A 54,656-nucleotide genomic window follows, 5' to 3' on the forward strand; every position below is an offset into this window, starting at 1 on the left:
AAGCTCCCTCAGATTCGCTCGACTTGCATGTATTAGGCACGCCGCCAGCGTTCGTCCTGAGCCAGGATCAAACTCTCCAATAAAGTGTTTGACTTGCTCATTGTGTACTTAATAGTACGATTTGTTGTTAATCGAAATTAACGTTGGCACGCTTGGTTTTGTTTAGTTTTCAAAGAACATTCAATGTCGTTTCTTTCAGTGAAGCGACTTTCTAAATATAACATTTCTCGTTTTCTCTGTCAACACTTTTTTAAAAAAGTTTTTTGAGAGAGAAAATTGAGATGATGGCCGCCGTTTTGTTAATCTGTAACAGCGACGTCTACAAATATATCATCTTCAATTATTCACGTCAACACTTTTTTTCAATAAAATATGCTCGATGAAAAATTTCTTTCCCTTTCGTTTCAATTCTTTTCGTTGAAATGTACTTTCTTTCAACTAAAAATTCTAAAATAATGCTTAAATCAACCGAATAATACTTAAGTTCTGGATGGTGATACAATTCATTATAAAACCACGATTCCTTTTCAGACATGATTGATATAATATGAGCAGCACCAATCTCTGTTTTTGAATGAATAAGAAAATCACTCGCTAAAAATAAAAGCTCTAATCTTTTTTCTAATGTTTCATCACTTTCTACTAGTTCCTTATATAGCTTATAAATTTGTGGCTCAATATGCTTAACCTGATTCCACACAGTTACCTCTGGATAAAACCCACGATCAATCACTTCTAATCGCGCTAAATGGTGTAATGCATGAACAATATGATTGTATGCATCAAGTAACTGATTTGACTCAAAAAAGGCTTTTCCTTCAATATATCTTCGAATTAGTTTTCCATATTCAATTCCTATTTTTAATTTACGCTCTGCAAAAGGAAAGGTTTTAATGCGTTCAATAAGTTTGACTAAATATTCATTTCGATCAAAAAGAACTCGTCCATTTAATATCCATTCGACTATTCTTCGATTTGTCCCAAGCAAGATAGCCTCCTGTAAATCTTCATTCGTCATAACTGTTAAGGATGCTTTTTTATCTTCAAATTCATAATGCTTAATTAATGTTGTTGCATCTGAGTCATTCACAACAACGAGTAAAACAGCATCTAAATTATCTGTTATAGGTGATGTTTGATTCCTCTTTTCAATCATAATGATCGCTAGTGTATCGGAATGACTTGCCCGTTCCTGATAAATAGGACGGAGAATATTTTCCATCATTATTTTATTCCTCCAATATAAGGACTTTATTAATTATTTCTACATATAAAAGGCAAATCCCTTTTCAAAAATAGCACGAGGAAAATTATAAAATAATCTATATCGTTTAACAAATAAAAGTTTGCTAAGATTTTTCTTTTCTATAACATGATGCATTTCATTTGATTAATCATGTCACTCTTAAACAACCTGTGCTATATTTTAAACAAGGAGGTTTACGATTATGGCTCGTAAATATACTAGTAAAATTAATAAGATACGTACTTTTGCACTTAGTTTAGTTTTTGTCGGGTTTATCATTATGTATTTAGGTATCTTTTTCCGAACAAACATTTGGATTATGACGATTTTCATGCTGCTAGGGATGTTATCGATTATCGCTAGTACTGTTGTTTACTTCTGGATCGGAATGCTATCAACAAGAGCCGTTCAGGTAATTTGTCCAACCTGCGAAAAACCAACGAAAATACTCGGTCGAGTCGATATGTGCATGCACTGCAAAGAACCACTCACATTAGATAAAGAACTAGAAGGTAAAGAATTCGACGAAAATTATAACCGTAAAAATATAAAAGCGTAATTTCGAAAAGCGGAAGCTCTTGTTCAGCCCCGACAAACATAAGACGCAAAAGAAATAAAGGTGTTCTTTACCTTCAATTTTGTGGCTTATGACCTCGAGGGGTTAGGCGCTGGAGCTAGACATCTCGAAAAGCGGAAGCGCCTTGTTCAGCCTAGGGCAAATAAGACGAATCAGAATAGAAGGTGTTCTTTACCTTCAATTCTGATTCGTCTTGTGACCTCCGAGAGCTATGCTTATCCTCAAAACTATGTACAAAACTACCTCTTCAAAAAAAAGACGAGGCCTCTATATAGGAATACCCCCATAATAAGAAGCCTCTTTTTTTCGTTCTCTACACAAAAAAACAAGCGCAGAATTGGTACTGAGCTTGTCTTAATGCGTTTCCTTTTTATCGCATTCAGCGCATTTACCGTAAATCTCCATACGATGGTGACTTACTTTAAAGCCTGTTACATGGGCCGCTAACGCCTCAACTTCATCTAGTCCTGGATAGTGAAAGTCTACGATTTTACCACAGCTTTCACATATACAGTGATAATGATCTGACGTTACAAAGTCAAATCGACTTGATGCATCGCCATACGTTAATTCCTTTACAAGTCCAACCTCACGAAATACCCTTAAGTTATTGTACACAGTTGCAACACTCATATTAGGGAATTTTCCTTCTAACGCTTTATATATATCATCAGCTGTAGGGTGTGTCATGGAACCAACTAAGAATTCAAGTATAGCATGACGCTGAGGTGTGATACGTACTCCAGTTTGTTTTAAAGCATCTAAAGCATCCTTCAATTGATGTTCAGACATCCGCCATGCACCTCACTTCAATAAATATTATTACTTTATAATGTTTATAATTAGTGTACATTGTGACAAATAGTTTTGTCAAACCTCAATATATAGGTTATTGTTTACTTTTTACCTTCTGTTATGCTTTTAATATTGTTTTCTCAAATCAATGATGTTCCGCATCATTGATAATTCACCATTTCTAAACCTTTCAAGGTTGTCCTCGAAGATTGGCATGACTCTCGGGAGGTAGTTTTTGGTAATGCCAGATAAATGTGGTGTGATCGTCACATTTTCCATATCCCAAAATGGATGGTGCTCATCGAGAGGTTCATGCTCGAATACATCTAATACAGCATGGCTAATTAGCCCTTCATCTAAAACCTTTAATAAGTCCTTTTCATTGACGACATCACCACGGCCGATATTAATAAACACTGCCTCTCGCTTCATTTCTTTAAAAAGTTCATAGTTTAGTAGGCCTTTCGTTTGCTCTGTGCTTGGTAAAACAGAGATAACAAAATCCGCTTCTTTAATCGTTTCTTTCAGCTCTTTATATGTGTACATTTCCTGAAAGCATTCGACAGGTCTGCCATCCTGGTTCATCCCTAACACCTTCATACTAAACGCCTGAGCAAGCTTTGCTGTTTCCTGTCCGATTGCTCCTGCACCTAGTATATAGACTGTTTTCCCGTATAATTCCATCATACTTACCGTTCTGTCCCATTTATGAGCTTTTTCATTTTCAATGAGCGCCTTCGATTGACGTGAAACCTGGAGCATCATGGCTAAGCAATACTCTGCCATCGGAATCGCATGTACCCCTTTTGAATTCGTAACGAGAATCCCTCTTTTTTCAATTTCATCAAATGGAAGCTTTTCAATTCCGGCTGATCCGACCATAATCCATTTCAGTTTTGTTGCAGCCTGTATATGGCTAGCTGTTAAGTCCTCTCCATACGTAAACAAAATATCTGCCTCAGCTAAAATATCAAGTGCTTCATCTATTTTTTTATCATGGTAAAATGTCACTGTCGGAAATTTGCTCTCAATTTGCTGTTTCAGTACAGTCGGGAGCTTCACTGTAGATAATATGTTCATAGGTTGTCACCCTCCATGCTCTATGTATTTTCTATATGGATAAAAAAGAGTGCGGAACAATTTCCGCACTAGTCCGGCGCTAACATTTGAGGAGGTAATGCCTTCCCTATAAGATACGAAAATTCACCTAGTTTGTCTGGACGTTTGCCTTGCTTCGAAAAAATAGGCTACTTTCTAAGATTCTCTTGATTTAAACCTTTGAGATCTGCTAGAACGAATTCCCCATCTTTTCGGATTAGAACATCATCAAAATAAATTTCCCCGCCCCCGTATTCTGGACGTTGAATCAGCACCATATCCCAATGGATCGCTGATTTATTTCCATTATCCGCTTCCTCATATGCTTCGCCTGGTGTAAAGTGAAGACTGCCACATATTTTTTCATCAAATAATATATCGCCGATCGGTTCTTCAATATATGGATGAAAGCCAAGCGCAAACTCTCCGATAAATCTCGCTCCTTCATCCGTATCGAGAATTTCATTTAATTTGTTCGTATTATCTGCTGTTGCTTCAATGATTTTCCCATTTTCAAAAGTTAATTTAACATATTTAAATGTTGTCCCATGATATGGACATGGTGTATTAAACAGAATCGTTCCGTTAACAGAGTCCTTTATTGGTGCAGTAAATATTTCACCATCTGGAACATTTGCTTCACCAGTACAAGGAATCGCAGGAATATTCTTAATCGAAAATTGCAAATCTGTACCAGGGCTTACGATTCGGACCTTGTCCGTTTTTTCCATCAGCTGCTTTAACGGGGAAACTGCTGCTGCCATTTTATCGTAATCAACCGTGCATACCTTAAATAAGTAATCTTCAAAGGCTCTTGTGCTCATCCCTGCTTTCTGCGCTAATCCCTTTGTAGGATAATTGAGAAGCACCCATTTGCGGTTATTCACATAAAACTCAGAGACAGGCTTCATAATTTCCCCACGTAAGCGATGCATTTCCTTTGGAACCTCGACCATTTCCGCATCATTTTCTTCCCCAATAATGATAATCACCGCATCGACATCTTGATAAATCTGCATTTGCCATTGTGCTTGTGCCGTCAGTTGGTCACGCTTGTAATTTTTCGCTAAATGGAGATTGATTTCATCGTCAAATAAATCAACATATGGATAAGCCCCTAGCTCATATGCTTGATCAATAAGCTCTGTTATTAAAGGCTTCGTATTTAGATGACCCCTTATTAAAACCTTTTCTGCCTTTTTTATCTTTACTGAATGTGTAAGCAAGATCGTGGCTAGTTTCGTTATTCTCTCATCCCTCATTTAGTCACCCGCTTATTTAGTTTTGAATATCTTTAATATATTGCAGCGCTTCTTCAACATGGTCCTTTACTTTAACCTTTCGCCATTCCTTTACTACTTCCCCTTCAGGATTAATAATAAACGTCGACCGTTCAATTCCCATATATTCTTTGCCGAAATTCTTTTTCAATGTCCAAACACCGAATTCCTCTGCTAATTTATGCTCATCATCAACTAGTAATTGAAAAGGAAGCTCATGTTTTTCCTTAAACTTCTGATGTTTATCCTGCGGGTCTGGGCTAACTCCGATAATAACGGCATTTAACTCTGAAAAGCTTTGATGCTGGTCTCTGAAATCACATGCCTCTGTCGTACAACCAGGTGTCATATCCTTTGGGTAAAAATATAAGACAATGTACTTTCCTTGATAATCTGTTAAGCTAACCTGCTCGCCATTGTCTGCTAATAGCTTCATATTAGGTACTTTGCTGCCTACTTCTATTGTCATGTAAACTCCTCCTAAAAGATTGTCTAACTTAAGCGTATCCAACTTTAGCTCAACATACAACTAATTCTACTTTTCTACCCCGATAAATGTTCGAGCGAGGAAAACTGCTGGTAGCACATAGCCAATTAACGCCTCAACAACAGCTAACAGCCTGCCAATACCGATCGGAACAAGGTCGCCGTAGCCAACGGAAAACAAGGTAACAGCACTAAAATACATCGACATAATTAACTTTTCGAAATAGGTCCCTGCAACTGGAACATCTGACTCTGTTAAAACAGTTAAATTACTTTGCATACAAATTAAATAAATCATTCCAAAGCCAATTAGCAATGTAATATAAAGATAAGAAAAAATAAGAATTGTTTCAAAGGAAAAGAAATTTTTCTGAAAGCATGCTTCTACAACACTTTTAAAGCTCATAAAAATACAAATGGCGATAAACAAGCAAAATATTATTTCCACAACCATCCCACCCTACTTGAGCCTTCGCTTTGTACAAATATATACAAGCAGTTGTGATGATATTCAACTGAATCCTTCGTATCCTAAAAAAAGCAGGATAGCTAAACTAGAAAAGAGCAAGCTCCTTGTACAGTTCAGCCAAAGTTAGGTCAAGACGAAAAAACTCGCTACCTTAATCGTAGCGAGCCTGCTCTTTCATAATATTTTATTTATATATAAGTTCAACTATAATCCTTTAATAAAAATCCCTCTTGATATTCCTTTGGAGAAATCCCCTCTAATTCCCTGAACACTTTTGTGAAACGCTTTGGGTTTTTGTATCCAACAATCGTTCCTACCTCAAATATTTTCAACTCTAGGTTTTTTAGGAGAATCTTCGCTTGCTCGATCCGAATCTTTTATAAATAGTCGACAAAATTCTGCCCTGTGTATACCTTAAACATATGGCTAAAATAAGAATAGTTAAGGGAAACATAGTTTGATACGACAGCTAGATTTAAATCCTTATTGTAATTTTCATGAATATATTTTATTGCCTTCTCCATATATTTTTGCTCAGAATAGACTAGCTTAAGCTGTTTGCTATATTCATGTAATAGCAGGATGAGATTTTCAAGCTCATAGACATAGTCGTAAAACCTTTCAAAATGATAAATATCCCCGACCTTATCATACCGTTTAAGGATTTCAATTGATTCTTCTCCAAGTCTCTTAAATGCTTCGTCAAGAATAATCCGATTGATCGCATCATGAAGAGCCTCCATGTATTTAAGCCCATAGGCTGAAATAACGTCGATATTCAGCACTTCTAATAAGTGAATCCGAATTTCCTGATCACGATTCGTCCCAATCATATTCGAGATTTTCTTTAATTCATCAATTGGTGGTGGCTGAACATCTCCTATGAAGTGTTTGCTTACCTCCTCATACCAAATCATTGACCTTCCCGGTAAAATAAAATGACTTTTTAAAGAAAATATAGCTTGTTCATAGGCTGTTTTAATTTTCCTAATCGAATTCTCCTTTCCGCTAACACCAATTGAGACATTTCTTAATGGAAGATGGTTGATTAATTCAGTAAACACTGAATCCTCTGTCGTTATCATCACAACATTTCCGTCTTTATCATGAAAACAAAGAATGTTTTGCGGTGGTTCATTACAATAATTAGTAAGAATTCCTTTCACCCAAGAAGCCTGATCTTCAGCATCACTTTTCAAACATGTAAGTGCCCCAATATAATAGCCATCTCCAAACGGTGCTATCGGTAGTTTCACCGCAATCGCTTCGATTTCATCCTCAGAGATTTTCGGGTTTAAAAAAATATAGTTTAATTGATTTGACGTATATTCATCAAAGTCAAATTGGTTCTGCTTATCTGTGATTAGCTCATTTAAGACCTGATTCACTGTATTCTTTAGCTCATCTCGATTAATCGGCTTAAGTAAATAATCCTTTACACGATACTTTATCGCTTCCTTTGCATATTCAAAATCATCATAACCACTAATCATCACAACCTCTGGCTTTCGATCCAATTTTTGAATTTCTTGTACGAGAGCTATGCCATCCATAGTAGGCATTTTAATATCTGTAAACATAATATCAATCTGCTCATTTTTTAATAGCGTAAGAGCCTCTTCACCATTACTTGCTAGCATAAATGTAAAGGATTCTGGAAATTCCCTCGATATCATTGCCCGAATTCCAAGACGAATATTTCTCTCATCATCAACAATTAATAGCTTATACATTTCCATTTGCCCCCCTTATTAATAAATAAGGTAGTTTGATGACAACTGATGTGTACTTACCTTTAACACTTCTCACACTCAAGCCAAACTCTTTCCCGTAAAATAAAACAATTCGTTCATGAACATTTTTCAAGCCAATTCCGTTGCCTGATTGAGATTGCCCGTTACTATAACCTTCATCATGAATGATTTTTCGATTTAATATAGCGAGATCCGTCTCATCGATCCCTACACCATTGTCTGTTATTTCAACATAGACGAATTGGTCATCTTTGTATGCGTTTACAATTATTCTCCCTCTCGTTGCAGCCTCACTCGGTTCAATTCCATGTTTAATTGCATTCTCAACAATCGGTTGTAAAGATAGCTTTAACATTTCTTGATTTAAAAGTTCATTTGGTATGACTACGTCTAATACAAGCTCCCGATCTAACCGCAGATTCATAATCATCACGTAATGCTTAATATGTGCTATTTCCTCACTTAGGACAACAAACTCATTTTTCCATTTTATATTGTATCTCATCATTGAGCCTAATGAAGTAAGTGCATCAGAAATCTCGTATTTCCCCTCAACCTCTGCCATCATTTTAATATTCTCTAATGTATTATAAAGAAAATGTGAGTCGATTTGGGTTTTCAACGCTCTAAGCTCAGTATCCTTTGAGACTGCCTGTTTATTAACGGCTTCAGCAATGAGATGATTGATTTTACTTAGCATATTCCGAAAATGAAACGCTAAAGTTGAAAACTCATCACGTCCATCAATGTCAATTTTCGTTGTAAAATCACCCTTTTCTACTTGCTTCATATTTTCAATGAGCTTATACATCTTTTTTAACAATAAGGATGTAATAACATATGTCAATGTTGATAAAATCGCGAGCAGCACAATAGCGATAATAATTGTCATATACCTTACTTTTCTCGTCTCTGAATCTATTTTCTCTAAAGAAACAACGTTAACCATTTTCATATTTAATTCCTCAATTTCTGTGGAAGCTATTAAATAAGGAATGCTGTTGTTCATATAAATAAAACGATTTTTACCATTCTGAGTCAATTGTTGAATAAGCTCTTGAAAGTGTTTCTTTTTAAATTTATGCTCGCGGAGAAATTTGTTTGCTGGATTCGTAAATACTTCCTTCTCCTGATCAATGATAAAAATTTCTGATTGCCCATCAGTAATTGGACTGTACATTTTCGGAAAAAAGTTTCGTTGGAGCATTGAAATTTCGATCATTCCTAAATGGTTATTTTGACTATCCTTTACTTCCCTAAATAATGATATTTTCGGGTTATCGTCAGGAACATTTGAAAGCAGTCGATAATCCTGTCTTTTCAACCACCAAAGCTCTGTCCCATTCTGCTTCATCACCCTTTCGTACCAAGGCCTACTTTTTATTCGATTTTCCCGAAATAACAATGGCCACATCTCCATTAATGAAGGATCATCAATATAAAACTGTGAATAATCAATGAGTGGATTGACGGATTGCAGCTCCTTTGAGTCAATATGCTCGTTCTGAAATTCTATTAACTCACGCACACTTTTATCACGCCGATCACTAACAAAATGAATTAGTTGATCATCTGAAATTAACGTTTGCGCTGCTTCTCGCATCGCTTCAATATTTTTTTGAACCTGGATTTTCTCCATTTCAATTAAATATTCATTTTCTCGTATAGTATCAGAAATCACATTTTCATAAAACTCATGTGAGAGGACAAAAACAAGTACGAAAACTGGAATCATAAAAAGCGTTGTGTATAGAAAGACTAATTTGTTTTGTAAAGACAACCGACTAAACCAACGATAGATTCGTTTTATCATCCTTTTGAGCAGCATAAACAACACATCCTAATAGGTGAAAGGTTTCGTATTTCTATTATGGCATAGGATGTATGAAAGCGTTGTCTTTTTATAGACCGTTTCCGTAAACTTTGTTGCTTTTTATTATAGTCATTTGGTTGATTTCATCGTGCAATGCTTGCTTTCTAATGGTTGGTGATTGCATTCTTGGTGTAAATACCTGCCAAGTCACATCCAAAGACCCCGTAAAAGTCTCGGCACTTATGCACTAAGCAACCTCTACAATGTTTTACAAAAAAAGTCTTAGAAAGAGAAAATCTGCAAATTAAGCAGATTCTCTCTTAATCTTTCCTATTCCTTTTTTTGCGTTTCCGCTTTTTCTATTTTCACTTTATTCTCTGCAAAGCGTTTCTCCTGATATTCCCTAACCTTGTCATAGCCTAATTCATCACGTTTTTCTTGGAATTCTTGATAAATTTTTTCAAATTCCTCTTCAGATTTAGCTAATAGGAGCTTTGGTAATGTTTTCCCCCACTCCTGGGCAATTTTGCTATTAGCAATCCCTGCCTCAGAGGTTCCTTGCGGGTTAATATCATCATATACTGCAAAGCTTTTCGTTTTTCCTTTCGTCCAGTCTTCCATTTGTTTAAATGGCTCTTCAGTTGGTGTTTGCCATTGCAGCTGCATATCTGTGTCCATTAGCATCCAAAACGTGTGTGAAGCCCCATATTTTTTGTCAAATGCGGTGCGATCGGTTGTTAATAATTCATATGCTTCCTTCGTGAATTGTGGTTTACCATTAACAACTTCATGTACAACTCCTTCTGGACCAAGATACATATCCTTTTGTCCTTCTTCACTAAGCAAATAACTCATGAAACGAATCGCTCTTTCAGGGTCCTTTACATCCTTAGAAATCAATGTAATAGTCCAACCAGCTAAGCTATCACCTGCTAATGTCGGCTGGTCTAATTGTTCGTTTGCTGGTCCGTCGACAGCAATGTAAACAGAATTCGGATCATTTGCGTAAAGCGATAATTGCTGTGCCTGCATATCACTGCGCTGATAAAGCATTGCAAAGTAACGACCCTGGGCAATTTTTTCTTCCATTTGCGGACGTTTATCGATGAAAATATCCTTCGCCAATAATCCTTCTTCATTTGCTTCTCTAAATACCTTTAACCATTTCAAATATTCCGGGTCTGTTGAACGGTCATAAAGCTCTCCATCCTTCTCCATCGGAATCGCTAAAAAGTTTTGCAAATACCATTCAAGTGAGCTGTTTCCTGTATCAGTAAATTCATGCAAGCCTAACGGGATTAACGGCGCTCCATTTACTTCAGGGAATTTTTCCTTTGCAGCCTTTAATGCATTTAAGAACCCTTCAGGTGTCCGCATATCAGGGCTACCAATTGCCTCATACATATCCTTTCTAACTAAAAACGTTTGGTTTGATGGCTTCAATTCCTTATATTTCTCAAAGTTTGCCGGTGATGAGGAAGCATTTGGATAGCCATATACGTTCCCATCCTCCTGTCGATACCATTCAAGCTTTGCCGGATCGGAAACATTGAAAAAGTATGGATCATATTGATCAGCAAGCTCATTCAACGGAAGAACAAGCTCTCCTTCAATCATTTGCTTAACAGCCTCTTCCCCCCAGCCTAATGTAATAAAGTCTGGTAAACTACCAGAGGCGATCATCGTATTCATTTTCTCTGCTTCATTCCCTGCAGGTGTCATAATATTTAACGATACACCTGTTTTTTCCGTAATATATTTTGAGGTTGCATCATTTCCCCATTTGTTCGCAAACCATGAGAAGTTAATATACCAATCAAACGTAATTGGTGATGTGTCCTCCTTCCAGCCAGGCTCATCCGCAGATAGATTTGATTTTGGCTTTTCGGTTGATGATGCCTCTTCCTTTTTATTTGCTGAACAAGCGACCATAAGACTAGCCATAATTGAAATAATAAATGCTAAATAGAAAGCTCTCCTCAGTTTCATTCTCCCCATTGTTTTTACCCCTTTCGTTTTTAACCTTAACAACTTGCCTCCCCTTGCACTAGGAAAGGCAAGCTAGTATCTAGCAACCAGTATTCTTACCCTTTAATCGAACCAATTAACATTCCTTTCACAAAGTACTTTTGTAGGAACGGATAGACAATGACGATCGGCAATGTCGTGACGACCATTGTAGCTAGTTTAATAGACTGTGATGTAACTGTTTTACTAGCAACCCCGCCAGGAGCATTTGTCATCATTTGATTTGAGCTCGATTCGGCAATGATTTTATATAAATATGTCTGGATCGGCTGTAAATCTGGATTATTGACAAAAATAACCCCAGCAAAATAATCATTCCATTGATAGACACCGTGAAAAAGGGCAATCGTTGCGATGACAGGCATTGATAATGGAATGACTACCTTAAGAAAAATCTTAATATCACTCGCACCATCGATTTTAGCCGCTTCCTCTAAAGAGGTTGGCAAAGCTCTAAAAAAGGAGACAAAGATAATTAAATCAAAGAAACTAAATAAGGCTGGAATGATGTAAACAAAGAAGCTATCTAGTAAACCTAACTCACGATATAAAAGGAATTGTGGAATTAGTCCTCCGCTGAAGAACATCGTGACAATACCAATAAACATATAAAGTTTTCTGCCGCGTAAATCTTTACGTGATAACGCATAAGCAACCATTGCCGTGAAAAAAACGTGAGCCACAGTACCAATGACGGTTTTAGCAATTGTCACTCCATATGACGTCACAATTCCTTCATTAGCAAAAACCGCTTTATAGTTATCAAAGGTAAAATCTCGCGGCCACCAATAAATGCCACCCTTCATTGCATCCAAACCCTCATTTAATGAATTAACGAGCACATACCAAATCGGATATAACGTAATAAAGCAAATGAACAGCATAATTAGCACATTCAAATTGTCAAAAATATACTCGCTTGTCGTTCGTCTATTTCGTTTAAACAAGTTAAACATATGGTCTCCTCCTTTCTAAAATAGTGAAGTTCCATCTAGCTTTTTCGTAATTTTATTGGCTGCCAATAAGAGAATAAATGCAATAATAGACTTTAATAGCCCAACGGCTGTTGCATAAGAATATCGGGCATTTTGAATCCCAACCTGATAAACATATATATCAATTACATTACTAGCACTTTCATTTAGCGCATTTCGCAGGACGAGAATTTGATCAAAGTTCGTATTTAACACATTCCCGACTGCTAAAATAAATAAGATTGTAATTGTTGGTCTAATTGCTGGTAGTGTAACATGCCACATTTTTTGAAATTTCGTTGCCCCATCAATCGTTGCAGCCTCATACAGCTCAGGTGATACACTTGTAATGGCTGCTAGATAAATAATTGCTGACCATCCAAGCTCCTTCCAAATATCTGAAATAATCACAATACCCCAGAAATAGTCCGGCTCCGCTAAAAAGCTCAACCGTTCATTTGTTAGCCCTAATCCTATTAAAATATCATTGATAATTCCAACATCTGCGAGCCATGTCGTTAAAATTCCACCTAAAACAACCCATGATAAAAAGTGGGGTAAATAAGTAATTGTTTGCACGGCTCTTTTAAATTTTAACGACGTTAGTTCATTCATAAATAGAGCAAAGATAATTGGTAAGGGAAAGCCAATGATTAGTTTAATGACACTAATTCCAAGCGTGTTTTTCAGCACGACCCAAAACGCATCGTCCTCAATAAATTCCTTAAAATGCGCTAGCCCTACCCACGGTGCCTCTGCAATCGTCCGAATGACACTGTATTCTTTAAAGGCGATAATTAACCCATACATTGGGATGTAATTAAAAATAATCATCCACAATATACCTAGCAATGCCATTACTTGTAGCTGCCGTTGGGCGATTACTTGCTTTACTAGTTTTCGTAGCCTTCCTTTTCGTGTTTCTCGTATAACCAGATGGCTACTTTCCTTCGCTATTTTTGTATCCGTTTTCATTTCTCCACCTCAGCCTTCAGCATCTACTCTTTCGTTACGTCTATCATAGTGAAGTTTTTCGAGAGATGTAAGCACTTATATTTTGACTGAGGGAACATAATTTTAGGTTGGAGGTACAAATCCATTAAACGACAAAAAAGGCTTGATTTCATATCAAGCCTCTCTTATTGCACCGATTTAATTACCCGCTCCACGATACTTTTTCACCCCTGCATTCCAAAGCAGGACAGAAATTGTAAAAAAGACAATTCCGATTACAGGTGTCAAAAATGAATAAACATACCATTCTTCCTTTTCTAAGAAAAACGCTGCCGGATAAACCCCAACAAACGCAAATGGCAGAATCCACGTCAATACGAAACGAATTACGGAATTATAAATATCAACCGGATAACGACCATAGTTCCCGATATTGTACATCATCGGCATAAGCGATGTTCTTGCATCAGACCAAAAGCCAATGCTTGCTAACGATACAAAAATCCCGGCATACACAAGAGCACCACTTATCACAAAGACAATAAATAACAAAACATCATACCATTGGAACGTCAATTGCAGCTGTATTGCTGCATAGCCCATAATAATGATACCGGTGAAAGCCCCGAATAAAGATTCCAATTCCATACGTTCGAGCACAACCTGGAATAGACTATGAATCGGCCGCGTCAAAATCCGATCCATTTCTCCCTTAACGATATAACGCTCATTAAAATCCCAAATATTAAAAAATGCACCGAATATTGCATATGGAACGAGAAAAAAGCCATAAATAAAAATAATTTCATCACGATTCCATCCGTTTAAAAACTGTGTATGTCCAAATACAACGAGGATAAACACAAGATTTGTTACTTGAAACAGCATATCTGATAAAAGCTCAACAACCATATCTGCACGGTATTGAAGCCTTGTTTTCATATATTGACCAACATATTGGGTAAACATTGAAAAGTAGAACATTCCCTCATCCCCCCTGTATAATCATTTGTTTTTTCGCTAATGACCAAAGCATTTGAATTGGGATGAGCAACACAATTGCCCACAAGCCTTGTAATAAAATCTTGTATAGAACCTCGTTTCCTGTTATCCCCTCAGTAAATATCATACTTGGAATATAGCTAATTGCCTGGAACGGAAGATAATTCATGATCTCCTGAGCCCACATTGGATAAAAGCTAATCGGTAGAAGAAGTCCGGAAAATAAATCAATAATCACACGTTTTGCTCTCATTAATCCATCATTATTAAATAAGAAAAACGTGAGCATCCCTGTAATTAAGTTAATCTGTGTATTAATAATGAAGCTAAATAAAAGCGAGCACGCAAATAACAGCCATGTTGTCCCATTTGATGAAAACTCCATCGGAAACACGAGACCGACGATCACCATTCCGGGAACAGAGAAAAATACTAAGCGAAATATCCCTTCACCAAAGGCTGCCATCGTTTTCATTCCTAAATAGTTATAAGGTCTAATAAGTTCAACCGCTACCTTCCCTTCCTTAATTTCCAAAGCAATTTCACGGTCAATATTATTAAAATAAAAGGCACGCGCCATCCAGGAAACTGCTACATATGTCGTCATCTGTACAGCAGATAGTCCTTCAATTGATTCCTTGCCACCGTAAATCGCTGTCCAAAGGAAATAGTAAGCGCCGATATTAATACTATAAATTAAAATTCCGCTATAATAATTCGTTCGATAGGCAAGCATCATTAAAAAGCGGATTCGAATCATTTCAATATATTTATCCATCATTCCACCTCAGCTAGTTAACGCTTCTCCCTTTTCGTAAATTTTGCGGATGACCTCTTCAGTCGAGATTTCTGCTACCGTTAAATCAAGGATTTGATGTGCTCCAACTATGCGGCCAATAAGCTCAGACATTTGCGCTTCCTTATCGCTAACAACCGCAGTCCACACATTCAATTTATCCCCCTTTTGCCACGTTACATCTAAATTTGCCGTTAAGGAAGACAAGCTGCTTTCCGCCACTTCTTCAGCAAATTGAAATTGAATTTGCTTCCCATCTCCCCAATGGGTTCTTAATTTTTCTAGCGCCCCATCATAAATGACCTTTCCTTCATCAAGCATGACAACTCGTTCACATAAAGCCTCAATATCGGAAAGATCATGTGTTGTCAGCAGGATTGTTGTTTTATATTTTTCGTTCATTTCTTTTAAAAACTGTCGGATTTTCAGTTTAACTAAAACGTCCAAGCCAATTGTCGGCTCGTCCAAAAAGAGCAATGGCGGATTGTGAATTAAGGCAGCAGCAAGCTCACATCGCATTCTTTGACCTAAAGACAGCTTTCTCACCGGCTTATCAAGTAACGGGCCGATGTCCAATGTCTTAATGACATGGTCCATATGCTCGTTATAATCTGCGTCCGAAACCTTATATACCTTTTTCAATAAGCGAAACGATTCCTGGACAGCGATATCCCACCATAGCTGTGAGCGCTGACCGAAGACAACCCCAATCGTCCTTACAAATCGCTCTCTTTCTTTATGTGGGTTCATTCCATTGACGAGAATTTCTCCTGACGTAGGAGTTAAAATCCCTGTTAGCATTTTAATTGAGGTTGATTTCCCCGCACCATTTTCGCCAATATAGCCAACCATTTCCCCTTGCTTAACAGAGAAGGTAACATCGTTAACAGCAGGAACAACTTTATATTGTCGGTTTAACAAATCGCGAAACGCCCCCTTAAGCCCTTGGCGACTTGAATACGACTTAAACTCTTTTCTAAGCTTTTTCACTTCGATAATATTTGACATGATTTTCCCTCCACGTTTCATCACAACGAATAGTTTAACTAATTTTTCTAAATCCAACAAATACTATGCGCTGGCTTTCGCCAAATATCTTAAGTTATGTTTCATACTTCCGCCCGCAAAACAAGGAAATTTTTTATCCGCTTTTCTTATGCTAAAATGAAAAGGACTCGTAAAAAAGTAGGAGGCAATTATGGAATTTTCTAAATCAAACGCGTTACATGAAGAGGCATTACAACATATTGTCGGTGGGGTTAACTCACCTTCACGTTCGTATAAAGCTGTTGGCGGCGGTTCACCAGTTGCTATGGAAAGAGCAAAAGGTGCTTATTTTTGGGATGTTGATGGAAATAAGTATATCGATTATTTAGCAGCATATGGTCCAATTATTACTGGACATGCTCATCCACACATTACAAAAGCAATCCAAAAGGCAGCAGAAAACGGGGTTTTATATGGGACACCTACTCCGTTTGAGGTTACCTTTGCAAAAATGCTAAAAGAGGCTATGCCAGCGTTAGATAAGGTTCGTTTTGTAAACTCTGGTACGGAAGCTGTTATGACGACAATCCGCGTTGCAAGAGCGTATACAGGTCGCAATAAAATCATTAAATTCGCAGGATGCTATCACGGACATTCTGATCTTGTCCTCGTAGCTGCAGGCTCTGGGCCTTCAACATTAGGAACACCTGATTCAGCTGGTGTCCCTAGCAGTATCGCTCAGGAAGTCATCACTGTTCCATTTAATGAAATAGAGCCATTAAAGGAAGCATTAGACAAATGGGGTGACCAAGTAGCGGCGATTTTAGTTGAGCCAATCGTCGGTAACTTCGGGATTGTAGAGCCTAAGCCTGGATTTTTGGAAAAGGTAAATGAATTAGTTCATGAAGCTGGTGCACTTGTCATTTACGACGAAGTAATTACGGCTTTCCGCTTTATGTATGGTGGTGCTCAAGACCTTTTAGGTGTCTACCCTGACTTAACAGCATTAGGAAAAATTATTGGTGGCGGTCTGCCGATCGGTGCTTATGGCGGACGGAAAGAGATTATGGAACAGGTTGCCCCACTAGGCCCAGCATATCAAGCAGGAACAATGGCCGGTAACCCAGCATCGATTTTATCAGGGATTGCTTGCTTAGAGGTGTTAAAGCAGGAAGGTGTATATGAGCAGCTTGATGAGCTTGGAGCTATTCTTGAGGAAGGGATCCTTAAGCACGCTCGTACATATCATATTCCAATCAAGATAAATCGTCTTAAAGGTGCACTTACTGTTTACTTTACTGACGAACAAATTACAAATTACGAGCAAGCAGAAAATACAGATGGTGAAATGTTCGCGAAATTCTTCAAGCTTATGCTTGAGCAAGGAATAAACCTAGCTCCTTCAAAATATGAAGCATGGTTCTTAACAATTGCACATACGAAGGAAGACATCGAAATAACATTAAAAGCCGTTGAGCATGCATTTAGTCAATTAATTGATGCATAATAAGCAGAATAACGCTAAAAATGGGGATACTCTAAGCAAGTATCCTCATTTTTAATTTTTTGAAAATACACTCTTTTTTCTTTTTTGTTAAAATGTATTTTTACATCTTGTATAAAGCATCTAAAGGTTGTATAGTACGTTATTGGTCTAAAAGTAAAACGATCGTTATATTGATATTTACATGTAGACAAATATGATATCTAAGAAAGGAATGTCATTCACATACATGAAACTAGGTGCTCGCATTCTCAAAACAGGGATTGCTATAACACTGGCATTATTTTTAGCAACAGCCTTTCAATTACCTTCGATTGCTTTTGCAGGAATCTCAGCAATATTTGCAATCCAACCGACAATTTATCGCTCATATCTATCCATTATTGAACAAATCCAAGCAAATATCATCGGTGCTGTTTTAGCGATAAGCTTTGGACTTATCTTTGGCTCACACCCTGTTATAACTGGGATTACAGCGATTATCGTCATTGGACTTAACATTAAATTAAAATCTGAAAATACAATTCCAGTCGCACTTGTCACAGTCATTGCGATATTAGAAAGTCCTGGGGAAAACTTTACAGAGGTTGCCTTAATTCGCTTTTTCACGATTTTACTCGGTGTGCTCGCAGCCTTTATCGTAAACCTCGTCTTTATACCGCCTAAATATGAGAAAAAGCTCTATTTGCGGATTACGGAAAATGCTGAAAATATTATAAAATGGATTCGAATTAGCCTGCGAAAATCGTCTGAGCATAATATATTAAAAGATGAAATTGATAAACTAAAGGATGAAATGCTTAAGCAAGATATCCTCTATCGAAATTATAAAGAGGAACGAAATTATTTTAAGAGAGAATCCTATGCGAAATCAAGAAAGCTCGTCCTTTTCAGACAAATGATCACAACGACAAACAGGGCATTCTTTACATTAAAAAGACTTCACCGCTTGGAAAATGAACTTATCCAATTGCCTGAAAACCTACAAAAAGGGCTATTTAATGAGCTAGAATATTTACTTTATGTTCATGAGGAAACATTGCTCCGGTTTATTGGGAAAATCAAAACCCAACCATCAACAAAGCTAATTGATGAAGGGAAATTCAATAAGAAACAGCTTATGGATGCCTTTATGGAATACTATAAAGACCATCCGACAGAATATTATCATCTATTACCGCTTATCTCAACGATTATAGATTACAGTGAACAAATCGAGCATTTAGAAACATTGATTTCAAGCTTCCATAGCTATCATAAAAAAGAAAATGAAGTAAAAATCGATGTTGGGTAAATAAACAAGAAGCTATTGTAAAAAGGTCTATCTCCTCCAAGTGTGAGGGGCTGATCATTTTTCGATAGCTTCATTTTGCTTTTCCCTCTTAAAACAACAAAAATCTCCCAAATGAAGGCCGTTCATTGAACAATACAAAAACTAAAAAGGTCCGAATTAATCCGAAATTCAATTAGAATTTCAATAATAGTTCGGACTTTTCTTTGGCTGAAACCTTTTTTCCCTAACTCAAATCTTAATCAAGCTGCTGAATTTGGAACAGCTTATAATAACTTTCCTGTTTATCCATTAGCTGTTGATGACTTCCTTGTTCAACTACTTTTCCATCCTCTATTAAGACAATTTTATCAGCATGTGTAATCGTTGATAATCGGTGTGCAACGATAAACGTTGTACGATTTTTTGCGAGCTTTTCAAGTGCCTCTTGAATAAGATGTTCACTTTCTAAATCAAGCGCTGAGGTTGCCTCGTCTAGAATGAGGATCGGTGGATTTTTCAAAAAGACGCGAGCAATTGATACCCTTTGCTTCTGACCTCCCGAAAGCTTAACACCTCTTTCACCAACTTTTGTATCATAGCCATTTGGCAGCTTCATAATGAAGTCGTGTGCATTTGCAGCCTTTGCCGCATTGATTACTTCCTCTTCTGTTGCATCAGGCTTACCTATTAAAATATTTTCACGAACCGTGTTGCTAAACAGAAATGTATCCTGAAGCACCATCCCGATTTGCTCGCGCAAGCTCTGTGCTTGGTAATCCCTAATATCGATGTTATCCAACAAGATTCTCCCTGCCGTTACATCATAAAAACGCGGGAGCAAACTAACAAGGGTAGATTTTCCTCCACCACTCATTCCGACTAAGGCAATTGTTTCCCCTTTTTTAACCTGGAGTGAAAGGTTTTCTAAAATGAGAGGTTCGTTCTCATTGTAGCGAAACGATATATTTTGAAACTCGACCTCACCCTTTACATTTTTAGCAATAATCGGATTTGGCTTATCAACTACCTCATATGGCTCATCAATAAATTCAAAAACACGATCCATTGATGCAAATGCTTGTGTTAACGTTGTCGAAGAATTGATTAAACGACGAAGCGGACCATATAGCTGTTCAATATACGCAATAAAGGCAACCATCGTTCCAATTGAGAGCGTTCCTTGAATAACATGATAGCCAGCATATGTAATGACGACTAATGGTGCAATGTCTGTTAACGTATTAACGACAGCAAAAGTTCGCGCATTCCAGCTCGTATGATCAAGTGCCTTTTTTAGAAAATTTGAATTTTCCTTCGCAAATTGTTGCTGTTCAAAATCCTCAGTTGCAAAGCTTCGAATAACAGGCATCCCTTGAACACGCTCATGTAAATGTCCTTGTACTTCGGCTAATGCCTGTGAGCGTTCTCTCGTTAAATGGCGGAGCTTTCCGTAAAAATATTTCACTGAGATTCCGTAAAACGGGAATAAAATAATTGAAACAAGTGTTAGCTTTATATCCATAGTTAGCATGATACCTATTGCAATCACAATTGTGACAACATCAAGCCAAACATTCATCAATCCAGTTATGACAAAATTCTTTGTTTGCTCAACATCATTAATAACTCTCGAAATAATTTCACCAGCACGGGTATTTGCATAATACCGCAGGCTAAGCCTTTGCAAATGCGTAAATAGTTGATCCCTGATATCGTATAAAATTTTGCTGCCTACCCATTGTGCAAAATATTGTCGATAATATTCAATCGGTGGCCTGACGACGACAAACAGAACGAACATAATTCCCATAATCGTTAATAGTGTCCTTGTTTTTTCATCCGGTGAGCCAGTTCCTCCAATAATGTCATCAACAACATGTTTAATCAGCAATGGTAAAAGAAGTGGGATAGAAAACTTAATAATCCCAATAATAATCGTCCCCACGATTTGAATTCGATATGGCTTAACAAACTCCATATATCGTTTTATAGAACCCAAATAAATCCCCCGTTTCTAAAAAAGCGCAGGCGCCTTGAACAACCCCAACGTAAACTAGGGCAAGGCGCTTATTTCTACATTCAGAAAGCTATGGTCATTAGCTTTCCTTTATTAAAATTCTTCTATGTAAAAAGGCTGACCCTCTTCCACTTCAATTATCTGGATAACTGAAGAACTGCCTGAGTCAACCCTACTCCTATTTTACATATGTTAAATACCGTTCATACCACTCATCAATAAATTCTGGAGCGAACGGACCTTTTTTTTGCCGAATCCACCTGAGCAATGTTTCTAAATTTTTCTTTAAAATTAAATCAATGACTTCAGGATAGTTCATTTCTTTGCTGTGCTGCTCATACTCATCCTCATCAAGTATCGTATAAGTCATATCAGGATACACTTTCACATCTAAGTCATAGTCGATATATTTTAATGCTTCATCATCCCAAACAAATGGTGAGCTTATATTACAATAATAATAAACACCGTCATCTCTTAGCATGCCTATAATATTAAACCAATATCTCGCATGAAAATAGCATATCGCCGGTTCTCTCGTAACCCATGTTCTACCGTCCGACTCTGTCACGACAGTCCGGTCATTTCCACCGATTATACAATGCTGAGAGCCTTTTAATACAGTCGATTCATCCCAGACTCTATGTATATATCCATTATGCTTATAGCTATGAATTTGGATTTTGTCTCCTTCCCTGGGAATACCCACTTTTCTCCCCTTCTTTCAACTATTCGAATCGTAAAACGAAATTTTAATGAATGATTTTATATACTTCTTTCTATTATAACGTTTGTCCTTAAAAAAACAAAATAAAAGAGCCATTTACATAGAAATGACTCTCATTTGCTACTAAGATACTGTTTCAAATCTTTGCTTTTCATACGAGCGAATCACTTCTTCTGTTTGCTTCTCAAAAACCTGTTGAATATGGTTTAGTTCTTTCTTCATTTCGATAATTTCTTCCTGTATAGATTGAAGCTTTGCCTCATCCTGTAACACATTTAATTGAGTTTTTATATCTTGACATCGCTCTATTTCTGATTGCAAATATAATAATTTATCCATCGTTTTTAATTGCTCGCCAACTAGCTGTTCAAAATTCATTGTTCCTCTCCTTTCAAATAAAGAGAATATATTTTTCATACTGTTTATTTCTTCATAATCTCTTTCTATCCTTTGACTACTTATGTAGAGGAAAAGGAGGTTTTGTCGTTTGAGAAATTTCTTTTTTGAAAAGTATGTTTTTTAGTCCTATAAATTTTGCCTACAAAAAAGACACCTCTCGACGATTGAGAGAGGTGTCTTTTAAACAAAATTAAGAGTTTTGACCTTTGTTTTGCTCAGCTTGTTGGTTACGTTTTTTTACGTCTTGAACGTTCGTTTCGCTAGCAAATTCAGTACCGAATTGACCTGAAGTTGCACCTTGGCCTTGAGCTGATTGAGCGTTTTGTTGTCTTACTTCTTGGATGTTAGTACCTGATGTTGTTTTACCACGATTATTTTGTGCCATCTTGATATCACCTCCACGACATATAGATTGTCCCAGAGGTTTGTTTTATATCCATGATTTCAAAAAAATTTTTTTAAACAAGGAGAGAGCGTCCACCATCAACGATAAGCGTTTGTCCTCGAATCATTGACGCCTTATCTGTGAGGAGAAATTCGATTGCATTGACCATATCCTCAATTTCCACCATTCTTCCTGCCGGTGTATTTTGTTTCGCATCCTCCAACAGTTCATTTCGATTTGGGAAATGCTTAAGTGCGTCTGTATCTACTGCACCACCAGAAACTGCATTAACAATAATATTTTTTGGAGATAGCTCAACTGCTAAATATCTTGTTAATGCTTCAAGTGCAGCCTTTGAAACACCGACCGTTGTATAATTTTCTAAATAACGAATCGAACCGAGTGAGCTCGTGCTAACGATAAAGCCCCCACCATTTCGTTCCATCAGCTTTGCTGCTTCCTGAGCACAGAATAGCAATGCTTTACTATTGATGTTCATCGTCCAATCCCAGTGGCTTTCTTCAAGCTCCATTGCTGGTTTTTGTACTCCTGATGCAGCATTGCTGACAAGGACATCAAGTCTGCCAAACTGTTCTTCAATTTGTGCAAACAATTCCTTGATTTTTTCTGGCTTCCCGACATTTGCTTTAATCGCAACTGCTTTTACACCGAGTTTCTCGATCTCTTCAACGACCTCTAATGCAGCTGATTTACTGCGAGCATAGTTAACAACAATATCATATCCTTTTTCTGCTAATCGAATCGCAACTGCTCTTCCGATTCCACGACTACTTCCTGTAATTAATGCTACCTTATTTTGCTGGTTCATTTTGTCAGCTCCTTCTAGTTAAAACAATCGAATAGATGTTTATATTGTATCAGATAATATAGTGAAACTTCTAATTGCTAATTATCATTCATTGCGATATTAGATATTACACATTATGTAATAACAACAGCACTTTTCATTAAGGAGGGTTCACATGTACGTTGGCCGAGATATGACAGAATTATCAATGATGTCAAAAAAAGAGTGGGAAGACTCTGAGCTTGCTTATTTCCACCACTCATTACAGCAGGTTGTCCCATACCTTAACGCTGAAGGGCAGACAATCCATCGAGAAATCATCGAAGAAATCACCTCCCGCGGCGGCCTAAACCACAAACAAGCCACCTACACCCAAGGCACAAAACCTCAATACGATTAGGGGGCAACCCTTAGGGGACAGTCCCCAAAATAAAGTGAAAATCTCAAAAATGCAATACTCACTTTGTTTTTGGGGACTGTCCCCATTCCCCCACTTTATAGTGAAATCCCCTTGATTTTACTGGGTTCACACTCTTTGGGGACTGTCCCCCAACGATTGAGATGACCACTCATTTCCTTGTGTTTCGCTTGGGTGGGGGACTGTCCCCTAATGTTCTCCCCACATTTTTGTTATTTTTTGATGTGATACGGGGAATGCGTGTTGTTCTAGTTCTTGTTTTGTGATGCGTTTTAGTGTTTCTTTTGGTTTGTTTTTTACTTCTCCGCTGTAGACGGATATGTTCCAGATGAGGTGGGAGAAGACGTGTTCAACTGTTCCGATAAGTTCGGATAGGTTGACTTTTGCTTCATATTCGCTTTCAAGGTACTCGGTAAGTTGGTCCCTATATGTTTTTGATTTTGATTGAGTAACTTCGACATTTGGGTGCTCCCATAGGTTTGCGAGTAGCCCTGTTGAAGGTCGTTTATGGATATAAAGATTGCCCTCGTTGTCGTAAAGAACAACTGCGGCCATTTGTAATGGCTTAGGCTTCTTTTTCTTACTTTTAATCGGCAATTCAGCTTGGACACCTTCTTCAAAGGCTGAACAATGCTCTCGTACCGGACATAATAAACAAGATGGTGAAGTCGGTGTACAAATAAGAGCACCTAATTCCATTAGCGCTTGATTAAAGGATGACGGGTCCTCTTTATCAATTAGTTTATAAATCGCCTCTTCAAATAGCTTTCTCGCCTTCGGTTTCGCGATATCCTCCCAGATTGATAATATTCTTGAGATGACTCTCATCACATTCCCATCAACTGCTGGTTCTGGAATATTATAAGCAATACTTAAAATTGCCCCTTTCGTATATGGGCCAACTCCCTTAAGCTTACCTAATTCCTCTGGGTTGTTAGGAACAACACCACCGTAAACCTCCTTAACCTCTCTGACGGCGGCCTGAAGATTTCTTACTCGGGAATAATAACCTAATCCTTCCCACGCCTTTAATACTTCCTCCTCATCAGCATCAGCCAACGCTTCAATTGTAGGAAATTTTGTTATAAATGAGTTAAAATAAGGTATAACTGTATCTACTCGAGTTTGCTGAAGCATAATTTCAGAAACCCAAACTTTATACGGATCCTGATCCTTCCGCCAAGGAAGATCTCGTTTTTCAGCAAGGAACCAATTAATTAAATCCTGCTGAAATTCATTAACCGAAAAGCCGTGAAGCTTTTCCTTTATATCGTTCATGTCTTTTCCCCCGATAATAAATAATGTTGTTATAGCAAAACTTTGTAGAGGTCGAAAAGAGCGTAAGTGCGAGACCCCACAGGTGTTAAGGCTTGCCCCTTCCCTTGATAAGTGAGCACCGCACGAGAGAATTAACCAAAACGACTACCAAAAAGATACAAAGTTTACGAAATAGTCTATTATAAAGATTTTTTGAAAACAAAAGCACCTACAATCTAAATCACCCGAGATGCTTCACATAAAAAATTTCAAGCAACAAAATATACAAAAACAGCCAAACTATAGAATGAATCTTTGAATTTATTTAATTGCCATTCAAGATTTATGAAAAGTAATAAGAATTCCTCACATTGGACAGGATGAGTACATATACATTCAATTGAAAACCTTATGTTAGGAAACAATAAAAAAGGAAAATTTCCATTTCGTTTAATACTCACAATTCACCTTATGAGTAAATACTAGGAGGTTACATTTTTGGACACCGGAACACATATCGTGATGGGAATCGCATTAGGAGGACTTGCAACTTTAGATCCTGTTGTCGGAATTGATAATCCAACAGCACATGCTGTCATGCTTGGAACGATTCTTGGTTCTCAGGCTCCTGATCTCGATACAATTCTTAAACTTAGCAATAACGCAAGATATATTCGAAATCATCGTGGAATTACTCATTCGATTCCAGCCATCTTTATTTGGTCTGTTCTGATCACGGGAATGATCACAATATTTTTCCCAGAAAGCAATTTATTGCATTTATGGCTATGGACACTTTTTGCGATAGTCCTTCACGTATTTGTTGACATTTTTAATGCATACGGCACACAAGCGTTACGGCCGTTTTCAAAAAAATGGGTTGCATTAGGAATGATTAATACGTTTGACCCTTTTATCTTTATAGCACATATCGTCGGAATTATCATTTGGTTAGTTGGCGCACCTCCTGGTTATACCTTTTTAGGTGTATACGCCGTTTTAATTGTCTATTACATCGTTCGCTTTTTTATGCAAAGACAAATTATTCATCAATTACACGAGCTTCTTGATGACATCGAGCAAATAACGATTTCACCTACAATGAAATTTAGACAATGGCATATCGCGATTACGACAAAAGATCGATTTCATGTAGCAAGAGCTGTTGAAGGAACAATTCATTTTTTGGATGAATTCGAACGAGTCCCTGTCCCCCAAACAGATGTCATGAAAGCAGCTGAAAAAGATAAAAATATTTCCGCTTTTTTATCTTTTTCTCCGGTTTATCGCTGGGAGGTTGAGGAATTCTCCGATCACTATGAAGTCCGTTTTATCGATTTACGCTATCGCAGCAAAAATTATTATCCATTTGTCGCAATCGTTCAGCTCGATACAAATTTAAATATTGTCAGCTCGTATACAGGCTGGATTTTCAGTGAAGAAAAGCTTCGGAAAAAGCTTGAGCTCATTCCCGAATAAATAATCGTAATAAATGGGCATCCGTTAAAGGATTGCCCATTTTTTCAGTTACGTTAAGTTGTTGATTTCACCATGAGGCATTCGCTTTCCATAGGCGGTCTGCGAACCTCCCTGTTGCTCTCCACTCCTGTAGGGGTCTCCTCCTGCACGCTACTCTAAGCGAGAGTCTCATATATCCGTTCCAATTAACAACTAAACAATCATCTTTTACCATAGCCATTAATTAAACAAATGTTAATGCTTTAAATAATCGTCGTTTAATAAATGACTATATTTTGGATTTGTTGCGATAAATTCATGTAGCTTCTCTCCATAATTCGTGATCATCTGTCTGACGACTTGCTCTGTCATCTCCTGCCCTCGATATTTTCTTCCTGCTTTAGCCTGAGTTGATTCAAAATCTTCCCATAAAAGCTCAACCCAAGTTCTCGCTTGAGCATAGGATAGTGTTTTGTTTTTACTCAATAATTCATTTGTTAATCGTTCAAAATAGATTTCCATTATTCTCACCTCTAGGAAGGATTCGTTACTTATATTCACATGATGAAAGCATCATACTAATTGTACACTTCACGTTTGCTGAAGTTGATGACTTATTGGGGAGGGATTTTGATGCGTAACAAGGAAAAGGGCTTCCCTTATCACGGTGATAATAAATTAGAAGGGGAACCGCGAGCGAAAGCAGAATATGCTTCAAAACGACCAGATGGAACGACAAATACCCATCCACAGGAGCGAATGAGAGCCTCTGGACAACGAGAAAATCCTTACTCCTAACCAATTACGGGGGGATTGTCCCCCTGTTTTATTTTTTTACGAGCATTGAGATCGGTAAAGCTTCTTCTACACCTGGTGTCGATAATCGGTTACCCCAGGCAAAAATTCCATTCATATAATCAATTTTAAACGATTCACCAGGGTCCCCTTCAATTTCATAAACCTCACCCGATTTATAATCATCAGGATTTAATAAGTATGATTGCGCCATCGTAATTTTCCGCTCTAACACGGCAAATTCGTTAATAATCCCTAATTGCTCCGCTTTTCGTGCCTTTTCCTTTAGCAGACCAATTTCTGTTTTTAATTCATACTCCGTCATTTCACTATATCGTTTCTGATTCATGACTATATCCCCTTACTCATTTAATCCCTCATTAAGATATTTTTCAATTAATTCGATTGAAAAGCCCTTTCTATATAAAAACTGCTTCATTTTTTGCTTATATTGATAATCTTCCTCATGGCTATATTTCCTTTTCGCCTTTTCGGCCTGTTTCATTAAAGCTTCCATTTCTTCATTATCGTTCTGTTCAAATTGAACCTCTTCTAAAGCAATTGAAATAATTGAATAAGAATAACCTTTTCGTAACAAATGCTGCTCTAGCTTTGCTTTTAACAAAACAGTTGAGAGATTATGATTCTTTTTCAGCAATTTGTTTGCATGGTTAATCGCTTCTTCCACTTGTGCCTCTTGGTCATATTGCTCAAGAGCTTGTTCGATTAATAGACTAGCGACCCCTTTTGCTTCTAGCTCTCGCTTTAATACAGTTGGACCTTTACCATTTGTTTGCCATCCTGTTTTCACATAGGCAATCGCAAATTCTAAATCATCAACATAACGATTATCCTTTAGCTTGCCAATTGTTTCTTGAATAATTGCATCATTATATTCATATTTTCTTAAATGATCTTCGACTTCCTTCATTGAGCGCATTCGATAACTGAGAAAGTCTAAAGCTTTATTATACGCCTTTTTTAATTCATCACCATATTGAATCTCAATAATATCAAATTCATCAAGCTCTTTGCCCTTTTTTAAATTAAATTTGATCAGAACATCCTGGTCAACACTAAAGGCAAACCTTTCACCGTTACCATCGTCCAAAAAAATGTTAAAGCGGTCATCTGATTGCTTTTGGGTCGTGATTTTCGTAATAATTGCCAAATCTATAACCTCCTTTCACTACCCTTGTACTTTTTTATCAAACATACAAGGAATTCTCTCTTTTACAGGGTATATAGTAGTATAAACGTTTTTAATAGGAATTGTTGTTCCTATTTTACCATGAACTGAAAAAACTTCTGTAGTAAAAAAACTGAATACATATGCAGGCAATTTCATATAAGAAAAAGTAACGAAAACCTTTGAAATGGAGTTTTTTATGAAAAAAACATATTTATTTAAGCAAGCTACTGTTTATCCAGTTACAGCAAATGTTTTATATGATACAGATGTCCTTGTAGAAAATGGCAAAATCATCGCGATTGAAAACAATATAGATGCTACCACGGAAATGAAGGTCATTCCTTGCAAGGATCATTTTTTGTTCCCTGGCTTTATTGATGTTCATACTCATATCGGATTATATGATGAAGGAACAGGCTGGGCAGGCAATGATGCAAACGAAACGATTGAACCATTAACACCACATATTCGGGCATTAGATGGTGTTCACCCTTTAGATCCTGCTTTTACTGATGCAATAAAATACGGTATTACTACATGTCACATTATGCCAGGAAGTGCAAATGTAATTGGCGGTACAACCTCTGTCATTAAAACCTTCGGAAAAAACATCTCAAAAATGCTTTTAAAGGAGACGGCAGGGTTAAAAATCGCACTCGGGGAAAACCCAAAACGGATGCATAGCCATGGAAATAAAGAATCCATTACTAGAATGGGCATTATGGGGATGCTTCGTGAAGCGTTTTACAAAGCGAAGTATAGTGATGACTTTGAAGATTTTCGAATTATCCCTCTTAAAAAGGCTTTAAGCAGAGAAATCCCTGTGCGAATTCATGCTCATCGTGCAGATGATATTATGAGTGCGATTCGATTTGCCGAGGAATTCAACCTCGACTATCGGATTGAACACTGTACAGAAGGACATTTAATTGCTGATGAATTAGTCGGGAAACAAGTAAAGGTTTGTATCGGGCCAACGTTAACGCGAAAATCAAAAATAGAATTAAAAAATAAAAGCTGGACCACCTATCAAGCATTATCAGAAAAAGGTGTTGAAGTCTCAATTACAACCGATCATCCTTACACACCAATTCAATACTTGAATATTTGTGCCTCCATTGCTGTGCGTGAAGGCTTTGATGAGCAAAAGGCGCTTGAAGGAATTACGATTGCTGCAGCAAGAAATTTAAAGGTTGAAGATCGAATCGGGAGTATTGAGGTCGGAAAGGACGCTGACTTAGTTCTCTGGAATTATCACCCCTTCCACTATTTTGCAAAGCCGCAGCTAACGATGATTAACGGTGAAATCGTTTATCAAATTTAACAGAAAATTATTATTTTAATATTATAATGATCTGGTCTCTCAATAACGAAACTAGTTAAATTATGATCATAATCCATTTCACGCCCTCTACCTTTTTAACACATTAAATTGCTAGAATTATCAAAAATAATTATTCTAAAAATTACCAATCCGCTAGATTTCAACAACTATTCTAAGATACATATTTTTTTTTTGAAATTCGACAAAAAAGGTGTATCTTTTTTATTTAAATTGACGTATTATACTTCATGAAGATATCAATGTTCATAACTAGGAGGTACTATATCCTTTAGGAGAATTAGTACGATCAACTGATGATTAGACAATTAAATCTAGTAATGGGAAGGCAAATGGTGCGCCACCAGCTTTACTGGTTCTAGTGGGTTCGATTCCCACCCCGAAATTTTTTGATTTTATAGCTTTCATAAAAAAATTTCGAGGGTGGAGACAACCATACACGTGGGGTCTGCCCTCATATTGGAGGGATCCAGATGCTAAAAAAACGTGATATTCATGACAGTCATGCACTTTATGAACTTATGGTACACCCTGATGTCTTCCCTTTTGTGCGCCATAAAACAAATTCGATTGATGAATATTTATTTATTACAAAACAAACGATTGAGGCTGAAGAACGTGGTGAATTAATCTCACGTACCATTTTAGACGAATGGGGCTCTCCAATCGGAACGATAAGCTTATTTGATATTCAGGATAAAGCTGGATTTTTAGGAACTTGGTTAGGAAAACCATACCATGGCAAAGGCTATAACAAGCTTGCCAAGGATGCTTTTTTTCATGAATTATTTTATGAGCTAGATATTGAAACGATCTTTTTACGTATTCGCAAACAAAATATTCGTTCAACGAAGGCAGCAGAAAAGCTTCCATATGTAGTAAATGCAAATGAAACAAGAGCTGCATTACTTGAGCAAATTAACAACGGTGAAGATCTATACAATCTTTTTGAAATCACAAAGGATCGTTATACCTTTTATACGTATCAACAAGGTACGGAAATGGATGATCAACAACTTAAAGAAGCTTAAAAGATGTGGATATGTTAGCCACATCTTTTTTATATAATACATGCTATTTTTTAAGACAAGCTAGTTAACGACAGAAGGACAGCAATTAAAATTCCAGGAAAATTTTTGAATAAAATCATCTCTAATGTCCAAACTAATGATGAATAATTTTGTTTGGAAGGTGGATAACGATGGCAAATGAAAAAAAGCGAAGAGATCGAACAAAATCAACATTATCTAGTAGCCAAGAAGTAACATACCAACGCGAATTTAAAATGGCTGACCGTGCAGGTGGATACATAAGTAAACGTCAACACTAATTTCCAATCATGATTTTCTGAAAATAAGCCAACCTAAACTTGAACGATATGTTCAATATTATTTTAGGGGGCTTTTTTCATGGGTCGCGGAAATAAACATAGTCATGGTTCACGTGATAAAAATACAAATACATTGCCACAAACACCGAAAAATTTAAAAAGAGATGGAATTGATCAAGAGTTTTCACAAGAATTAGCTGATCAAGACGATATTGAAGCACAAGCAAGAGCAAAAGCTGCTGACCAGCGTCAAAAGGCTAAGAAAAAACGGAAATAATATTCACGAGGCTGTCCATTATAAGACAGCCTCAAAACGTTATTGGATTTTTTTTCCTATCAACTCTAACTTTCGTATTATCATAAAATAGTCGATACTCTCTTTTTGTCAACTTTTATTAACTATTGTGGATAATCCTTTTATGTTTTGTGGATAAATACACTGGTAAATTTGTGGATATTGTGAATAAACTGTTCATAACCTTGATGTACATACATAACTTTATCCACAATATATTCAGTTCAGTAACCATCTAATATAAATTAGTTGTGGGAATTGTGGATAACTTCCTGTCTACTAAATCGGGTCTCACCATTTACTAGCTCCGTTCATACAATAAAGCGTAATAGTTTGTAAAATCAAATGACAGGGGTGTTTATCCGTTGGTTTACGAGATTACACGAGACTATATACGCACTGGTAACTCCCGCTCAGGTCAACGTATCGGTACTGTTCGCTTTATCGTCAGTCATGATACCGGCAATCCGGGCTCAACTGCTTACGGCAATCGCAACTATTTTGACAGGCAGCAACCATCCGCTTCAGCACACGCCTTTATTGATGATAAATATATTTTGGAGATTATCCCTTTAACAGAAAAGGCCTGGCACGTCCGTTCAAACGTAACAGGTGATAATAGAAGATATGGTGTAAACGCAAACGATGCCGCAATAGGTGTTGAATTATGCCATGGCGGAAAAATTAACTTTCAACAAGCCTATGCCCGCTACGTATGGTATCATGCATACCTTTGTGACAAGTTTAACTTAAACCCGAGAAATGATATTATCGCACACGCAACATTAGACCCATCAAGGCGTACTGATCCGATTAATGTTTTGCGTAATCATGGGATTTCTTGGTCAGTATTTATTGATGATGTTGCAGAAGCATTACAAAATTTCGGGAATTCAAACCCACCTGATACAACAACACCTGCTAAGCCGCCAACAACATCGAAGCCACCCGCATCTGTTGTAAAAGGAACAACAGTAAAGCTGCCGATCGGTGAAGGTGATTCAGGTCCGTTTGTACAGGATATTCAGGAGGAATTAATAAAAGCCGGTTATCGACTTCCTCGCTATGGAGCGGACGGACATTTTGGGGAGGAAACGGAAAATGCGGTAATGAGATTCCAAAAAGATTACGGTTTAGCTGTTGATGGATTAGTCGGCCCGATTACACTTAATAAGCTTCAAGAAGTAAATCATCAAAGGGTTTCGGCATCAGACTTCCCGTTACCTACAGGTGTATTGAAAAGAGGTAGTCAAGGAGAAGCTGTAAGACAAGTTCAACGAGCGTTAAAACAAATCAATTTCAATCCTGGTACAATTGATGGTATTTACGGTCCTAATACAGAAGATGCTGTTAGAAGATTTCAATCAATGTATGCTGCGTTAGCTGATGATGGCATATATGGTCCAAATACTCGAAAATATATGCGAATGGAGCTAGACGATTAAAATCGTAAAAACGATGTATAACAACTCCATTTCCAACATAAAGTATTATTACATCAGGAACCGACATCACAGAAAAAAACACGCTTGCTCGTATTGAGTGGCGTGTTTTACTATAGATTCATTAATCTTCAACTAATTCACCTTTATATAATCTATTTCGGATCAGCGAAATATTAAGCTCCTTCGCCATTTTCTTTAATTCCCTTTCCTCACGTTCAGTTACAATTGAAACGACCGTACCTGAAGCCCCTTGTCTTCCTGTTCTTCCTGAACGATGAACATATTGCGAGACATTTGCAGGCAAATCAAAATGAATCACATGAGTAAGTCCCGCAATATCAAGTCCTCTTGCAGCCACATCTGTTGCTAATAAAAGTCCTTGATTCTCATTTCTCATTGCTTTTAGCGCTCTTTCTCTCTCATCCTTCTTCGTGTCACTATGTAAAAGATGTAAATCGACACCTTTATAATCAAGCTTTTCAGCAATGACGTTAAGATTACCGATATCCTTTACAAAGCCTAATCCCTTCATTCTTACCGTCTTTGCTATCCGTTCAAGCAAGTTGATTTTTTCACGTTGTTCACAAACGAGGTATACATGCTTAACATCACCAATTGGAACTTCATTAAGCTCCACCTGAATAATCTCAGGATCCTTTTTCATTAAATCTCTTGCTCTCGATTCTGTTCCTTCATTTAAAGTCGCAGAAACTAAAACAATTTGACGTTCACTTCGTGTCGCCTTAACAATTTCTTTTATTGTATTTTTATGTTCAGGAGTAAGCAATTGGTCTCCTTCATCTAATACTACCGTCTTCACTTCATGCATTTTAAGCTTTTTTAATTTTATCAATTCTTGAATTCTTCCCGGCGTACCAACAACAATTTGCGGGCTCTTCTTTAGCTTTTCAACCTGACGCTTAATATTCGCACCGCCAATGAAGGATGCACTTGTAATACTACTTCCTTCAGACCATTTTTTTATTTCATCAAAAATTTGCATAACTAATTCCCTTGAAGGTGCAACGATAACGATTTGCGTATTTTTCTTTGTTTCTTCAACCCTTTGTAATAATGGTAGAACATACGCCAACGTCTTCCCTGTTCCTGTTGGTGATTCAGCTATAACATCTTTCCCACCGGCGATTAGTGGAATTGCTTTTATTTGTATCGCAGTAGCCTCAGCAAAGCCTGCCTTTTCCCAATTTGCTTGAATAAACGGCTTTACATCTTCAATTAAGTTCAGTTGAGTCATCAATATTTTTCTCCTTTACGAAAACAATTGCTTTAAAACATTGTTCATTAAGTCCTCACTATCGTACAGTTTCTAATCAAGAAAAGCAAAACTAATTATGGGGACTGTCCCCTATTTTTCATATAAATAAAGGACTCCATTTTTCGCTCTCGTTAGTTTTGGTCCGATAAAGCCTCTTTTAATTAGCTCCTTATTTAAATAAATCATAAGAGCACCATGGCTGACAATTAGTGTATCTCCCTCATTTTCACTCTCAATTTGATCAATTACTTTGCGAACCCTACATTTCACAGCAGCTTTTGCTTCCTTTTGGGTTTTATGGTTCATCAGCCAAGCAAATCTAAATAGAAACATCCATAAAACAAAAGGCATTTTTACATTTCGCAAATGAAATGGATAGATTGGTATTTCCCTCAATTCCTTTATCTGTTTAACTTCTCCTTGAAATAAGTAGCTAGCCGTTTTTACAGCCCGCTCCATATCACTTGAATAACATTGTACCCATTCTACCTCTTCTATATGTTCTCGATAATCCTCTATTTCAGCTCCATCATATTCCTGCACCCATTGAAATAATTCACCCTCAGTAATGAATTGTGTTGGCTTCTCCTTTTTCACCTTAAGATGCCTCACTAAACCAATTTTCATTTCTCACACTCTTTCGTCATATTTCCCCAGAAATAATTTCAATTTATCAATTATTTGTCGCAAGGGACAGTATATGTACTCGATTTCGTCATAAACATACAATCTCCTGCTAAAATCACTGCTTAATTAAACGTTTGTTTAAGGAAATTTCCATTCTCTACACGCTAATTTTTTATTATTTTATCGATTTTGTTTGTTTAGGACGAAATTTATCCGGGTATTAGCAAAATACAAATGAAAAATTGTATAGTCCTTGTTCTGACGACAAGTCTCTTATATGAAAATAATTTGGAAGGGCGTGGCAAAGTTTGGCACAAATACTAGAAGTTAGAAAGCTAACTAAAATAAAGGCTGAAATAGATGCTATTTCAAAGGAATGTAAGCAGGCCTTTTCAGCTTGGCTACAAGATCGAGATAATACCGAATTATTTATTGAATACAAAGAGCTTTTAGCTAAACGGAGAATGCTGCTTAATCATTATCGTGCTTTTTCTATTATTTATGATGATAGAAAAAAAGTGTCAAATTATGAGCATTAGTGTTGATAAATAAAGGCTGATGTCAAACATCAGCACAGTAGAATTTAAAAACAAATACTCTTTTTCCTAATATTCCTATATAATATTAAAAACGCCTCTGTAGCTCCAGAAGGGAAGAGCGCCGGAAAACATTGTAGAACCGGGTCGCAAGGCAAGGGTTTCAGAAGCACCGAAAAGCAATTAGCTGAGACAGGTGGAATTCCTGTCGGTGAAATTCCGTAGGGAAGCGTGTTCCCCCTAGCCTAAGCTAAACAATCATGGATTGTGAGTGCGGGTTCGAATCCCGTCAGAGGCAGTCTTATCCTAGCTTTTGAATGAAAACTACCTTTAAGTAGTTTCCTTCCTTATACTCTTTCATCGTTGGAAAATCGCTCGGTAGACTATATTCCTCGACTATCTTATATTTCCCCTTTGTTGCTTTAAATGCCTTTTCAATAAAGCCTTTAAATTTATTCATGCCAAATGTACTGCAATTAGAGGAGGCAATGATGATTCCATCCCTTTTCGTTATCGCAATTGCCTGTTCTAATAGAGCTGGATAATCCTTACCTGCACTAAAGGTATGCTTTTTAGAACGGGCAAAGCTAGGAGGATCAAGGATCACCATATCAAAGGATAGCTTCTTTCGGACAGCATAGTGAAAGTAGTTAAAAACATCTTCAACAATGATATCCTGTGCTTCAACGTCAATTCCGTTCACTTGAAACTGCTCAATCGTCTTAGGCTTACTTCGATTTGCCAGGTCAACACTCGTTGTTTTTACAGCTCCTCCTAGTGCAGCAGCTACTGAAAAAGCACCTGTATATGAAAATGTATTTAACACATGCTTACCTTTTGCATATTTATTTTTAATCGTATTTCTTACTTCTCGTTGGTCTAAAAATACCCCAACCATCGCACCTTCATTTAAATAGGTAGCAAACTGAATATCATTTTGTTTAACGATAAGCGGAAACGTTGCTCTCTCACCAGCAACAAAGTCATCATCCTCAATATATTTCCCCTTCACATCAAACCGTTTTTTCTCGTATATTCCTTTTACATCAAATAAAGATAAAAGAGAATCAATGACCTGCTTCTTAAACGTGTAAATTCCCTCACTATACCAACTAACAACGTAATAACCATCATAATAATCGATCGTTAAACCGCCAATTCCGTCTCCTTCACCATTAAATACACGAAAAGCAGTTGTTGATTCGTCGATAAAGAGATTCCGTCTTCTCTCAAATGCTTTCTTTAACCGTTGATCAAAAAAGCTTTGATCAAGTCTTTCATCTCGTTTCCGCGTCAGAATCCAGCCTATTCCTTTATTTTGAACTCCAAAATAGCCTTTCCCGATAAATTGCTGACCATCGAATAGCTCGATAATAGTCCCTTCCTGTATTCCTTCGTAGGCTGTAATTGCATCCTTACTAATAAGAGGAAAACCTGATTTTAATATTTTTGCAAAATCCTTTTTTACATTAAGTCGAGTTGTTTTTGTCATAGTTCACCAAACATTCTATCGTAGTCATTTTATTATGTGCATTTTCTATCATATCGATAATTCGATGAAAAGGAAAATTTAATTAAGTTTTGGGGAGAAATAAAAAAAAGGAAAGAAGTGAGTCTCCTTTCCTTTTAGTGAGTGAAGTGTATGGTCTAAAGGGCTTTTCTTTGACTAGCTTCAGTGCCTAGCACCTCGAGTCATATACCAAGTGAGAATTGAAGGTAAACTGCACCTTCATTTCTCACTCGTCTTATTTGCCCTATGCTGTTCGAGGCGCTTACGCTTTTCTTTGGCTAGCTCCAGCGCCTAGCACCTCGAGTCATAAGCCAAGTGAGAATTGAAGGTAAACTACACCTTCATTTCTCACTCGTCTTATTCTTGTCGGTGCTGTTCGAGGCGCTTACGCTTTTCTAATTACACCCACCACATTTGTGAAGGTGTTTCATTTATTAGAACTGATTTTAAGTTTGATACGGCACGGTCGAAGCCTTCATCGATTGACATAATTGGGTCCTCGTGTTCGATGCTTACTACGTAATCATAGTTGTACGTACGAAGGGCGCTCATGATGTCATTCCATTCTGTTAAGCTGTGACCACACCCGACAGAGCGGAATGTCCATGCACGTGTTTGTACTTCCCCGTATGGCTGCATATCTGTTAAGCCGTACATATTTACATTATCTTGGTCAATATATGTGTCCTTTGCATGGAAATGATGAATTGCATTTGCTTTCCCTAAAATTTTGATTGCTGCAACTGGATCAATACCTTGCCACCATAGATGGCTTGGGTCAAGATTCGCACCAATAGCATCACATGTTGCTTCACGAAGCTTTAATAATGTGTATGGTGTGTGAACAAGGAAGCCGCCGTGTAGCTCAAGACCAATTTTTACATTATGCTCTTGTGCATACTGTCCAACCTCTTTCCAGTATGGGATCAACTTTTCCTCCCATTGCCATTTCAACACATCACCATATTCATTTGGCCATGGTGTTACAGGCCAGTTTGGATATTTTGCACCTTCATGGTCACCAGGTGTTCCTGAGAAAGTGTTCACTACAGGGACATTCATTAGTGATGCAAGTTTAATTGTTTTTAAAATTGTATCATGACATTCTTTGGCAAATTCCTTATCAGGTGAAATTGGATTTGCATGACAGCTAAATGCACTAATTGATAAACCACGCTCTTGTATTTTTGCTAAATAATCTTTTCGCTTTTCTTCACTTTCAAGCAATCCATCTAAATCACAGTGTTTATTCCCAGGATATCCCCCAGTACCAATTTCGACTGTATGTAGGCCTGCTTCCTTTACACGATCTAACATTTCCTCAAATGATTTATCATTAAATAACACAGTAAAAACGCCTAATTTCATTATGATTTCCTCCCTTTTTTCAATTAGTTGAAGATTGATAGATTTCATCAATAATTTGTGATACTTGTAACGCTTCCTCTGGCTTCACAACAAGTTCTGCCCGACCGAGACATGCATCAAGGAAATTTTTCGCCTGTGAAAGCCCTGGGTCTTCTTCTCCAGGTATCCATGCTGGTTGACTATTAAGCAGCATTCCGTTGGATTCTGTATAAAGCTCGAGCGGAAAGACATTGATTCCACCGTTAACACCCGAAATACTTAAATGCTCTTTATCTTCTAAAATATTTGCCGCCCATGATGTTTCTAGTAAAAGTGATGCACCAGTTTCAAATTTAATATAGGCTGTAACATGGTCATCAACATCAAAGGTTTCATGGTCAAAGCTGCCCCATTCATTAATACTGTCTGGTTGCTTGCTTAATTCTTGATAGGCACTGCCTGAAACAGAAATATGCTTCGGACTTCCCATTAACCAAATGGCTAAATCTAGTAAATGGCAGCCATAATCAATTAAGCTTCCACCACCTTGCAACGATTTGTTTGTAAATACTCCCCAGCCTGGTACCTTTCTTCTCCGCAATGCTTGAACTCTCGTAACAAGTGGTGTACCGACCTGCCCCATTAGTTTTTTCGCAGCTTGGGAGTTTTTCATAAACCGATAATGATAGGCAATGGCTAATGTTTTCTTCGCTTCCCTTGCTGCCGCTAGCATGTTTTCACACTCACCTGAAGAAAGTGCCATAGGCTTTTCACACATCACATGGACTCCTGCCTCTAAAGCAGCAACAGTGATTTCTGCATGAAATCTATTCGGTGTACATATACAAACTGCATCTACCTCTTTAAATAAATCTCGATAGTCTTCAAAAACATGATCGATTTGATGGGTTTTGGAAACCTCTTTTGCCCGTTCTAGATTGACATCACTAACTGCTGTAATAACACAATCGTCAGATAGCGCTTTAAATGCAGGTATATGACGACCTTGAGCGATTCCGCCAACACCGATTATTCCGATTCGTAGCTTACTCATCGCAATCACTCAAACACTTTAGCAATTGTTTTTGTTTCATTTGATTTAATGGCAGCTAAAATGACAGCAAGTGATTTCATTCCTTCTTCCCCAGTAATGAGCGGCTCTTTATCTTCAACAATTGAAGAAACAAAGTGATCAATTACATGTGATGTATTTTGGCCACCTTCTTCATTTGATTGGATTTTACCAAGCTCATAGTTCACAACCTCACCATTTGTATATTGGACAACAAGTGAATACGTTGGGTTATCCTCAAGGCGTAAAATCGCTTTTTCACCATAGATAATTGTAGAGTTATCTTCTTTTGCTGTATAAGACCAGCTTGCTGCTAGTGTTCCAATGATGCCGCTTTCTGTTTTTAGCGCACATACAGCATTGTCATCAACATCTGTGTTCCCTTTAGCAGATGTTTCGATAAAGGCACCGACCTCTGTAATTTCCTCGCCTAACAAATATCGGATAAGGTCTGTTTTATGAACACCTAAATCACCCATTGCACCAATATATGCTTTTTCCTTTTCAAAAAACCAGCTCTCACGACCGTCCACACTCCAACCCTCTGGTCCTGGGTGGCCAAACGCAGTACGGAAGCTATAAATTTTCCCAATTGCACCGCTTTCAATTAATTGCTTCGCTAATTGATGTGAACGAACGAAGCGTTGGTTATGCCCAATCATTAATTTTTTGCCGTTTTTCTTAGCAGCTTCAATCATTGCATCTGCTTCTTCTTGAGATGTTGCCATCGGTTTTTCACATAAAACATGAAGACCGTTGTTCAAAGCATCAATTGATACTGGTGCATGTAAATAGTTTGGTAGACATACACTGATTGCATCCAATTGCTCGCTTTTAAGCAGCTCTTTATAATCTGTATAAGCCTTCGCTTGATAGACTTTAGCAATTTCATTAACACGCTCTTCAACAATGTCACATACTGCTACAATTTCTACAGCTTTATTTGCAGCATATTCTGGTAGATGACGATATTTTGCAATACTTCCACAACCGATAACACCAATTCTTAATTTACTCATAAGACGATTCCTCCCATTGTATGTTTATCTCGATTATTTTTCAGAAATTGTTTCTAATGGTTTTGCGTTTCCGTAAACAGGTCGTTTGCGAGATACAGGCTTTACATAAGCGACTGCATTTTTTATAACCTGTTGAACCTGCTCGTTATGATATGTTGGATATGTTTCATGACCTGGACGGAAATAGAAAATACGTCCGTTACCACGTTTAAAGACACAGCCACTGCGGAACACCTCTCCACCCTCAAACCAGCTCGTAAAGATTAGTTCATCTGGAGCGGGAATATCGAAATGCTCTCCATACATTTCTTCCTTCTCTAACTCAATGTATTCCCCTATTCCGTCTGCAATCGGATGACTCGGATCAACGACCCAAATTCGTTCTCTATCATCTGCTTCACGCCATTTTAGATCACAGCTCGTACCCATTAACTCTTTAAAGATTTTTGAGAAATGTCCTGAATGTAGCACAATAAGTCCCATTCCATCAAGGACACGCTCTTTCACCTTTGCAACGATTTCATCCTGAACCTCGTGATGTGCAAGATGTCCCCACCAAACAAGTACATCTGTATTTTGCAATACCTCATCTGTTAATCCATGATCTGACTCATCAAGAGTAGCTGTCTTCACTTCGTAATTTTCTGCCTGCAAAAAATCAGCAATAGCACCATGAATTCCTTTTGGATAAATGTCGCTGACAACTGGATTTTTCTGCTCATGTCTATTTTCGTTCCAAACTGTAACTCTTGTCATTTCTTCATCATCCTAATCTATTTGTTTATTTAAGAGATACCTATGACATTTACTAAAGCGAAATCTTGTCCTCCGTGAGCTTAATTCTCCCATTCCTTTGTTGTTTGCATTATCTTTGATTTTGAATGACTCGATGTCATTCGGACAATCTTAGTTTATAAATTCTTTTTCATCATATGATCTGTGACCAGTTTGTTAGAACAACATTTATCTATTTAGTGAACCGGTTAACACTCGCTACGTTTCCTATTTATCTGCTTAAAATCACCTCCTTAAATGGCCTTTGTGCTTTTCCGTACAACTATTTCAACAGGTAGCACCGTAAGCTTTGGAATCCCCTTCTTATCTTCAATAACATCTATCGCTGTCTCAGCTGCGACCGCTCCTTTACGGAATACGTCTTGGCGAATTGTTGTTAAGCTTGGTGACGAATAACGGCTAATCATTAAGTCATCAAAACCGACAATCGAAAAATCATCTGGTACGCTTATTCCTAAATCAGTAAGAGATTTAATGATCCCTAATGCCGTAATATCTGATGAAGTAAAAAAGGCAGTCATTCTCTTATCCTTTGCAATCTCTCCGCCTATCTTATAACCGCTTTCAAATGAATTAATTCTTCCTTCCATGACCATGTCTTCATTTAATTCGATGTTCGCTTCTTTTAATGCTCTCTTAAATCCTTGATATCGTTGCCCATCAACATCAGAGTCCACTCTGCCATTTGAGATGAAGCATATTTTTCGATGTCCTAATTCGATTAAATGCTTCGTACCTAAATAGCCACCATGCTCATCATCAATCCGAATATTATGAAATGAATCCAAATCCTGTTCAAACGAATCAACAAAAATGAGCGGGGTAGATAACGCTTTCATTTCAGCGAAAACTTTTTTCGGAAACTTCCCGAGTACAATGACTGCATCAAGATTTCGCTTCATCACCCATGTCTTGCATTCCTCAGCCTTTGAAATACCAGATATGAGAAAATCATATCCCTTTTTCCGGCACATATATTCGACACCACTCAGCAGCTCGCTAATATAATGATTTTCTTTAAAAAGCGGTGCAAGCGAATCACCAACCAAAGGCATAATGACGCCGATCATTTTTGACTCTCTTTTCGAAAGACTAATCGCAGTAAAGTCTGGCTGATAATTTAATTGCTCAATAGCTGATAAAACTCTTTCTCTCGTTTCATCTGATACCTTATTAACCCCATTAAGGACATAGGATACAGTTGCTGAAGAAACGCCAGCATATTTAGCTACATCTTTAATTGTTATTTTTGCGTTCATATTTCCTCCGGTTAAACGGTTAACTAACTTTGATCACATTATATACCAGCATGATTTTTTGTTCAATGGCTTATTTTGTAGAAAATAAATAAAATTTAAATATCGATTAGTTTTCGTTTCAAACTAAAAAAGGGAGCATCCGCTAAAGGATGTCCCTTCGTTCCTAGTTTTAGCCGTTTTTTTCGATTAAAAAGGCAATTACGAGTATTTACTCGCCTTTTGAATTTTTATTTCGTTTCTTTATTAAAGATAATCCTTTTACTACATTTAGCCTTGAGCCTATACCTAAATAAGCGAACACCCCTGCACATACGGAAATGATTGAGGTGAGAAGTGATCTCGAATATAAGCCTAGAGCTTCAGGTAGCCATAGCTCTGTTAAAAGCTTCACAATCCAAACAGCGATTGACATGACCAAAACTAACAAGAAAACTTCCTTTAATGTTTGAAGTAATGGCAATACCTTGTATTGGAGCTTTTTCTTAATGAAGACTATGTTATAGATAATCGAGACAATAAACCCAATATAGGTAGCTAAAATTGGACCGATTTCACCTATATATTGTACGAGTAGAAAGTTGAAAGCTATCTTTAAAATAATTCCGAATATAATACCTAGGATTAATTTCTTTTGCTCGTTTATTCCTTGCATAATGGCAGCTGTTACTGTAAACAGCGCAAAAATAACGGCACCTAAAGAGTACCATTGTAAAATACCCCCACCTAACTCAGGACTGTTTTCTAATCCAAACACCATCGTATAAATCGGCTTTCCTAAAATACATAACCCCATTGCAGCTGGCAGAGTAAAGAATACAAGAATTTGCATAGTTTGCGTTATCTTACTTTGTACTTCTTGCACTCTTCCACTAGTAAAGGCTGAAGTAATACCAGGTATTAAAGACATACCGAATGCTGTTGCCAATGAAACTGGAACCATAACGAGAATTTGCGCTAAGCCAATAACTGAATTAATTGTTTCTGCTTCATCTAGCTTGTAACCTATCGACCGAAACAATTCATTAATCGTAAACGTATCAATGTTCTGAAAAATCGGTATTGTAAGGCCAGTAATAACAAAGGGAATGGCATATCCAATCAATTCTTTAAACATGGAAAGAATGTTCAAGTCTTCGTTATTTGGACTCATATCTCTTTGTTTCTTTATTAATTTTCTTCGTTTAAAGAATACGATTAATAACACGATAAATCCCGCTACTCCACCAATAAACGCAGCAAAGGTTGCAATCCCGACAGCATTTGTAAGCGAGCTATTAAAAAAGTGAATCGCTACATATCCACCTACCAAGATAAAGACAATCCTTACTACCTGCTCTATCACTGTACTTAATGCAGAAGGGCCCATCGATTGGCTCCCTTGGAAGTATCCCCTGAAAATACTCATTGCTGGAATGACTAACAAAGCAAAGCTGACGAGACGAATAACAAATTGAACATCCTCTACCGAATTACCTGTTGGATCATTTGCGTCTATTAATATTTCCGCTAGAAATGGTGCCATTAAATACAAAGCAGTAAATGAGATAATGCCGCTTATTAGCATTAAATACATTCCATATCTTAATAGAGTTAAACCAACTCGATAATTACCTAATTCATTATATTTCGAAACAAATTTGGAAACAGCAAGTGGAAGACCTATTGTTGAAATACTTAACAAAATTGTATACGGACCGTAAGCATATTTATACAACGCATACCCTTGTGTCCCTACTAGGGCCGTGAACGGAATAATATAAATGAAGCCCAAAATCTTAGATATTAGGCTTGCTGCTGTTAAAAAGAAAGTTCCTCTTATAAATTTACTCTCCACTAAAACACCTCAATTACTAACTTCTATTAAATCTTTCTTCTTACTAATTTTCTCATCATTCTATATTAACATATATATCCATTCGGATTTTAGAAGAATATCGATTATGAAGTACTTTATTCTTGTATCTCCATTCTCATACTTAAAGGACAAAAAAAGAAACTCATCCATTATAGGAGAGTTTCATTTCTTTTTATACAATTAAGAACGTTATACTATCAACCTAACCTATGCTTTTAGCTGCCTTACTAAATTGACTTAAGACAAGCCCAAGAAGCAAGCCTACTAACGCAGGCGCAATCCATTCCAGCCCGTACGTAGCGAATGGTAAGTATCCAATCATTACTTGCAGGACACCGAGATTCAATCCAAAGGCATTCAAACCACCGATAATTGCAAAGATTGCCGTAAACAAAATGGTCGTCGCATAAACCATTCGTGGATGTTTAAAATACCGATGAAAAAACGTTAAGGCAATTAGAACAATTGTTAAAGGATATGCCGTAACTAAGAAGGGAACGGAAATTTTCAAAATTTGATTTAAACCTAAATTTGAAAGAATTAATCCTACTAAAGTAACTAAGCGGACAACCGTTTTATAGCTAACCTTTGCCATAAGATTTGAAAAATATTGACCACATGCTGTCGTTAACCCGACAACGGTTGTAAAGCACGCAAGCGTAAAAATGATTCCAAGTAAGGTCTTTCCACCTTGTCCTAATAAAAGCGTTGCTGCAGACGATAATATATCTGTTCCATTTTCATATGAGCCTACTTGGGCCATTCTTGCTCCAATTACACCTAGACTAATATAAACAAGCGACAATAATCCACCTGCAATTAGGCTTGCCTTTATCATATAGTTTGTTAGCTGCTTTCGGTCTGACACTCCTCTTTTTTGGATTGATGTCAAAATAACAATCCCAAATGCAAGAGCAGCAAGGGCATCCATTGTATTATACCCCTCGATAAATCCCTTTGAAAAAGCTCCAGACGAATAAGCAGAGGATGGTGCTTGGAACCCACCATCAAGCTTTACAAAGCCGACAACACATAAAATAACCATTGAGATTAGCAATACTGGTGTTATCCAGCGACTCATATACTTTTCCATTTTCTCTGGATTTAAACTAACAAAATAAACGAGCGCAAAGAAAACGAGAGTAAACAAAAACAAACTAATCGGTGAATGAGCAGTCTCACTTAAAAAAGGCTTAATCCCCATTTCATATGCCACATTTGCATTACGGGGAATTGCTAAAAATGGGCCAATACATAAATAAATGATGACCATAAATGCAGTGCTAAAAACAGGGTGGACTCTATCTCCAATTGCTTGAACTCCACCATTTACTAGCGATATTGCAAACAATACTGCAAACGGAAGCCCGACACCCGTTACGATAAAACCAATCATTGCAGCCCAAAACGATGTACCTGACTGCAATCCTAGAAAAGGCGGAAAAATAAGATTACCCGCACCAAAAAACATTGAAAATAACATAAGTCCAATTAAAACAGTATCGATTTTCTTCATTTTATTTTCCCTTCTTTTAAACAGACTAAAGCGTATGATGCGTCTTGAATAGCTTTGACAAACAAAACACAAATATGTGACCTGGGAGGAGCTAAACACTAAGCTGTCGTTAGCAATTGATCATTTCCTAACCAACTAAAAAACCCGCCCCTGTACGTGCATAGGGACGAGTATGATCTCGCTTTTCCACCCTTATTCCATAAGCTTAAGGCACTCTATTAACGTTCCCTCTAATAATGAAGGAATTCGAACATAGTTTTTTATTTCGTGAAACGAACAGAATTCGCAGGTGAAATCATCACAATTCGAAAGCATTGTAAAATTTCTTCGCTCATTAGTTCCCTTTAATAAATTTGCCAGCCTATTTTTGAAATTTCTTATTATTATAAAATAATTTATCAAAGGGGATATATACTGTCAATATATTATGAAATTCTGATAATTTCCAATTTTTTCTCGATTTCATTTTGTGTAATAAATTATTTCAAAATATGAACTTTCTCTCTCCTTTATATGATATCCCCAAAAAAAATTAAGTCTTACTTGACGAATATTAATGTATTAGTGTACTATCCAAATAGTACACTAATACAAAGGAGTCTAATTATGAGTCCAATAACAGGTTTATTAAAAAAGGATTTTAAAATTTCTAGGTGGCTGTTTTTCACATCTTTAATCCTCCTTCTTATCGTTTTAGGAGCTGGTTTTGGGTATTCTTCCTATGCGAAACAACATGCGGGAACATTCGTCATCTTTATTTTATCTGGGTTAGCTCTCATCCTTTACACACCATTGATGATGTTTTCTTTTTTAAAAATTGAGGGGAAAAATCAACTATGGCTATATAGTCCGCGCTCAAGTCTAACCTTACTTTTATCAAAATTTATCGTTATCCTTACCTATCAAGTGATCCTACAAATTCTTTTATCGATTTATGGAGCAATTAGCTTATATTGGTTCGGAAAATCTGTATATGAGCAAATAGGTGTTGGGTTTTTCATCGAGGCAATTGTTTATTTAAATATTTTCATACTACTACTAGGGATATTCTTCTCATGCTGGATCTGCTTCTATTGGGCTTTTTACCATGCATGCGCACATTATCCAAAGCTAAAGCCGTTTAGATGGCTAATTATTTTAGCGATGTTTATTGCTTATAACATTTTTGAAGGTCTCTTATTAAAAATAACGATTATTAATGATTGGATGACGAAATTTTCCGTAAAAATCATCTCAACTCCTGAGTTTTCTTATGAAAAAGGAGACTGGGTAGTTAACTTTGGAGAAGGCACAATACCTGTTCTACCTTTTCTCTATTATGTCATTTTATCTATTATCCTCGTTTTAGCTGCTGCAAGATTACTTGAACGGAAAGTAGAGGTGTAATCAGTGTCAGACGAGTTTCAATCATCAAAGCCAATATATATGCAAATTGCCGACAAAATTATTATCGATATTGTTAGAGGAAAGCAAAAATTCGGCGATAAAATGCCGTCTGTTCGGGAAATGGCCGTCCAAATGGGGGTTAATCCTAATACAGTCCAGCGAACATATTCTGAGTTAGAAAGGATGGGTATCGTGGAAACAAGAAGAGGACAAGGTACATTTGTTGTAGAAAATGAACAGCTTCTTAACGAAATCAAAGGCTCTCTCCAAACCGAAATCATTAAAACCTTTGTCGAGAAAATGAGTGAGATGGGTGTTACGAAGGATCAAATGATGGCATGCTTGAAGCTTTATCTTGAGGAGGAACAATAACGATGTCAGTCCAATTACGCAACGTAGTGAAAAAATACGGAAGCAATTACGCCTTAAATACGATCAATCTTACCTTCGAGAAAGGAAAGATTTACGGATTAGTCGGCCCAAACGGCAGTGGTAAATCAACATTATTAAAGCTCATAACTGGCCTCGTCTTTCCGACAAGCGGAATAGTAACGGTAAACGACGAAACAGTTACTAGAAAAACAAGTCAATCTGTCGCCTATTTAACTGAATTAGATATGTTCTACGAAACCTTTACTGTTCAAGAGACGATCGATTTCATCGCAAGTCAATTTGCCGATTTTAATCTTGAAAGAGCTCAAAGGCTTCTAAAAGAGATGAAGCTAGATGGTCACAAAAAGGTAAAATCACTTTCGAAGGGAAATCGCGGGCGACTTAAGCTTGTCACAACATTAGCTAGAGACACAGACGTTATCCTTCTTGATGAGCCATTTTCCGGCCTAGATCCGATGGTAAGAGATGCGATAGTAAAAAGCCTTCTTCAATATGTTGATTTTGATAAGCAAATCATTCTTATCGCAACACATGAAATCAATGAAATTGAATCCCTTTTAGATGAGGTTATCGCCATTTATTATGGCTCTGTCATTGGACAGAAAAATGTAGAGCAATTACGCGAGGAACAAGGTTTATCCGTATTAAACTGGTTTAAATCAGCTGTAAATAAAATCGAGGTGGGATCGTAAATGAAAGAGCTACTCCAGTTAAAAAATGTATCAAAAACGATTAGAGGAAAAACAATCATTCATAATCTTAGCTTCTCTGTTAAGCAAGGCGAGGTTTTTGGATTTTTAGGTCCTAACGGGGCTGGGAAAACGACAACAATCCGCATGATTGTCGGCTTAATGAAAATTAGTAAGGGCGATATTATCGTTTGCGGAAAAAGCATTCAAAAGGATTTTGAGGGCGCTGTTGCGAATATCGGAGCAATCGTCGAAAATCCAGAAATGTATAAGTTTTTGACAGGATATCAAAATCTTATGCAATACGCAAGAATGCATAAAGGAATTACAAAACAAAAGGTCGATGAAGTGATCAAACTAGTACGGCTATCAGACCGAATTCATGACAAGGTCAAAACCTACTCATTAGGGATGCGTCAGCGGTTAGGACTTGCTCAATGCCTTTTGCACGATCCAAAGCTATTAATCTTAGATGAACCAACAAACGGTCTAGATCCAGCTGGAATTAGAGAAATGCGCGATCATCTTAAAACCCTTACTAGAGAAAAGGGCATGAGCGTGATCGTTTCAAGTCACCTATTATCAGAAATGGAAATGATGTGTGACCGTATCGCAATTCTCCAAAAGGGTGAGCTTACAACGATTCAAAATATCTCAGAGCTACCGAGTAGCGAGCAGCTCTTTGAATTTGAAACAGGTGAGCTAGGCGAAGCAAAAAAATGGTTACAGGAAGACTTAAACGCAACATGCGCAGAAAATGGCTTCACAGTCCAAGTAGATAAGGAACAAATCCCGCTTCTTATTAAACAGCTTACCGAAGAGGAAATTAACATTTATTCTGTTAAACCAATAGCAAAATCTCTCGAGGATCGCTTTTTAGAAATAACAGACCAAGGAGGTAGAAACATTGTCTAATTTAATACGTAACGAATGGATAAAAATTATGAAACGCGCTGGAACGATTGTCATGCTCGTTATTTTAGCGATTGCAGTGCTAGGTTCTGGAGCTCTCTTAAAATATGAAGAAAGTCAATCTTCACATGAAGCTAGTAGTGACTGGAAGAAGGAAGTTGAAGCACAAATAGCAACAGATCAGAAAAATTTAACCGAGCTTGGAGACAAAAATGCAAATATGAAAATGCACTATGAGAGAGAAATTGCAATAAACGAGTACCGTTTAGAGCAAAATGTCGCTCCAGAAACAGATAATCATATTTGGTCATTTGTTTCTGACTCACAAGGGATTCTCGGGTTCGCTGGTATGTTTATGATTATCATCGCCTCGGGAATGGTTGCCTCAGAATTTTCATGGGGAACGATGAAGCTGCTTTTAATTCGACCTATAAGCAGAACAAAAATTTTACTTTCCAAGTATATAACGGTTCTCTTATTCGGCTTGTTTCTTATGGCGTTCATCTTTGTTCTATCAGCAATCGTCGGACTTATTCTCTTCGGCACACCGACAACCGACAGCTCTCATTTAGCTTATGTAAATGGGAAAGTGGAGGAACAAAATATTGTAACATATCTAATCGGACAATATCTCTTATCTTCCATTGATATTATTATGATGTCGACGCTTTCGTTCATGATTTCAGCGATATTTCGCAATAGCTCACTTGCAATTGGTGTGTCAATGTTTTTATTATTCTCTGGCAGTACGGCAACAATGCTACTTGCAAGCCGATATGAATGGACAAAATATATCTTATTCGCAAATACAGACTTAACTGTTTATTTCGATGGAGTCCCACCGATCGATGGAATGACATTAGGATTCTCCATCACGATGCTTATTGTCTATTTCATTATCTTTCACGCTCTCGCCTTTACGGTTTTTCGAAAACGAGACGTTGCAGCATAACCTTTCTCCATTAAAGAGGCTGAAAAAATAGGGCTCCCCTCCCTCTCTTTTTCAGCCTCCTTTTGATGAGGTATCTAAGCTTATCGTTTTTCATATATTCCATTCTCTATCCCTTAAATAGTTTCACAAACCTTCTTTTCCTCCATCATCTATGTTTTCTATCAATTTTTTTGATAGCCTTTCCCACATTTTCATTCCCCATAAAAATAGCTATCCCACCTATTCGGGGACAGCCATCATCTTACAAACTCTCTATATGTTTAACCTTAATACGTAAAGGCAATTTTCACCGTTAATACTAAAAATGCAAGGATTCCTACGTTTGATTTTACCATTTACGCCAGCCCCTTTACTTTTGATACATTTACAATACATCTTTTTTTCTTTCCTGTAAGGCTTTATGTAAGTTTTTGTAACATCATTTTTTTATAATGTGCAATACGACCTACTATTAGTCCAAAATTACGATTCTATTTACCTTTGTAACAATTATGTTTAAAAAATAAAAAAACGGTACATACTATTGATACTATTTTATAGATTGCGAGGTTCGTAAAATGAATAATAAGGTTCTTCCAGCAACATTTCTTGTATTTTTTACACTTGTCGGCTTCTTTGGATACTTTCTTTATCAATTATCGGTTTTTACGATTAAAGTAATGGTTTACACCCTTTAGAATCTACATGCAGAACACCCCTGCTCACAAAAATGGCAGAGGTGTTTTTTCATTGTAAGGAACGTTTTCATCTTCACCAAAAAAAGAGCAGCAAAAACTTACTAGCTACTCTACAAAGCTCAACGCCCCAGATACATCATATAAATGAAGATCAATTTCCAGCTCTTCACCTAATGCTAGCTTAGCCATTTCTGCTCCTAAATAAGGGCCGCTCGTTAAGCCCGAGGCACCTAGGCCATTTGCTAATAATAGGTTGCTCATTGTCGGCATTTCCCCAATTATCGGGAGAAATCCTGGTGTAAATGGTCGAAATCCTACCTTCGTTTCAAGCAGCGTTGCGTTTGAGAGACCTGGCGCAATTGCAAGTGCTTTGTCAAGAATTTCATGTACGCCTCCCGCTGTCACACGAGGATCGAAGCCTGCTTCATTCTCATGCGTTGAGCCAAGCACAACCTTGCCTGCTTCAAATGTAAGGATATATTGATTTGTCGGCGGCATGACAACTGGCCAATCTCCGGTATCTGCTTCTGGTAATTCAAGATGGATAATTTGCGCCTTTTGCGGTGTGACTGCATATTGTATCCCGAGTGGCTTCAATAGCTCACTCGCCCATGCACCACCAGTTACGATAACCTTATCAGCTAGGATCGTCTCACCTTCCACTTGAACCCCCTTCACATTGTTATCCTCACATACAAGTCTCGCATCTCCAGAAATAAACCTTGCCCCATTTTTCATAGCTGCACGAATTAATGATTCACACATTGCATGCCCATTTACCCGAGCACCTCCTGAAACATAAACAGAGCCATACTCTTCAGCTAACGGTGGAAATAAACGTCTCGTTTCAGCTGGTGATAAAATCGTTATTTCTCCAATTTCCGGAGCATCCTCTCTCCGTTTTTTTGCTCTTTCAGCCATTTGCTCTAATTTTTCCTTCTCGGTATGAAGGCAAATGGCACCAACACGGTTATAGCCTGTATCACTTTCACCATCTTCTTCTAGCTGCTTAATTAAGCTCGGATAATAGCGCGCTCCACCCTTCACTAGCTGATACCACGCTTTATTTCTTCTTTGTGAAAGCCATGGACAGACTATCCCTGCAGCTGCCCGAGTAGCTTGTCCCCTATCATGGCGATCAACAATCGTTACCTCAACTCCCGCTTTTACAAGATGATATGCCGTTGAAGCGCCAAGTATCCCTGCACCTATTACGATTATTTTTTGCACGTTATTCACCTTATTCTCTCGTATTCTTATCCTTATTTTACATGACATCTTCGACTCACTCAATTTCGTGAGCATTCTACTATAATGCTTTTTACCTAAGCCATACTTTATGGTAAAATTCTTTCATACTATTAAGTTAGAACTACGACTAATAGACTACTAAAATTCACTTATTCTTTGCGTATCTTAATTAAAGGAACTGACAAAATGAAAAACAAAACTGGAAAACTAATATACCTGACCATTACCCTATTTTTTACGTCCTTCCTTTTGACATTTTTTATTCTTCCTCTAAGGATGGATACCTTTTTACATAGCGCAGTGATATGTATCATTTTTTTCATAGCACTCACTCCTTTATACATTTTAATAAAAAGGAGTCATCATGAAGAACTTGAGAAGCAAAAACAAAATAATCCGTATTTTGCTATCTTAGAAAAGATTCCCGAAATTGTCGTTATTCATCAAAACGGAATGATTTTATATATCAACCAAACTGGAGCCAAGACACTTGGGGCAAATACTCCAGAAGAATTGCTCGGAAAATCCGTCTATCATTTTCTTCATCCAGCTAATCGGGAACAGGCAATGGAGGGAGTAAAGCTTTTAGAAGAAAAAAGCACACTAGACTTAGTTGAGCAAAGAGCAACTAGTTTGGATGGACAGGAAATCCATCTTGAAACAATTACCTTTTCAATCGATTACAATGGACAAAAAGCGATTTTAAGTATTTCAAGAAACATATCGTTAAAGAAAAAGGCGAGAGAAGAGCAAATTCAAAACGAAGTGAAATATCGAACAATATTTGAATATGCAAATGATGCAATCTATCTTTTTGGACTAGATAACGATGGTATGCCGCTAAACTTTATTGATATCAATCAAATCGGATGTGAACGATTCGGCTATACAAAAGAAGAGCTTCTGACGATGACGCCGTTAGATATTACCTCTAATGACCGTCTCGATAAAATTCAAGAAACCCAACAAAAGCTTCTTGAAAAGGGCTATACAACATTTGAAGGGGAATATATTTCTAAATCCGGGGAGAAAATCCCTAGTGAAATTAGTGTCCGCATCCTCCGTCTAGGTGATGCAAATTATGCTCTTGCAATATCACGGGATATTAGCGAACGAAAAAAAGCGCAGGAAAAAATCAAACAGCTTGCTTATACTGATAGCTTAACAAATTTATATAATCGGAAATATTTTAAAAAGTACTTAGACAAGGCAATTGGTAATCCTATATTTGAACAGGAACAGCTTGCGGTTTTATTTATTGATATCAATCGGTTCAAAATCATTAATAAAACACTTGGGCCTCACATTGGTGACTTACTATTAATTGAAGTGGCAAAACGCTTAAAATTACTTGTTTCAGAAAAGAGTCTGCTCGCAAGACAAAGTGATGATGAATTCTCTATTGTCATCCGGCATGCGAATCAAGAAATCGCAACAGAACTATCTGAACAGATTATTTATGTTTTTCAGCATCCTTTTATCATTGAGGGACATAAAATTTTTACGACACCTAGCATTGGCATTAGCTTATATCCTATCAATGGTAAGGATGCGGATACACTTATAAAAAATGCGGATACAGCAATGTTCGTCGCAAAAACAAAGGGAGCAAATGTTGTTGAATATTATTCAGATGAAATGATTAAGAAGAACAAACGAAAAATGCTACTGGAAAGTGCACTAAGAAATGCATTACATAATAATGAGCTGCACTTGCACTACCAGCCTAAAGTAAACCTACAGACAAGAAAGCTAGTAGGTGTCGAAGCCTTACTCCGCTGGAATTCGAACAAATATGGAATGATTTCTCCTGGAGAATTCATCCCTATCGCTGAGGAAACCGGATTAATCATTCCAATCGGCGAATGGGTTCTAAAAACAGCATGCACACAAAATAAACAGTGGCAGGATGAAGGCTATGAACCAATTACTATGTGCATCAATCTTTCGGCACGGCAATTTCAACAATATAATATACTCGACAAAATCGCGAATATTTTACAAGAAACAAACTTAGAGCCAAAATATTTAAATATTGAAGTTACAGAAACAATGGCCATGATTGATTTGGAGCAATCAATCGAAAAGCTTAATGCCCTCAAACGTCTTGGCGTTAGCATCTCACTTGACGATTTCGGAACAGGCTATTCATCATTAAATTATTTACATAAGTTTCCGTTAGACGTATTAAAAATTGATCAATCCTTTATTCGCAATATTAATTCTGATAAACAAAGTGCAGCGATCGTCAAAGCCATTATTTCCGTTTCAAAGAGTCTCGACCTAACCGTTATCGCAGAAGGCGTTGAAATTATCGATCAAATCGACTTCCTATTATCAGAGCAGTGTGACGAGGTTCAAGGCTATTATTTTAGTCCACCAGTTCCATCAAAGAAGCTCGAGGAAATGTTAACACCAGCTTAATAAATAAAATTAAAGAGAGTGACTCAAAAGGGTCTAACCCCTCCACCAAACACCGGTATATAGTAAATGAATCTCATCATTAGCTATATATGTGTTTGAGGGGTCTAAACCTTTGGTTTTGAGCCACTCTCTTTTTTTGGTTCTATAATAAATGTTGGGGTTTTAAAACAATTTGAAGAAAAAAAGAGCACAATATCACCCATTCTTATATACTTGAGTTGTCGAGAAACAAGTATAGAGTGGAGATATGTGCTGT

Annotated in this window: 54 protein-coding genes, 1 rRNA gene and 1 pseudogene; 19 read left to right on the plus strand and 37 right to left on the minus strand. The window is 37.2% G+C overall.

The features are described from left to right. A 16S ribosomal RNA gene (locus ACTJJ9_RS18695) occupies positions 1 to 83 on the minus strand; the annotation flags it as partial. Positions 84 to 349: 266 nt separating this feature from the next. Then, entirely contained in the window at positions 350 to 1,222 is an 873-nt protein-coding gene (locus ACTJJ9_RS18700; protein WP_095303313.1) for a nucleotidyltransferase-like protein, read from the minus strand. A 226-nt stretch (positions 1,223 to 1,448) separates the two neighbouring features. Between ACTJJ9_RS18700 and ACTJJ9_RS18705 the strand changes: the two genes are divergently transcribed. After that, a complete protein-coding gene (locus ACTJJ9_RS18705; RefSeq protein WP_145582605.1) occupies positions 1,449 to 1,805 on the plus strand; it encodes a YgzB family protein in 357 nt (118 codons plus the stop codon). 372 nt (positions 1,806 to 2,177) lie between these two features. On the opposite strand, the gene perR is transcribed toward ACTJJ9_RS18705, so the two are convergent. The 15 genes from perR to ACTJJ9_RS18780 form a co-directional block, all read right to left on the minus strand. Continuing rightward, complete coding sequence (perR, locus tag ACTJJ9_RS18710; RefSeq protein ID WP_145582606.1) at positions 2,178 to 2,615, minus strand: peroxide-responsive transcriptional repressor PerR; 438 nt, start codon at positions 2,613 to 2,615, stop codon at positions 2,178 to 2,180. A 129-nt stretch (positions 2,616 to 2,744) separates the two neighbouring features. After that, positions 2,745 to 3,698, minus strand: a complete 954-nt coding sequence (locus ACTJJ9_RS18715) for a D-2-hydroxyacid dehydrogenase (protein WP_440768804.1) — start codon at positions 3,696 to 3,698, stop codon at positions 2,745 to 2,747. Positions 3,699 to 3,865: 167 nt separating this feature from the next. Beyond that, on the minus strand, positions 3,866 to 4,978 hold the full coding sequence (locus tag ACTJJ9_RS18720) for an aminopeptidase (protein ID WP_145582608.1): 1,113 nt from the start codon (positions 4,976 to 4,978) through the stop codon (positions 3,866 to 3,868). A gap of 16 nt (positions 4,979 to 4,994) precedes the next feature. Further along, the gene (gene bcp, locus ACTJJ9_RS18725; protein WP_095303308.1) at positions 4,995 to 5,465 is read right to left on the minus strand and encodes a thioredoxin-dependent thiol peroxidase; all 471 of its coding nucleotides are present in this window, start codon (positions 5,463 to 5,465) and stop codon (positions 4,995 to 4,997) included. Between the two features lie 66 nt (positions 5,466 to 5,531). Beyond that, positions 5,532 to 5,930, minus strand: a complete 399-nt coding sequence (locus ACTJJ9_RS18730; protein WP_170944518.1) for a two pore domain potassium channel family protein — start codon at positions 5,928 to 5,930, stop codon at positions 5,532 to 5,534. A 221-nt stretch (positions 5,931 to 6,151) separates the two neighbouring features. Further along, positions 6,152 to 6,325, minus strand: coding sequence for a helix-turn-helix domain-containing protein (locus ACTJJ9_RS18735; RefSeq protein WP_145582634.1), 174 nt, complete (start codon positions 6,323 to 6,325; stop codon positions 6,152 to 6,154). A 3-nt stretch (positions 6,326 to 6,328) separates the two neighbouring features. Next, positions 6,329 to 7,684 (minus strand): response regulator, encoded by a 1,356-nt coding sequence (locus ACTJJ9_RS18740; RefSeq protein WP_186324227.1) that lies wholly within the window; start codon positions 7,682 to 7,684, stop codon positions 6,329 to 6,331. After that, on the minus strand, positions 7,677 to 9,533 hold the full coding sequence (locus ACTJJ9_RS18745) for a cache domain-containing sensor histidine kinase (RefSeq protein WP_145582610.1): 1,857 nt from the start codon (positions 9,531 to 9,533) through the stop codon (positions 7,677 to 7,679). The genes ACTJJ9_RS18740 and ACTJJ9_RS18745 overlap by 8 nt, the downstream gene beginning before the upstream one ends. A 73-nt stretch (positions 9,534 to 9,606) precedes the next feature. After that, positions 9,607 to 9,729, minus strand: coding sequence for a hypothetical protein (locus ACTJJ9_RS18750; protein ID WP_255451931.1), 123 nt, complete (start codon positions 9,727 to 9,729; stop codon positions 9,607 to 9,609). 119 nt (positions 9,730 to 9,848) lie between these two features. After that, positions 9,849 to 11,507: an extracellular solute-binding protein gene (locus ACTJJ9_RS18755; protein WP_145582635.1), complete on the minus strand. Its 1,659-nt coding sequence runs from the start codon at positions 11,505 to 11,507 to the stop codon at positions 9,849 to 9,851. A 95-nt stretch (positions 11,508 to 11,602) separates the two neighbouring features. Then, positions 11,603 to 12,502 (minus strand): carbohydrate ABC transporter permease, encoded by a 900-nt coding sequence (locus tag ACTJJ9_RS18760; protein ID WP_095303304.1) that lies wholly within the window; start codon positions 12,500 to 12,502, stop codon positions 11,603 to 11,605. A 15-nt stretch (positions 12,503 to 12,517) separates the two neighbouring features. Then, positions 12,518 to 13,495, minus strand: a complete 978-nt coding sequence (locus ACTJJ9_RS18765) for an ABC transporter permease (protein WP_145582611.1) — start codon at positions 13,493 to 13,495, stop codon at positions 12,518 to 12,520. Positions 13,496 to 13,672: 177 nt separating this feature from the next. Continuing rightward, positions 13,673 to 14,458 (minus strand): ABC transporter permease, encoded by a 786-nt coding sequence (locus ACTJJ9_RS18770; protein ID WP_095299477.1) that lies wholly within the window; start codon positions 14,456 to 14,458, stop codon positions 13,673 to 13,675. 4 nt (positions 14,459 to 14,462) lie between these two features. Continuing rightward, complete coding sequence (locus tag ACTJJ9_RS18775; RefSeq protein ID WP_095299476.1) at positions 14,463 to 15,254, minus strand: ABC transporter permease; 792 nt, start codon at positions 15,252 to 15,254, stop codon at positions 14,463 to 14,465. 9 nt (positions 15,255 to 15,263) lie between these two features. After that, positions 15,264 to 16,280, minus strand: coding sequence for an ABC transporter ATP-binding protein (locus tag ACTJJ9_RS18780; RefSeq protein ID WP_145582612.1), 1,017 nt, complete (start codon positions 16,278 to 16,280; stop codon positions 15,264 to 15,266). A gap of 190 nt (positions 16,281 to 16,470) precedes the next feature. On the opposite strand from ACTJJ9_RS18780, the gene ACTJJ9_RS18785 reads away from it, so the two are divergent. Together ACTJJ9_RS18785 and ACTJJ9_RS18790 are read left to right on the plus strand one after the other, a co-directional pair. Continuing rightward, entirely contained in the window at positions 16,471 to 17,766 is a 1,296-nt protein-coding gene (locus ACTJJ9_RS18785) for a glutamate-1-semialdehyde 2,1-aminomutase (protein ID WP_145582613.1), read from the plus strand. A gap of 226 nt (positions 17,767 to 17,992) precedes the next feature. Next, positions 17,993 to 19,057 carry an FUSC family protein gene (locus ACTJJ9_RS18790; RefSeq protein ID WP_145582636.1) on the plus strand — a complete coding sequence of 355 codons (1,065 nt, stop codon included), beginning with the start codon at positions 17,993 to 17,995 and terminating at the stop codon, positions 19,055 to 19,057. 235 nt (positions 19,058 to 19,292) lie between these two features. Here the strand turns inward: ACTJJ9_RS18790 and ACTJJ9_RS18795 are convergent, their stop codons facing one another. The 5 genes from ACTJJ9_RS18795 to fabL all read right to left on the minus strand — a co-directional run bounded on the left by ACTJJ9_RS18795 (position 19,293) and on the right by fabL (position 23,393). After that, positions 19,293 to 21,035, minus strand: a complete 1,743-nt coding sequence (locus ACTJJ9_RS18795; protein ID WP_304951826.1) for an ABC transporter ATP-binding protein — start codon at positions 21,033 to 21,035, stop codon at positions 19,293 to 19,295. A gap of 196 nt (positions 21,036 to 21,231) precedes the next feature. Beyond that, the gene (gene ntdP / locus ACTJJ9_RS18800; protein ID WP_095299471.1) at positions 21,232 to 21,762 is read right to left on the minus strand and encodes a nucleoside tri-diphosphate phosphatase; all 531 of its coding nucleotides are present in this window, start codon (positions 21,760 to 21,762) and stop codon (positions 21,232 to 21,234) included. A 141-nt stretch (positions 21,763 to 21,903) separates the two neighbouring features. Beyond that, positions 21,904 to 22,158 (minus strand): YgaB family protein, encoded by a 255-nt coding sequence (locus ACTJJ9_RS18805; RefSeq protein WP_095299470.1) that lies wholly within the window; start codon positions 22,156 to 22,158, stop codon positions 21,904 to 21,906. Positions 22,159 to 22,369: 211 nt separating this feature from the next. Beyond that, on the minus strand, positions 22,370 to 22,564 hold the full coding sequence (locus ACTJJ9_RS18810; protein ID WP_095299469.1) for a gamma-type small acid-soluble spore protein: 195 nt from the start codon (positions 22,562 to 22,564) through the stop codon (positions 22,370 to 22,372). Between the two features lie 73 nt (positions 22,565 to 22,637). After that, positions 22,638 to 23,393, minus strand: coding sequence for an enoyl-[acyl-carrier-protein] reductase FabL (fabL, locus tag ACTJJ9_RS18815; RefSeq protein ID WP_145582614.1), 756 nt, complete (start codon positions 23,391 to 23,393; stop codon positions 22,638 to 22,640). A gap of 154 nt (positions 23,394 to 23,547) precedes the next feature. Between fabL and ACTJJ9_RS18820 the strand changes: the two genes are divergently transcribed. Then, positions 23,548 to 23,772 (plus strand): cytosolic protein, encoded by a 225-nt coding sequence (locus ACTJJ9_RS18820; RefSeq protein ID WP_145582615.1) that lies wholly within the window; start codon positions 23,548 to 23,550, stop codon positions 23,770 to 23,772. Between the two features lie 207 nt (positions 23,773 to 23,979). On the opposite strand, the gene mutY is transcribed toward ACTJJ9_RS18820, so the two are convergent. Beyond that, the gene (gene mutY, locus ACTJJ9_RS18825) at positions 23,980 to 25,068 is read right to left on the minus strand and encodes an A/G-specific adenine glycosylase (RefSeq protein ID WP_145582616.1); all 1,089 of its coding nucleotides are present in this window, start codon (positions 25,066 to 25,068) and stop codon (positions 23,980 to 23,982) included. Between the two features lie 477 nt (positions 25,069 to 25,545). On the opposite strand from mutY, the gene ACTJJ9_RS18830 reads away from it, so the two are divergent. Next, on the plus strand, positions 25,546 to 26,526 hold the full coding sequence (locus tag ACTJJ9_RS18830; RefSeq protein WP_145582617.1) for a metal-dependent hydrolase: 981 nt from the start codon (positions 25,546 to 25,548) through the stop codon (positions 26,524 to 26,526). A 234-nt stretch (positions 26,527 to 26,760) separates the two neighbouring features. Here ACTJJ9_RS18830 and ACTJJ9_RS18835 read toward each other — a convergent pair whose 3' ends face one another. Then, positions 26,761 to 27,027, minus strand: coding sequence for a YfhJ family protein (locus tag ACTJJ9_RS18835; protein ID WP_095299460.1), 267 nt, complete (start codon positions 27,025 to 27,027; stop codon positions 26,761 to 26,763). Between the two features lie 111 nt (positions 27,028 to 27,138). Between ACTJJ9_RS18835 and ACTJJ9_RS18840 the strand changes: the two genes are divergently transcribed. Next, entirely contained in the window at positions 27,139 to 27,303 is a 165-nt protein-coding gene (locus ACTJJ9_RS18840; RefSeq protein ID WP_095299459.1) for a small, acid-soluble spore protein K, read from the plus strand. Positions 27,304 to 27,331: 28 nt separating this feature from the next. On the opposite strand, the gene ACTJJ9_RS18845 is transcribed toward ACTJJ9_RS18840, so the two are convergent. Then, positions 27,332 to 27,649 (minus strand): YfhH family protein, encoded by a 318-nt coding sequence (locus ACTJJ9_RS18845; RefSeq protein WP_095299458.1) that lies wholly within the window; start codon positions 27,647 to 27,649, stop codon positions 27,332 to 27,334. A gap of 12 nt (positions 27,650 to 27,661) precedes the next feature. Then, on the minus strand, positions 27,662 to 28,471 hold the full coding sequence (gene recX / locus ACTJJ9_RS18850; protein ID WP_145582618.1) for a recombination regulator RecX: 810 nt from the start codon (positions 28,469 to 28,471) through the stop codon (positions 27,662 to 27,664). A gap of 217 nt (positions 28,472 to 28,688) precedes the next feature. Here recX and ACTJJ9_RS18855 point away from each other — a divergent pair, with 217 nt between their 5' ends. From ACTJJ9_RS18855 to ACTJJ9_RS18880, 6 genes and pseudogenes are all read left to right on the plus strand, one after another. Beyond that, a complete protein-coding gene (locus ACTJJ9_RS18855; RefSeq protein ID WP_145582619.1) occupies positions 28,689 to 29,816 on the plus strand; it encodes an amidohydrolase in 1,128 nt (375 codons plus the stop codon). A gap of 491 nt (positions 29,817 to 30,307) precedes the next feature. Beyond that, entirely contained in the window at positions 30,308 to 30,865 is a 558-nt protein-coding gene (locus ACTJJ9_RS18860; protein ID WP_095299455.1) for a GNAT family N-acetyltransferase, read from the plus strand. A 170-nt stretch (positions 30,866 to 31,035) separates the two neighbouring features. Next, the gene (locus ACTJJ9_RS18865; RefSeq protein WP_095299454.1) at positions 31,036 to 31,164 is read left to right on the plus strand and encodes a YfhE family protein; all 129 of its coding nucleotides are present in this window, start codon (positions 31,036 to 31,038) and stop codon (positions 31,162 to 31,164) included. 79 nt (positions 31,165 to 31,243) lie between these two features. Next, the gene (locus ACTJJ9_RS18870) at positions 31,244 to 31,441 is read left to right on the plus strand and encodes a YfhD family protein (RefSeq protein ID WP_095299453.1); all 198 of its coding nucleotides are present in this window, start codon (positions 31,244 to 31,246) and stop codon (positions 31,439 to 31,441) included. A gap of 383 nt (positions 31,442 to 31,824) precedes the next feature. Beyond that, positions 31,825 to 32,346, plus strand: a pseudogene (locus tag ACTJJ9_RS18875) (peptidoglycan recognition protein family protein); the annotation flags it as partial. A gap of 99 nt (positions 32,347 to 32,445) precedes the next feature. Next, complete coding sequence (locus ACTJJ9_RS18880; protein WP_255451933.1) at positions 32,446 to 32,904, plus strand: peptidoglycan-binding domain-containing protein; 459 nt, start codon at positions 32,446 to 32,448, stop codon at positions 32,902 to 32,904. A gap of 121 nt (positions 32,905 to 33,025) precedes the next feature. Here the strand turns inward: ACTJJ9_RS18880 and ACTJJ9_RS18885 are convergent, their stop codons facing one another. Continuing rightward, positions 33,026 to 34,159: a DEAD/DEAH box helicase gene (locus tag ACTJJ9_RS18885; protein WP_145582620.1), complete on the minus strand. Its 1,134-nt coding sequence runs from the start codon at positions 34,157 to 34,159 to the stop codon at positions 33,026 to 33,028. Positions 34,160 to 34,270: 111 nt separating this feature from the next. Further along, positions 34,271 to 34,807: a histidine phosphatase family protein gene (locus tag ACTJJ9_RS18890; protein WP_145582621.1), complete on the minus strand. Its 537-nt coding sequence runs from the start codon at positions 34,805 to 34,807 to the stop codon at positions 34,271 to 34,273. A gap of 308 nt (positions 34,808 to 35,115) precedes the next feature. On the opposite strand from ACTJJ9_RS18890, the gene ACTJJ9_RS18895 reads away from it, so the two are divergent. Further along, positions 35,116 to 35,346: a hypothetical protein gene (locus ACTJJ9_RS18895; protein WP_095299449.1), complete on the plus strand. Its 231-nt coding sequence runs from the start codon at positions 35,116 to 35,118 to the stop codon at positions 35,344 to 35,346. A 298-nt stretch (positions 35,347 to 35,644) separates the two neighbouring features. Here ACTJJ9_RS18895 and ACTJJ9_RS18900 read toward each other — a convergent pair whose 3' ends face one another. From ACTJJ9_RS18900 to brnQ, 8 genes are all read right to left on the minus strand, one after another. Beyond that, the gene (locus ACTJJ9_RS18900; protein WP_145582622.1) at positions 35,645 to 36,835 is read right to left on the minus strand and encodes a class I SAM-dependent rRNA methyltransferase; all 1,191 of its coding nucleotides are present in this window, start codon (positions 36,833 to 36,835) and stop codon (positions 35,645 to 35,647) included. A 417-nt stretch (positions 36,836 to 37,252) separates the two neighbouring features. Next, positions 37,253 to 38,221 carry a sugar phosphate isomerase/epimerase family protein gene (locus ACTJJ9_RS18905; protein WP_095299447.1) on the minus strand — a complete coding sequence of 323 codons (969 nt, stop codon included), beginning with the start codon at positions 38,219 to 38,221 and terminating at the stop codon, positions 37,253 to 37,255. 19 nt (positions 38,222 to 38,240) lie between these two features. Next, the gene (locus ACTJJ9_RS18910) at positions 38,241 to 39,254 is read right to left on the minus strand and encodes a Gfo/Idh/MocA family protein (protein WP_095299466.1); all 1,014 of its coding nucleotides are present in this window, start codon (positions 39,252 to 39,254) and stop codon (positions 38,241 to 38,243) included. A gap of 5 nt (positions 39,255 to 39,259) precedes the next feature. Beyond that, a complete protein-coding gene (locus ACTJJ9_RS18915) occupies positions 39,260 to 40,291 on the minus strand; it encodes a Gfo/Idh/MocA family protein (protein ID WP_095299446.1) in 1,032 nt (343 codons plus the stop codon). A 33-nt stretch (positions 40,292 to 40,324) separates the two neighbouring features. After that, entirely contained in the window at positions 40,325 to 41,047 is a 723-nt protein-coding gene (locus tag ACTJJ9_RS18920; RefSeq protein WP_145582623.1) for a ThuA domain-containing protein, read from the minus strand. A 272-nt stretch (positions 41,048 to 41,319) separates the two neighbouring features. Continuing rightward, positions 41,320 to 42,345, minus strand: coding sequence for a LacI family DNA-binding transcriptional regulator (locus ACTJJ9_RS18925; protein ID WP_145582624.1), 1,026 nt, complete (start codon positions 42,343 to 42,345; stop codon positions 41,320 to 41,322). A 208-nt stretch (positions 42,346 to 42,553) separates the two neighbouring features. After that, positions 42,554 to 44,179 (minus strand): polysaccharide biosynthesis protein, encoded by a 1,626-nt coding sequence (locus ACTJJ9_RS18930; RefSeq protein WP_145582625.1) that lies wholly within the window; start codon positions 44,177 to 44,179, stop codon positions 42,554 to 42,556. Positions 44,180 to 44,402: 223 nt separating this feature from the next. Continuing rightward, positions 44,403 to 45,716: a branched-chain amino acid transport system II carrier protein gene (gene brnQ / locus ACTJJ9_RS18935; RefSeq protein ID WP_145582626.1), complete on the minus strand. Its 1,314-nt coding sequence runs from the start codon at positions 45,714 to 45,716 to the stop codon at positions 44,403 to 44,405. Positions 45,717 to 46,322: 606 nt separating this feature from the next. On the opposite strand from brnQ, the gene ACTJJ9_RS18940 reads away from it, so the two are divergent. From ACTJJ9_RS18940 to ACTJJ9_RS18960, 5 genes are read left to right on the plus strand one after another with little or no spacing between them, the layout of a single operon-like run. Beyond that, positions 46,323 to 47,102 (plus strand): hypothetical protein, encoded by a 780-nt coding sequence (locus tag ACTJJ9_RS18940; protein ID WP_145582627.1) that lies wholly within the window; start codon positions 46,323 to 46,325, stop codon positions 47,100 to 47,102. 3 nt (positions 47,103 to 47,105) lie between these two features. Next, a complete protein-coding gene (locus ACTJJ9_RS18945) occupies positions 47,106 to 47,474 on the plus strand; it encodes a GntR family transcriptional regulator (RefSeq protein ID WP_145582628.1) in 369 nt (122 codons plus the stop codon). A gap of 2 nt (positions 47,475 to 47,476) precedes the next feature. Further along, the gene (locus ACTJJ9_RS18950) at positions 47,477 to 48,187 is read left to right on the plus strand and encodes an ABC transporter ATP-binding protein (RefSeq protein ID WP_145582629.1); all 711 of its coding nucleotides are present in this window, start codon (positions 47,477 to 47,479) and stop codon (positions 48,185 to 48,187) included. Then, positions 48,188 to 49,099 (plus strand): ABC transporter ATP-binding protein, encoded by a 912-nt coding sequence (locus ACTJJ9_RS18955; RefSeq protein WP_145582630.1) that lies wholly within the window; start codon positions 48,188 to 48,190, stop codon positions 49,097 to 49,099. Further along, on the plus strand, positions 49,092 to 50,048 hold the full coding sequence (locus ACTJJ9_RS18960) for an ABC transporter permease (RefSeq protein WP_145582631.1): 957 nt from the start codon (positions 49,092 to 49,094) through the stop codon (positions 50,046 to 50,048). The genes ACTJJ9_RS18955 and ACTJJ9_RS18960 overlap by 8 nt, the downstream gene beginning before the upstream one ends. Before the next feature lie 782 nt (positions 50,049 to 50,830). On the opposite strand, the gene ACTJJ9_RS18965 is transcribed toward ACTJJ9_RS18960, so the two are convergent. Further along, entirely contained in the window at positions 50,831 to 51,955 is a 1,125-nt protein-coding gene (locus ACTJJ9_RS18965) for an NAD(P)/FAD-dependent oxidoreductase (RefSeq protein ID WP_440768805.1), read from the minus strand. Positions 51,956 to 52,162: 207 nt separating this feature from the next. Between ACTJJ9_RS18965 and ACTJJ9_RS18970 the strand changes: the two genes are divergently transcribed. After that, positions 52,163 to 54,400, plus strand: a complete 2,238-nt coding sequence (locus tag ACTJJ9_RS18970; protein ID WP_145582633.1) for an EAL domain-containing protein — start codon at positions 52,163 to 52,165, stop codon at positions 54,398 to 54,400. The last annotated feature ends 256 nt before the right edge of the window (positions 54,401 to 54,656 follow it).

Origin of the sequence: Metabacillus sp. 22489 (genome assembly GCF_052044855.1) — a bacterium.
Taxonomy (GTDB): Bacteria; Bacillota; Bacilli; order Bacillales; family Bacillaceae; genus Metabacillus; species Metabacillus niabensis.

Bases quoted from the DNA above. Each gene is read 5' to 3' on its own strand.
- ACTJJ9_RS18700 (WP_095303313.1), bottom strand. From the start codon at position 1,222: ATGGAAAATATTCTCCGTCCTATTTATCAGGAACGGGCAAGTCATTCC.
- ACTJJ9_RS18705 (WP_145582605.1), top strand. From the start codon at position 1,449: ATGGCTCGTAAATATACTAGTAAAATTAATAAGATACGTACTTTTGCA.
- perR (WP_145582606.1), bottom strand. From the start codon at position 2,615: ATGTCTGAACATCAATTGAAGGATGCTTTAGATGCTTTAAAACAAACT.
- ACTJJ9_RS18715 (WP_440768804.1), bottom strand. From the start codon at position 3,698: ATGAACATATTATCTACAGTGAAGCTCCCGACTGTACTGAAACAGCAA.
- ACTJJ9_RS18720 (WP_145582608.1), bottom strand. From the start codon at position 4,978: ATGAGGGATGAGAGAATAACGAAACTAGCCACGATCTTGCTTACACAT.
- bcp (WP_095303308.1), bottom strand. From the start codon at position 5,465: ATGACAATAGAAGTAGGCAGCAAAGTACCTAATATGAAGCTATTAGCA.
- ACTJJ9_RS18740 (WP_186324227.1), bottom strand. From the start codon at position 7,684: ATGTATAAGCTATTAATTGTTGATGATGAGAGAAATATTCGTCTTGGA.
- ACTJJ9_RS18745 (WP_145582610.1), bottom strand. From the start codon at position 9,533: ATGCTGCTCAAAAGGATGATAAAACGAATCTATCGTTGGTTTAGTCGG.
- ACTJJ9_RS18755 (WP_145582635.1), bottom strand. From the start codon at position 11,507: ATGAAACTGAGGAGAGCTTTCTATTTAGCATTTATTATTTCAATTATG.
- ACTJJ9_RS18760 (WP_095303304.1), bottom strand. From the start codon at position 12,502: ATGTTTAACTTGTTTAAACGAAATAGACGAACGACAAGCGAGTATATT.
- ACTJJ9_RS18765 (WP_145582611.1), bottom strand. From the start codon at position 13,495: ATGAAAACGGATACAAAAATAGCGAAGGAAAGTAGCCATCTGGTTATA.
- ACTJJ9_RS18770 (WP_095299477.1), bottom strand. From the start codon at position 14,458: ATGTTCTACTTTTCAATGTTTACCCAATATGTTGGTCAATATATGAAA.
- ACTJJ9_RS18775 (WP_095299476.1), bottom strand. From the start codon at position 15,254: ATGGATAAATATATTGAAATGATTCGAATCCGCTTTTTAATGATGCTT.
- ACTJJ9_RS18780 (WP_145582612.1), bottom strand. From the start codon at position 16,280: ATGTCAAATATTATCGAAGTGAAAAAGCTTAGAAAAGAGTTTAAGTCG.
- ACTJJ9_RS18785 (WP_145582613.1), top strand. From the start codon at position 16,471: ATGGAATTTTCTAAATCAAACGCGTTACATGAAGAGGCATTACAACAT.
- ACTJJ9_RS18790 (WP_145582636.1), top strand. From the start codon at position 17,993: ATGAAACTAGGTGCTCGCATTCTCAAAACAGGGATTGCTATAACACTG.
- ACTJJ9_RS18805 (WP_095299470.1), bottom strand. From the start codon at position 22,158: ATGAATTTTGAACAGCTAGTTGGCGAGCAATTAAAAACGATGGATAAA.
- ACTJJ9_RS18810 (WP_095299469.1), bottom strand. From the start codon at position 22,564: ATGGCACAAAATAATCGTGGTAAAACAACATCAGGTACTAACATCCAA.
- fabL (WP_145582614.1), bottom strand. From the start codon at position 23,393: ATGAACCAGCAAAATAAGGTAGCATTAATTACAGGAAGTAGTCGTGGA.
- ACTJJ9_RS18820 (WP_145582615.1), top strand. From the start codon at position 23,548: ATGTACGTTGGCCGAGATATGACAGAATTATCAATGATGTCAAAAAAA.
- mutY (WP_145582616.1), bottom strand. From the start codon at position 25,068: ATGAACGATATAAAGGAAAAGCTTCACGGCTTTTCGGTTAATGAATTT.
- ACTJJ9_RS18835 (WP_095299460.1), bottom strand. From the start codon at position 27,027: ATGGAAATCTATTTTGAACGATTAACAAATGAATTATTGAGTAAAAAC.
- ACTJJ9_RS18840 (WP_095299459.1), top strand. From the start codon at position 27,139: ATGCGTAACAAGGAAAAGGGCTTCCCTTATCACGGTGATAATAAATTA.
- ACTJJ9_RS18845 (WP_095299458.1), bottom strand. From the start codon at position 27,649: ATGAATCAGAAACGATATAGTGAAATGACGGAGTATGAATTAAAAACA.
- ACTJJ9_RS18855 (WP_145582619.1), top strand. From the start codon at position 28,689: ATGAAAAAAACATATTTATTTAAGCAAGCTACTGTTTATCCAGTTACA.
- ACTJJ9_RS18860 (WP_095299455.1), top strand. From the start codon at position 30,308: ATGCTAAAAAAACGTGATATTCATGACAGTCATGCACTTTATGAACTT.
- ACTJJ9_RS18865 (WP_095299454.1), top strand. From the start codon at position 31,036: ATGGCAAATGAAAAAAAGCGAAGAGATCGAACAAAATCAACATTATCT.
- ACTJJ9_RS18870 (WP_095299453.1), top strand. From the start codon at position 31,244: ATGGGTCGCGGAAATAAACATAGTCATGGTTCACGTGATAAAAATACA.
- ACTJJ9_RS18885 (WP_145582620.1), bottom strand. From the start codon at position 34,159: ATGACTCAACTGAACTTAATTGAAGATGTAAAGCCGTTTATTCAAGCA.
- ACTJJ9_RS18890 (WP_145582621.1), bottom strand. From the start codon at position 34,807: ATGAAAATTGGTTTAGTGAGGCATCTTAAGGTGAAAAAGGAGAAGCCA.
- ACTJJ9_RS18900 (WP_145582622.1), bottom strand. From the start codon at position 36,835: ATGACAAAAACAACTCGACTTAATGTAAAAAAGGATTTTGCAAAAATA.
- ACTJJ9_RS18905 (WP_095299447.1), bottom strand. From the start codon at position 38,221: ATGAAATTAGGCGTTTTTACTGTGTTATTTAATGATAAATCATTTGAG.
- ACTJJ9_RS18910 (WP_095299466.1), bottom strand. From the start codon at position 39,254: ATGAGTAAGCTACGAATCGGAATAATCGGTGTTGGCGGAATCGCTCAA.
- ACTJJ9_RS18915 (WP_095299446.1), bottom strand. From the start codon at position 40,291: ATGAGTAAATTAAGAATTGGTGTTATCGGTTGTGGAAGTATTGCAAAA.
- ACTJJ9_RS18920 (WP_145582623.1), bottom strand. From the start codon at position 41,047: ATGACAAGAGTTACAGTTTGGAACGAAAATAGACATGAGCAGAAAAAT.
- ACTJJ9_RS18925 (WP_145582624.1), bottom strand. From the start codon at position 42,345: ATGAACGCAAAAATAACAATTAAAGATGTAGCTAAATATGCTGGCGTT.
- brnQ (WP_145582626.1), bottom strand. From the start codon at position 45,716: ATGAAGAAAATCGATACTGTTTTAATTGGACTTATGTTATTTTCAATG.
- ACTJJ9_RS18940 (WP_145582627.1), top strand. From the start codon at position 46,323: ATGAGTCCAATAACAGGTTTATTAAAAAAGGATTTTAAAATTTCTAGG.
- ACTJJ9_RS18950 (WP_145582629.1), top strand. From the start codon at position 47,477: ATGTCAGTCCAATTACGCAACGTAGTGAAAAAATACGGAAGCAATTAC.
- ACTJJ9_RS18955 (WP_145582630.1), top strand. From the start codon at position 48,188: ATGAAAGAGCTACTCCAGTTAAAAAATGTATCAAAAACGATTAGAGGA.
- ACTJJ9_RS18970 (WP_145582633.1), top strand. From the start codon at position 52,163: ATGAAAAACAAAACTGGAAAACTAATATACCTGACCATTACCCTATTT.